Source organism: Nonomuraea sp. NPDC050786 (genome assembly GCF_040654115.1).
Taxonomy (GTDB): Bacteria; Actinomycetota; Actinomycetes; order Streptosporangiales; family Streptosporangiaceae; genus Nonomuraea.
This window is the reverse complement of record NZ_JBFAHJ010000019.1, coordinates 111837-165547: the sequence shown is the minus strand read 5'-3', so window position 1 is coordinate 165547 and position 53711 is coordinate 111837. Positions and strand designations below refer to the sequence as shown.

Below are 53711 nucleotides of genomic sequence, written 5' to 3'. Positions count from 1 at the left end.
CTTGTTGACGTGGCCGCCGTGCACGATCAGGCCCTTGGCGCCGAGGCCCGCGGCCGCCTTGAGGTGCTGCTCGAGCAGCTTGCGGCTGGGGATCCTGATGCGGTTGTTCGTCGTGGCCACGTTGACCAGATAAGGGGCGTGGATGTAGATGTCGACGCCCTCGACCGGCTTGGCGGGCAGCACCGGTTTGTCGTAACCCTGGGGATCCCCGAGGAAGAACTGCACCACCTCGGCCCCCACCTCCGCGGCGTGAGCGGCGGGGTCGTCCTGATTGACATGGGCTCCGATGCGCAGCATGTCACGAGCTTATCCGTTTGGTGGAGGCGCGTTCGGGAAGTCGGCTGGCGCCCCCTAAGCGAGGAGAAGCGACATGACACGATGGCGCTGGCGCACGCTCGTCTTATTGATCTACGTGGTGATCGGGATCTACGTGGCCTGGGTGTACGACTACATCACCCCCGGACTGCTCAGGGACGTGGCGGAGGCGTTGCTGGCGGTGTTCCTCTGGTTCCTGGTCCTGCTCGGCATAGACCTGCACATCGGCAGGTGAACCACATATCGAACGGCCCCGGAGCACGTGCGCCGGGGCCGTCGCTCATGGATGGGGAAGGAAACCGCCGTGGGCGATGCCGAGCGCGGCCCCGACGAACGACCCCACGAGGCCGATGATGTTGAGCGAGCGCTGCGGCGTGGTCACCGACACGTACTGGGAATAGAGACCGACGCCGAAGCCGAGCGTGCCGAACCATGACGAGATCATGTGCGCGGATACCCAGAACGTCGAGATGAACGCCACCACACCGCACGCCAGTGCGGCCACGGCCAGGGCGTTCTCCGCAGGGTGTGAATGTCCGTCGGTGTTGAGTGTGAGCCTGAACCGCTCCTTTTCGGAGGGTTGAAGCACATGTGGCACTGTGACCACCCCCTAGGTTTCCTAAAGGCCTTCCCACGTACTCGCGACTGGTAACCTGGGGCACGCTGCGTTGTGATGGGTGATCCATCACCCCGGCTGCCGAAAGGGGCGCCCGGGCACAGGCGTCAGCGTCCTCCTGTCACGGCAGAGTGTCGTGACCGCAAGAGTCCAGAGGAGGTTGGAGTCCCGCATGCGTCGTTACGAAGTAATGGTCATTCTGGACCCTTCGCTCGATGAGCGCACTGTCGCGCCGTCCCTCGACCAGTTCCTCTCCGTGGTCCGCAACGACGGCGGCACCGTGGAGAAGGTCGACGTCTGGGGCCGTCGCCGTCTCGCCTACGACATCGACAAGAAGTCGGAAGGCATCTACGCCGTCATCGACCTGTCCGCGGAGCCCGCGACGGTCAAGGAGCTCGACCGGCAGATGAACCTCAACGAGGGCATCCTGCGTACCAAGGTTCTGCGTCCGGACGTGCACTAACCCCGGCTTTTGTCGGGGGAGCCCCGTACTCTGAGCCGTAACCCAAGCGAAGGCGTGCAGGAAGGCGAGCGCTAGCCATGGCAGCAGGCGACACCGTAATCACCATTGTCGGCAACCTCGTCGACGACCCGGAGCTGCGCTTCACCCCGACGGGTCAAGCCGTGGCTCGATTCCGCATCGCGTCCACTCCGCGGTTCATGGACCGCCAGACCAACGAGTGGAAGGATGGCGAAAGCCTCTTCCTGACCTGCAACGTGTGGCGGCAGGCGGCGGAGAACGCCGCCGAGAGCCTGCAGCGCGGCATGCGGGTCATCGTGCAGGGGCGGCTCAAGCAGCGGTCTTACGAGACCAAGGAAGGCGAGAAGCGCACCGTTTACGAGGTCGAGGTCGACGAGGTCGGCCCGTCCCTGCGTAACGCCACCGCCAAGGTCAACCGCACCTCCCGTCAGGGTGGCGGCGGTGGCGGCTTCGGCGGCGGTCCGGCCGACGACCCGTGGGCCTCCGCGACCCCCGCCCCGTCCCAGGGCGGCGGCGGTTACGGCGGTGGCGGCGGCTTCGGCGGCGGCCAGCAGGGCGGCGGCGGCTTCGGCGGCGGCGGCGGCGACTTCAGCGACGAACCGCCTTTCTAAATCCTGTCCACAAGCCCGAGTCCATTCCCGCCCGGAAGGCGGGGCTCTGAAAGGAGCACCACGATGGCAAAGCCGGCACTGCGCAAGCCGAAGAAGAAGGTTTGCCTGTTCTGCCACGACAAGATCTCCTACGTCGACTACAAGGACACGGCCCTGCTGCGGAAGTTCATCTCCGACCGCGGCAAGATCCGTGCGCGCCGGGTGACGGGCAACTGCACCCAGCACCAGCGCGACGTGGCGACCGCGATCAAGAACGCGCGTGAGGTGGCCCTGCTGCCTTACACGAGCACCGCGCGCTAAGGAGGCCTGTCGATATGAAGCTCATTCTCACCAACGAGGTCTCCGGCCTCGGCGCCCCTGGCGACGTCGTCGAGGTCAAGGACGGCTACGGCCGTAACTACCTCATCCCGCGCGGCTACGCCATGCGCTGGACGCGTGGCGCCGAGAAGCAGATCGAGACCATCAGGAAGGCTCGCGACGCCCGCGAGATCCGCGACCTCGGCACCGCCAAGGAGGTCGCCGGTCAGCTCGGCGCGCTGCGCGTCCGCCTGACCACGCGCGCCGGCGAGTCCGGCCGCCTGTTCGGCTCGATCACCACGGGCGACATCGCCGACGCCGTCAAGGCCGCCGGTGGCCCGCTGCTCGACCGCCGTCGCATCGAGATCGTCAACCCGATCAAGAGCGTCGGCTCCCACCGCATCACCGTCAAGCTCCACCCCGAGGTGTCCGCTCCGGTGGACATCGAGGTTGTCGCGGGCTGACGCCCGCGATCGGTGAAAGCCCTCTCCGGTTTCGGAGGGGGCTTTCGCATTGCTCGCCGCGGATGACCGGCTCGCCGTTACGCGAGCGGCATCCGGGACGATTGCCGTGGTCAGCGGCGCCCCTGGGGAGTATTTCTCCTGTTCGGTCAGCGTAGAATGCCTTCGTTCTTTCGCGTTTTCCCCCTGGAGGCTCTGGCCATGGCCCGTCCCCTCATGCTGCTCGCGCTGGCCGTGGCGCTCGTCGGCTGCGCGCCCGCAGACAACACGGCCAAGACGGCCGGCCCGGCCCCGTCCACTGCGTGCACCAAGGATCAGCTCAAGCTCGTCACCCCCGGCAAGCTGACCATCGGGACCGACAAACCCGCCTATGAGCCCTGGTTCAAGGACGATGACCCCAGTAACGGGCAGGGGTTCGAGAGCGCGGTGGCCTTCGCCGTGGCGGGCGAGCTGGGTTTCGACCGCAGCGAGGTGCAGTGGAGCACGGTGAAGTTCGACTCGGCGTTCGCGCCGGGGGACAAGCAGTTCGACTTCGACGTCAACCAGGTGTCCATCGCGCCCGCCCGGGCCAAGGCCGTGGACTTCAGCAAGGGCTACTACACCGTCAAGCAGGCCATCGTCGCCATCGACGGGAGCAAGTACGCGGGTGCGAAGAGCCTGGCGGAGCTCAAGGACGCGAAGATCGGCGTACAGGTGGGCACGACCTCGTTCGACGCGGTCAAGAACGTCATTCAGCCCGCCGCCGACCCCAACGTCTACAACGAGCAGATCGACGCCGTGAACGGGCTGAAGAACAAGCAGGTGGACGCACTGGTCGTGGACCTGCCGACGGCGTTCTACGTGACGGCCGCCCAGGTCGAGAAGTCCAAGATCGTGGGGCAGTTCAGCTCGACGGGGGGCACGCCCGAGGAGTTCGGGCTGGTCATGCAGAAGGGCAGCGCGCTCAAGCCGTGTGTCGACAAGGCCGTGGACGCGCTGAAGTCGAAGGGCGAGCTGGCCAAGATCGAGCAGCAGTGGCTCGGCTCCGCCGCGGGCGCGCCAGAGCTGAAGTGAGCGGACCGCGGTGAACGAGAGCGCCCGGGCTACATCGGGCGAATGGGTTAAGTCGGAGCGGCAGCTCGAGCGGGAGCGGGTACGCAGGTCGCGCGCCCGCCGCTCCGCCTCGATCGCGACGGGCTCGACGATCGTCTTCATCGTGCTGGTCGTCTGGGTCGTCACCAACTCGCCGGGCTGGCCCCGCGTGCAGGAGAAGTTCTTCGACCCCGGGGAGTTCGCCAAGGCGCTGCCCGATGTGCTGAGCGGCTTCCTGCTCAACATCAAGATCTTCCTGATCGCCGAGCCGTTGATCCTGGTCGTGGGGCTGCTGGTCGCCCTGGCCAGGGGGATCAGGACGCCCGCGTTCTTCCCGATCCGGGCGCTGGCCACGATCTACACCGACATCTTCCGCGGCGTGCCGACGATCCTGGTGATCTACCTGATCGGGTTCGGGCTGCCCGCGCTCGAGTTGCAGGGCATCCCGTCCGACCTCGCCACGCTGGGCATCATCGCGCTGACGCTCTCGTACGGCGGTTACGTGGCCGAGGTGTTCCGCTCGGGCATCGAGTCCATCCACCCCAGCCAGTTCGCGGCGGCCCGCTCGCTGGGGCTGAGCCACGCCAAGACCATGCGGTTCGTGGTGCTCCCGCAGGCCACCCGCAGGGTCGTGCCGCCGCTGCTGAACGACTTCGTCTCGCTGCAGAAGGACACCGCGCTCGTGGCCACCATCGGGCCTCTCGAAGCGCTCAGGCAGGCGCAGATCCATACGGCCAGCACGTTCAACTACACGCCCTACCTGGCGGCGGCGCTGCTGTTCATCCTGCTCACCATCCCCATGGCCAGGTTCACCGACCACCTGGCGGCCCGTACGCGCAGGAGGCGCGGAGCATGAGCGAGCGTAGCGAGCGACCGATCAAACACAGCCCTGTCAGGCTCATGCGCCCGACGAAGGCGGGCGCATGAGCCTTCTGACCATAGAGGGGGTGTGGAAGAACTTCCACGGCCACAGCGTGCTGCGCGGCATCGACCTGGAGGTGCATCCCCACGAGGTGGTGAGCCTGATCGGGGCCTCCGGCTCGGGCAAGTCCACGCTCCTGCGCTGCGTCAACCTGCTGGAGACCGTGGACGACGGCGCGATCTTCCTCGACGGGGAGGAGATCACCGACCCGCGCGTGAATGTGGACGACGTGCGCAAGCGGCTGGGCATCGTGTTCCAGTCGTTCAACCTGTTCCCGCACATGACCGTGCTCGACAACATCACGCTCGCGCCGCGCCAGGTGCACAAGGCGGCCAGGGCGGAGGCCGAGGAGCAGGCGCACGACCTGCTGGCCAGGTTCGGGCTGGCCGACAAGGCCAGGGCCTACCCCGACCAGCTCTCGGGCGGGCAGCAGCAGCGGGTGGCCATCATCAGGGCGCTGGCCACCCAGCCCAGGCTGATGCTGCTGGACGAGGTCACCTCGGCCCTCGATCCCGAGCTGGTCACGGAGGTGCTGGGGATCATCAGGGAGCTCAAGGAGTCCGGCATGACGATGATCCTCACGACCCACGAGATGGGATTCTGCCGGGAGATCTCGGACACGGTCTGCTTTCTGGACAGCGGCGTGCTGCTCGAGAAGGGGCCCGCGGAGAAGATCTTCACGGATCCGGAGCAGGCCAGGACCAGGGAGTTCCTGCGGAGCGTGCTGGAGACCAGGCGGCTCTAGCGCCGATCCTCCGCACCACCAGACACCAATCGGTCACCGTGGGGCCGCGGTCAAGGGGATGGGGCGGTCATGCCCCCGTCACCAGCCATTCGGTGCCCGCGGCCCGGCGTACGAGAGTGATCAGACGGGCGACCATCCACACCCCGAGCGCGCACCAGAGAGCGACGACCCCGAAACCGGAGGCGAGGAACGCGGCGGGCAGGTACGCCAGCGTCGTCCACACCCCCGCCCACGCCAGATAACGCTGGTCGCCCGCGCCGATCAGCACGCCGTCGAGCACGAACACGACGCCGCACACCGGCTGGAACGCCGCCACCGGCCACAGCACGGCCAGCAGCAGCTCGGTGACCTGCGGATCCGCGTCGAACAACCCGGGCAGCACCGGCCTGGCGGCGACCACCAGCACGCCGAGCACCGCGCCCGACCAGATGCCCCACTGCACCATTCTCCTGGTGGCGGCCCGGGTGGCCGCGACGTCCCCGGCGCCGAGCGAGCGCCCCGTGATGGCCTGCCCGGCGATGGCGATGGCGTCCAGGGCGAAGGCGAGCAGCGTCCACACCTGGGTGGCGATGGCGTACGCGGCCAGCTCGGACTGGCCCATCCTGGTGGCGATCACAGTGGCCGCGAGCAGCACCACTCGCAGGCAGAGGGTACGTACGAGCAGCGCGAACCCGGCCGTGCCCGCCTGCTTGACCCCTTCGAGACCCGGTGTGAGCGGTGTGCCCAGCTTGATCGCGCCCCTGGCCACCACCACCAGGTAGACGGCCGCGCCCAGCGTCTGGGCGAGCACCGTCCCCCAGGCCGACCCGGCGATGCCCCACTGCAGGCCCAGCACGAACCAGGCGTTCAGCGCCGCGTTCAGCATGAAGGAGCCGATGGCCACCACCAGCGGCGTGGCCGTGTCCTGCAGCCCGCGGAGCACACCTGTCCCGGCCAGCACGACCAGCATGCCGGGCGCGCCGAGCAGGCTGATCCGCAGGTACGTCACGGCCTGCGCCGTCTGCTCCCCGCCCGCTCCGAACAGCTCCACGATCATCGGCGCCAATGGCCAGCACACGGCAATGAGGTCGGCGCCGATGGCCAGTGCCAGCCAGATCCCGTCCACACCGCTGCGCATGGCCCGCGCGTGGTTTCCCGCGCCCGTCTGGCGTGCCACGGAGGCTGTGGTGCCGTACGCGAGGAAGACGCAGAGGTTCACCAGTGTGGACAGCACGGTGCCGGCCACGCCGAGCGCGCCCACCGCCGTGGTGCCCAGCCCATGACCCACGATGGCGTAATCCGCGAGCAGGAAGAGCGGCTCGGCCACCAGCGCGCCGAACGCCGGCACGGCCAGCCGGAGTATCTCCCGGTCCCTGGAGGTAATGGGCATTTGTCCATTATGGCCATTACGTGGCTTGTCTGAGAAACTTTCTTTCCTCCACAGCCAGTGGATACTGTTCGCGCAGGTCAGAGGCCATTCGGGGGATGATCGAGAGAGTTATCCACAGCCTGTGTCCACAGGCCTTTCACACCCTGGGCACGGTAGTCCACAGCTTGACCACAGGGTTGTCCACAGGCCGCGTTGCCAGTCGGCGCGTAACTCCGGGAAACTGTCAGACCGGTCGGCTACAAGTGGGGGTGGTGCGACCGCCTGCAAGGTGTTCGAGGGGGCGCGGTGAGCATTGACGAGGAGACGGGCGCCGGCCCTGGTTTCGAGCGCACCCCACCGCACAACATCGAGGCGGAGCAGTCGGTGCTCGGCGGCATGCTGCTGTCGAAGGACGCCATCGCCGACGTCGTCGAGATCCTGCGCTCCGACGACTTCTACCGCCCCGCCCACCAGATGGTCTACGACGTCATCACCGACCTCTACGGCCGGGGCGAGCCCGCCGACGCGGTCACGGTCTTCGACGAGCTGCAGAAGCGCGGCGAGATGGCCAGGGTCGGCGGCGCCGCCTACCTCCACACCCTCACGGCCGTCGTCCCCACGGCGGCCAACGCGGGCTACTACGCCAAGATCGTCAGAGAGCAGGCCATCCTGCGCCGCCTCATCGAGGCCGGCACCCGCATCGTCTCCTACGGCTACGGCGGCCAGAACGAAGAGGTCGACGACCTCGTGGACCGCGCGCAGGCGGAGATCTACAAGGTCACCGAGCGCCGCACCTCGGAGGACTACGCGCCGCTGGCCGACATCATGCCCGGCGCCCTCGACGAGCTCGAGGCCATCGGCAGCCGCGGCGGCCAGATGGTCGGCGTGCCGACCGGCTTCCAGGACCTCGACCAGCTCACCAACGGCCTCCACCCGGGTCAGATGATCGTCGTGGCCGCCCGCCCGGCCATCGGCAAAAGCACGCTGGGGCTGGACTTCGCTCGTTCGGCGGCGATTAAGCATGGCATGACCACGGTCATCTTCTCCCTGGAGATGTCGCGCAACGAGATCACCATGCGTCTCCTCTCCGCCGAGGCCAGGGTCGCGCTGCACGCCATGCGCTCGGGCATGATGGGTGACGACGACTGGACGCGCCTGGCCCGGCGGATGAGCGAGGTGGCGGAGGCGCCGCTGTTCATCGACGACTCGCCCAACATGTCGATGATGGAGATCAGGGCCAAGTGCCGGCGGCTCAAGCAGCGCAACGACCTGAGATTCGTGGTCATCGACTACCTCCAGCTGATGAGCTCGCCGAAGAAGACCGAGAGCCGGCAGAACGAGGTCTCGGAGATCTCCCGTGCGATCAAGCTGCTGGCCAAGGAGCTGGAGGTCCCGGTCATCGCGATCTCCCAGCTCAACCGTGGTCCCGAGCAGCGCACGGACAAGCGCCCCCAGGTGAGCGACCTGCGCGAATCCGGATCTATCGAGCAGGACGCCGACATGGTCATCCTGCTGCATCGGGAGGATGCGTACGAGCGCGAGTCGCCGCGGGCGGGTGAGGCCGACCTGATCGTGGCCAAGCACCGTAACGGTCCCACGGCGACGGTCACGGTGGCGTTCCAGGGACACTACAGCCGCTTCGTGGACATGGCTCAGCACTGATCGGGCTCCTGCGCCAGGTCGATGGGGACGAGCCGGGTCCGGGCAGGACCCCGTGACAGGCGTCAGGCGGCGTCGAGGGCTGCGGTGACCTCGCGGGTCTCGCGCATCAGCAGCAGGCCGTTGACCACCATCAGCGTCGCGGTCAGGCAGTGGACGCCGAGCGCGGTGGCCACGGAGCCGTGGTGGGCCAGCACGGTGGTCATGTCGCCGTACGCGGCGAGGGCCTCCACCAGCAGCGCCCAGCCCAGCGCCCGGCGGTGGCCCGTCACCAGCAGGATGCCCAGGACCAGGGCCATGACGACGTCGCGGATTCCCTTGGTGATCAGGAAGCCGCCGCCGTCGCCGGACGGCCAGCTCGGCAGGCCGAAGCTCGGCGCCGTCGTCTCCGGGGTCAGGATGTACTCCGACCCGAACCAGAGGATGAAGAGGATGAAGACAGCGGCCAGGACGGTGTTGATCTTCTTCAGTGACATTGTTCTTTTCCTTGCGAGTCTTCGTGAGCTTGGTGAGGCGCAGGGTCGGCGGCGGATCGGTACGGATCCGCCGCTCAGTTGCCCGCATGCGACGCACACGTCATGGGCGGAGCTGGGCCGCGTGGTCGCGGGCGAAGTCGGCGAACGACCGCGCCGGGCGGCCCGTCACCTTCTCGAAGTCCGGGGTTGTGTAGTCGCCCCACCCCGCCGAGTACGCCGTGAGGTACTCCTGGGTGACCGCGGCGATCCACGGAGGCAGGCCCGCGTCCAGCATCGACCGGCGGACGTCGTCAGGCGCGACCGGCTGGTAGGCGATGGGCGTCCCGTACGTCCTGGTGAGTTCGGCGGCGGCGTCCTGCAGTGAGATGCTGGCCGGGCCCGTGAGAGTGTAGGTGCTGCCTCTGTGCTGTGCGGGGTCGCGCAGGACCGCGGCGGCGAAGTCGCCGATGTCGCGTACGTCGATCATGCCGAGCCGGCCCTCGCCCGTCCCGCCGTACAGGGTGTCGCCGTTGACCGAGCCGAGAAGGTTCTGCATGAAGAAGGCCGGGCGGATGACGGTCCAGTCGAGGCCCGAGGCCGCGAGCTCGACGTCCGACAGGGCGTGCAGGCGGCCGTTGCGGGTCGGTGCGTCATGGGCGGCGCCGATGGCCGACATGCGCACGACGTGGCTCACCCCTGCCTTTCGGGCGGCCCAGACGGCGTTCATGCTGGCGTGCGGCGCCTGCGGGCCCATGGCGGTCAGCAGCCACAGGGTGTCCACGCCCTCGAATGCCCGGTCGAGCGTGGCGGGGTCGTCCAGGTCGCCGACCGCGACCTCCACGCCCGACGGCGCCTTGGCCGCGTCACGCACCAGGACCCGTACGTCCGGGGTGCCGGTCAGGGAACGAAGGACAGCGCTGGAAACGGTGCCGTTGGCACCAGTGATCAAGATGCTCATGCAGACGACAATATAGTAAGATTCAGTGACAATCAATTTTTGTGACTAAAAGGAGGGTGTGACGGTGCGCAGGAGCCGGCGCAAGCAGGACGAGCCCGATCTCGGCATCCTGGCGAGCAGGACCCTTTTCGGCCTGCAACGCGAACTGTTCGAGAGACTGGTCGAGCAGGGACATCCCGGGCTGAGGCCACGACACGGGGCGGTGATGGCGTACCTGGACGAGGAGGGCAGCCGGGCCACGGACCTCGCCGCGCAGTCGGGCCAGCACAAGCAGGTGATCGGCACGCTGGTGGACGAGCTGGTGGAGCTCGGCTACGTGGAGCGGCAGCCCGACCCGGCCGATCGCCGGGCCAAGCTGATCGTGCCCACCGAGAAGGGGCGTGACCACATGGTCAAGTCGGACGCCATCATCGCCGCCATGGAGGCGGAGCACGCCGATGCCGTGGGCGAGGAGGCGTACGCGGAGTTCAAGAGGGTGTTCAAGCAGGTGGCCGAGCGCCAGGCGGACGCGGGCCGGCGGAAGTGACGGCTCAGGCCTGGCGCAGGGACATGACGAGGTAGCGGAAGGCGGGCTGGGCGTCGCCGGGCACGTCCTGGATCAGGGCGGGCCTGGTCGGCGACTCCATGTTGATGCGGGCCAGCTCGCTCTCGATCCCGGTCAGCCCGTCGAGCAGGAACTGCGACTGGAAGGCGATCTGGATGTCGTCGCCGCGCAGCTCGCAGTCGACCACCTCGGCCCCGCGCCCGATGTCGCCGCCGCCCGCCTGGATGAGCACCTGCCCCTGGCTGAACGACAGCCGGATCGCGGTGTTGCGCTCGGCCACCAGGGCCACCCGCTTGATCGCGTTGACGAACGGCGCCACCGCCACGTCGGCCCTGATCGACCAGTCGGAGGTCAGCCGGGAACGGTAGTCGATGAACTGCTCGTCGAGCAGCCGCACCGTCGTGCTCCGCCCGACGCTCTCGAACCCGGCCACCCCGTCGCCCATCGCGATCGACACCTCGCCGCCCCGCAGCGACTTGGCCACCTCGACCAGCACCTTGGCCGGGACCATGGCGGAAACGGCGAGGTCGGGACTGGCCGGGCGCCAGGTGAACTCGCGGGCCGCGATGCGATAGCGGTCGGTGGCGGCCATCGCCACGGCCTCGCCCTCGATGTCGACCCGGATGCCGGTGAGCATGGGCAGAGTGTCGTCGCGGCTGGCGGCGGGCGCGACCTGGCCGACGGCGGAGGCGAACACGCCGCCGCCGATGGCGCCGATGCTCGGCGGCATGGTCGGCATGGTCGGGAAGTCCTCGACCGGCATCGTGATCAGCCCGAACTCCGCGCTGCCGCAGGTCAGGACGGCCTCGGGGCCCTCGGTGACGATCTCCACGTCGTCGGCGGGCAGGCTCCTGCTGATCTCGGCCAGCAGCCGCCCCGGGATGAGGACGCGGCCCTCCTCGGCCACGTCGGCGTCGACCGCCGCCTTGGCCGAGACGTCGTAGTCGAACGCGGACAGGGTCAGCTCATCGCCCGCCTCCAGCAGCAGCCCGGACAGGACGGGCACCACGGGCCGGGCGGGCAGAACTCGGGCGGCCCACGCCACCGCATCTGCCAGAACATCGCGGTTAACCCGGATCTTCACCTGTTACCACCCCTTCGTCGCGCCGTGCCTCTATGAAAATATCCGGTGCGACTGACAACTCCGGGCGTTCTGTCTAGCGGCTGTTGAGGTAGGCCAGTACAGCGAGCACGCGGCGGTTGTCGTCGTCCGACGGCGCGAGCCCCAGCTTGGCGAAGATGGAGGCCGTGTGCTTGGCCACCGCGCTCTCGCTGAGGTGGAGCCGCTGGCAGATGGCGGCGTTGGAGCGCCCTTCCGCCATGGCCTCGAGCACCTCCCGCTCGCGCGGCGTGAGCGCGGCCAGCGGCTCGTTCCTGGCGTTGCTGGCCAGCAGCTTGGCGATCACCTCGGGGTCCATGGCCGTGCCGCCCTCGGCGACCCGGCGTACGGCGTCGATGAACTGCCCGGCGTTGAAGACCCGGTCCTTGAGCAGATAGCCGATCGCGCCCGAGCCGTCGGCCAGCAGTTCGCGCGCGTACAGCTGCTCGACGTGCTGGGACAGCACGAGGATCGGCAGCCCCGGCACCTTCTCCCTGGCCGCCAGCGCGGCCTGCAGGCCCTCGTCCGTGAACGTGGGCGGCAGCCGTACGTCCACGATGGAGACGTCGGGCCGGAGCTCCAGCAGGCCCTTCAGCAGCTCGGGGCCGCTCTCCACGGCCGCCACGACGGAGAAGCCGTGGGCCTGGAGCAGGTGCACCAGCCCGTCCCTGAGCAGGTAGAGGTCTTCAGCGATCAGTACGTTCATCAGCACGACAGTCTGGTCGGCAGGACGCGTTCGTACCAGCGCTCGCGGTGGTGGTTGGAGAGCCAGAAGGCCATGACGTACATGAGAGTGCCCAGGGTGATCATGCCGACGATGACCGGCCACTGCCAGACCTCGGGCATGTACAGCGCGAGGAACCAGGCCTTGTCGTCGAGGTCGAAGATCTTGAAGAAGCCCGCCACGAGTCCCTGCGGGAACGTCGGGCACCAGGCCGTGCCCCAGAGCAGGATGATGGTGGTCGCCTTCCAACGCGGCATCTTGGCGACCTTGCCCGCCCAGTGCTCGGGCAGCACCCGCGGCAGGCCGAGTGTCACGGTGGTGGGGCCGCCCGGCGGGCTGTTCAGGGCGAGCACCCCGTCGAAGGCGGCCAGCCGTCGTTCGATGCCGGCCAGGCCGCTGCCGTTGGCCGGGTTGGCGCCGCCCATGCCGTCGTCGGTGACCGTGACACGAAGGTTCGGGCCGTCGCAGCTGATGTCCACCGTCGCCGCGCGCGCGTCGCCGTGCCGGGCGGCGTTCGAGAGCAGCTCGCTGACCGCGAAGTACACCGCGGCCTCCACCGGCGCCTCCGGCCGGTGCGGGAGATCGACGTCCACCGTGACCTGCATCGGGCTGTCCATGGCCAGCGCGCGCACGGCGTCGGCCAGACCGCGCTCGGCCAGTACCGGCGGGTGGATGCCGCGGATGAGCCGGCGCAGCTCGGTCAGCGTGTCGGAGGAGGCCTCCCTGGCCTTGGCGAGCAGCGCCTTGGCCGCCGAGGGGTCGTCGTCGACGAGCTGCTCCACCGCGCCCAGCGTCATGCCGATCGCCACCAGCCTGGCCTGGGTGCCGTCGTGCAGGTCGCGCTCGATCCTGCGCATCTCGGCCGCCTGCGAGTCGGCGGCCAGGTTACGCGTCCGCTTGAGGTGGCTCACCTGGCTCGCCAGGCGGCTGGCGGCGGTCGCGCCGAGCAGCAGCTCGCTCCAGAGAGCGTAGACGCGCAGGCCGCGCCCGGGGACGAGGGCGAACAGCGGCATCAGCGCCACCTTCACCGCCGGGTCGAGCGCCAGCCAGGCCACGTCACGCCAGGTCGCCGGGTCGCTGACCAGCCACTTCCACCGGTTGTTCCAGGCAGGGATCCGCGGCGTCTTGTAGAGGGTCCGGTCCGAGCGGTACATGCCGTCCGCCTGAGGCGCCGGGGGCGGGGGCTCGGGCAGGTAAGGCAGCTCGATGCCGACGCCGGTCCATTCCCTCAGCAGCCGCCGATGCAACCGTGTCAGCCTCCTGACCATCATGACCTGCGGCGGGAACAGAAACACCATGCCCAGCGCAAACGAGAGCGCCAGCATGCCCAGGCTCAACGCGATCGCGGGCACCTCGATGACGAGGAGCGCCAGCAGCACCACGACCTGACCGAACCTTCGCACCAGCATGCCCCCAGTCTGAGCCAGCGGGGGCCGGCCCCACCATTGCATCTAGGTACACCCTTAGCGGCATCCAGCCGGATTCCCCGACGAGCCCGGCGTTCCTAGCGTCGATGGCATGAAGGTCATCGAAGTCAGGAACCTGCGCAAGCAGTACCCGAACCACCTGGCGGTCGAGGACGTGTCGTTCGAGGTCGCCGAGGGCGAGATCTTCGGCATCCTCGGCCCGAACGGCGCGGGCAAGACCACCACCGTGGAATGCGTGGCCGGCCTGCGCAAGCCGGACGGCGGCACCGTACGCGTGGCCGGGCTGGACCCGCAGCTGAACAGGGGCGAGCTGCGGCACGTGCTCGGCATGCAGCTGCAGAGCGCGGCGCTGCCGGAGAAGCTCAAGGTGTGGGAGGCCATCGACCTGTACGCCTCCTTCTACCCGGACCCGGCGGACTGGCACGAACTGCTCGAACGGGTCGGACTCGCCGACAAGCGCGACACGGCGTTCAAGAACCTCTCCGGTGGCCAGCGCCAGCGGCTCTCGGTCGCGCTGGCCCTGGTGGGCAGGCCACGCGTGGCGGTGCTCGACGAGCTGACGACCGGACTCGACCCGCAGGCCCGCAGGGACACCTGGGAGCTGGTCGAGCACGTACGCGACTCCGGCGTGACGATCGTGCTGGTCACCCACTTCATGGAGGAGGCCGAGCGGCTCTGCGACCGGCTCACGCTCATCGACAAGGGCAACGTGGTCGCCACCGACACGCCCGCCGGGCTCATCGCCCAGGTGGGCGGGGAGCAGCGGGTGCGGTTCCGGCCGTCGGCGCCGGTCGACGACGGCCTGCTGCTGGCCCTGCCCGAGGTGCGTGAGGTCGCCAGGAGCGGCGACCAGGTCGTGGTGAGCGGTACGGGCAACCTCGCCGCCGCCGTCACGCTCACCCTGGCCCGGCACCAGATCGTGCCAGGAGACCTGCGGATGGAGCAGGCCACCCTCGACGACGCGTTCCTCGCGCTCACCGGAAGGAAGCTGTCATGAAGCTGCTCCTCGTGGAGACCAAGCTGCACCTGCGCGAATGGCCGTTCCTGATCTTCACGATCGGGCTGCCGGTCGGGCTGCTGGTGCTGCTGGGCCTCAGCGTCCCGTCGATGACCGAGCGCGTGGCGTCCGGCGAGAGGTACGTGGACACGCAGATGCCGAGCATGATGACGCTGCTCTCGCTGCTGATCCTGGCCTGCAACGTCATGCCGGCGGTGCTGAGCGCGTACCGCCAGCAAGGGGTGCTGAGGCGGATGTCCACCACGCCCGTGCACCCGGGACGGCTGCTGGCCGCGCAGCTCCTGATCCACCTGGGGGTGGGAGCCGTCTCCACGGCTGTGCTGATCGTGACGGGCTCGCTGGTCTTCGGCTCGGCGGCGCCGCGGCAGTGGGTGGGGTTCGTGCTGGTCTTCCTCCTCGGCAGCGCCGCGTTGCAGGCCATCGGGCTGGTGATCGCCGCGCTGGCGCCCAACCCGAAGGTGGCGTCCGGGATCGGATCGCTGGTGATGTTCCCGCTGATGTTCCTGGCGGGCATGTGGGTGCCGCGCGACATCATGCCCGACGCGCTGCGGGCGGTCAGCGACTACTCCGTCGCGGGGCCGTTCGCCGAGGCGCTCAGGGACACCTGGGCGGGTCACCCGCCGGAGACCGTGCACCTGGCGGTCGTGGGCGCCGGTCTCCTGCTCTTCGGCGGGCTGGCCGCGCGGCTGTTCAGGTGGGAGTGAGGCTAGCGCCTGGCCCAGACGGGGGGCGCGCCGGTGACGTTCGTCATCAGGGAGTAGAGCGAGGTCGAGGCCGTGATGAACATCCGGTTGCGCTTGAGCCCGCCGAACACCAGGTTGGACGTGGACTCCGGCAGCTTCAGCCGGCCGATCAGCGTGCCGTCGGGGTCGTAGCAGAGCACCGCCTTGCCCGCCGCGGCCCAGACGCGGCCGGTGTCGTCGAGCCGCAGGCCGTCGAAGTTGTCCTGCTCCGAGCCCTCGGCGAACACCTTGCCACCCGCCAGCGTCCCGTCCTCCCGCACATCGAACACGCGCAGGTGCTTCATCCTCGTGTCGGCGACGTAGAGGCGGCTCTCGTCGAGCGAGAACGCCAGGCCGTTGGGGCGGACGAAGTCGTCGGCCACGATCCGGACCTCGCCGGTCACCGGGTCGACGCGGTAGACGTGACAGCCGTCGATCTCCTGTTCGGCGGCCCAGCCCTCGTAGTTGCTGATGATCCCGTACGGCGGGTCGGTGAACCAGATCGACCCGTCGGAGCGGACCACGACGTCGTTGGGGCTGTTGAGCCGCTTGCCCTGCCAGCGGTCGGCGATCACCGTGATCGAGCCGTCGTGCTCGGTGCGGGTGACGCGGCGGTGGCCGTGCTCACAGGAGATCAGGCGGCCCTCGCGGTCGAGGGTGTTGCCGTTGGTGTAGCCGGACGGCTGGCGGAACGGGCCTACCGCGCCGGTCATCTCGTCCCAGCGCAGCATCCGCTCGTTCGGGATGTCGCTCCAGACCAGGAACCTGCCGGCGGCGAAGTAAACAGGGCCCTCCGCCCAGCGGGTGCCGGTGTGGAGCCGTTCGAGCTGGTCGTCCCCGCCGATCGCGGCGAACCGCTCGTCCAGCACCTCGAACTCAGTGGCAATCATGTCCGTCATGCCGCCTACCATACGCTGTTCGGCTGGTTGGGCAAATCACCGGATACCATCTTGCTGTGGATGATATCGACAGGAAGTTGATCGGGCTGCTGCTGGAGGACGCGACGCAGTCGTACGCGGTGCTCGGCAAGGCGGTGGGGCTGTCGAGCGGGGCCGCGCACGAGCGGGTGCGCAAGCTGCGCGAGCGCGGCGTGATCAGGCGCACGACGATCGAGGTGGATCAGGCGGCGCTCGGACGCACGGTCACGGCGTACGTGCTCGTGGACGGGAGCACGTGGATGGGCGACAGCGCGGACCGGCTGGCGGCGATAGCGGAGGTCGAGGAGGCGCACGTCATCGCGGGTCCCGCGTCGGTGCTGCTCAAGGTCCGTACGCCCGGGACAGTGGAGCTGCAGGACGTGCTGCGCCGGGTGTTCGGCGTGGACGGCGTCACGGGGACGCAGACCGTCGTGGTCCTGGAGACGCTCTTCGAGCGAACTCTCAAGTAATCTCCAGGTATGACGAAGGTCGCCTGGAACACAAAGGAACTCTCGGTCGGCCAGCTCGCCGAGCGCAGCGGGGTGGCCGTGTCCGCTCTGCACTTCTACGAGGCCAAGGGCCTGATCCAGAGTCGCCGTACAGCGGGCAACCAGCGCCGGTATCATCGCGACACCCTGCGCAGGGTCGCCTTCATCAGGCTGGCCCAGCGCATCGGCATCCCCCTCAAGACCATCAAGGACGCCCTGTCCGAGCTGCCGGACGAGCGCACCCCCACCCGCGCCGACTGGGCCCGGCTGTCGGCGGCCTGGCGCGGCGAGCTGGACGACCGGATCGAGCAGCTCCAGCGGCTACGTGACGACCTCACCGACTGCATCGGATGCGGCTGCCTGTCGCTGGACCGGTGCCCGGTGGCCAACCCGCACGACCGGCTGGGCGACGAGGGGCCGGGCGCCCGCCGCATCGACACCCGGCTGTGCCCGCCGCAGATCTCCGGTTGCGCACCCCAGACCGGCTGCGCCTCTCCGCCGGACGCCCCGCTCCCCGCAGCCTCTTAGCGTCCCGTCCGCGATCGCCGGGCGCTTGTCCTCGTGCCACCCTCAAAAGGTCCCGTGTGCCCGTGCCACCTCTCACAAGGGCCCAGCCGAAGTACGGTGGCGCGCGTCGGTCCAGGACGGAGGGTGGAGATCAGCGCGGAGTCCTGGCGGGCGGCACGATGAGGGTCGGCCGGTGCGCGTGGTGCAGCACGTGGTTGGACACGCTCCCGAGCAGCACCGACCGCACCCCGGCCAGACCACGAGAGCCCGTGACGATCAACGAGGCGTCGATCTCGTCCGCCACGTCCACAATCGTCGTCCAGATCGACTCGTTGTCGGCCACCGCCCGGTAAGTGACGTCGGTGAGCCCGGAGGCGATCGCCAGCTCGGCCCCCTCCTGGGCGTGCCGCTCGGCCAGGGCGTGCGCCTCGTCCTCGGTGGCCGGGTCGATGGCGCCCGCTGCCAGCGGATACTTCTTGAGCTGGACGAGCAGCGGCTCCCACACCGTGATGACGACAGTGGGCTCGGCAGTGAGGTGCTTGGCCGCGAACTCGATGGCGGCGCGCGAATCAGACGAGCCGTCGTAGGCGACAAGAATGGTCATGGCGTTTCCCTTCGCTATTCACTCTTTCGCTAGAGCACTGAAGGGATCAGGTGCCATTCCGGGGGGAGTTGTCTGCTTTGTCACACCCTTTACAGGGGTGCAGGCAGTCAGGACTCGGTGAGGGCGATGAGAATGTGCTCCATGCACGCGTGGCCGGCCCGCTCGGCCGCCGCCGCATCGCCTGCCGCGATGGCCCGCGCGATGGCGTCATGCGGGATGTAGCTCTTGTTGAGCGAGGTGCCCGCCGCCGTGATGCTGGCCCGCAGAGCCGCCGAGAAGTCCTCGTACAGGTCGATCAGGACCAGGTTGTGCGTAGCGTGCGCCACGGCCATGTGGAAGGCCAGGTCGGCCTCCACGAAGTAGTCGGGGTCGTCCAGCTCCCAGGCCCGGTCCCGCTCGGCCAGCGCCGCCTCGATGCGCTTGATGTCGTCGTCGGTGCGCCGGGTGGCGGCCAGGCGCGCCGACTCGACCTCGAGCGCCCGCCGTACCTCGAGGATCTCCAGCTGCTCGGCCTGCTTCAGGCGGCGCAGCATGGCGCCGGACAGCTCGCTGGTCGCGCGGACGTAAGTGCCGTCCCCCTGACGGCACTCGAGCAGCCCGGCGTGCGTGAGCGCGCGTACGGCCTCCCGAACGGTGTTGCGACCCACTCCGAGCTGCTCCGCGAGCACCGTCTCGGTCGGGATCTTGCCGTTCATCGGCCACGATCCAGAGGTGATCTGCTCCTTGAGCTGATCGATCACCTGATCGACGAGCGAAGCCCGCTGCGCCGTACGCAGACTCACAGTCCGCCTCCTCCGGGGAAACCAATCATCCTATGAGTCAATGACTGGTAGACCCTAATTATTCCAGACTCAGAACGCCAAATCTGGAGCTCCGGGAGGCTTCAGCGAGAAACTGTGGCGTCGACCGTCACCCCTGCCAGGGCGGAGCGGACTCCGGCGGCTTCGAGCGCCTTACGATATGCGGCGGTCTGCTGTGCCCGGGAACCGACGACGCCGTACAGGTCGCCGAGCTCACGCCAGCAACGGGCGGCCTGCCGGTCGGAGCCGAACACCGGCCGGTCGAGCGTGTCGAGCACCCGGTGGGCGTCGCCCAGGTGTGCCGACGCGTCGCCGCCCAGGTCGATCGCCACGGTGGCCAGCACGAGGTGGGCCTCGGCGACCGTCGTGCCCGTGCGGTCGTCCGCCGGCGCGAGCGCCGCGGCGGCCAGCTGGCCCGCGCGTGCCGGGTTGCCGGCGCGCAGGTTGACCCGCGCGTGCACGATGAGGCTCTCGCGGTGCTCGCTCCTGGTCGCGGGGGAGGCGGCGAACGCCTTGGACGCGGCCGAGACGAGGCGCTCGGCCTCGTCGAGCGGCGCCGTGGCCAGCCTGGACCAGTGCATGGCGGTCCTGGCGAGCTGCAGCGACAGCCGGACCTGGCGGCCCGCCATGATCGCGTCGTCGGCCAGGCGCACGGCCAGCGCGGAGTCCTCGCCCGCCGCCGCGGCCGCGCTCGCGTGCCACAGCGCGTGAATCTCTCCGGAACGGTCCACAACTTCAGGAACGCCGGTCAGGTCCAGCACCCGCTTGACGTACTCGAGCTCGGGAGAGCCGCCCTCGCGCTCGCTGCGCGCCTCGACCAGCGCGGCGGCCAGGTCGATGGCGATCTCGCCCTGCGTGATGGACAGCCGCTCGGCCTGCTTGAGCGCGGCGGAGGCCAGGTCGCGGGCCCGCAGCCGGTCGCCCGCCCGCTGGTAGCAGCGGCTCAGCGCGATCGTGAGCGGGAGGTCCGCCAGGCGCTCGGGGTGGGCCGCGGCCTCCCGGCGCAGGCGCTCGAACGCCTCCACCGCCTGGCCGAGGCGCCCCTGGGCCTCGAGCGCGCGTGCCCTGCCGAACCGCGCGTGGGCGGTCAGCATGGCGTTCTCCTCGTCGGCGGCCTTCACGATCTCCGTGAAACGGTCCGCGGCGACGGCCGGGTCACCGTGCTGCAGCTCCAGCTCGGCGTGGCGCAGCCCGAGCTCGGTGTCGATGCGCTGCCGAGGCTCGATCCCGTGAAGGAGGAACTCGGTCGTGCAACCCAGCCGCTCGGCGAGCAGCCGAGCCACGACAGGAGTCGGCGTGCGCTTGCCCGACTCAATGAGCGAGACATAACTGTCAGACAGGTCGGGTCCGGCCAGTTGGGCCTGGGACATCCGCCTGTTCAGCCGCAATCCGCGGACGCGGTCACCGATGGTTCCCTGACTCGGCATCTCATCTCTCAAGGCGGGGAAGGGTCAACAACATGCAATGATTGCATGAAGTAGCCGAATCGGGTATCCCTGCTGAAGAATTCCCCGCCGGGAGATTAATCGTCACTCTCGTCCTTGCTCGGGAAAAGCATGCCGCAGACCTCGAGGTAGAGAGTCTCCGGATACGGAATGTACTCAACCGTGGACAGTGCTTGATCCTGACCGGCTGACTCAAGGATGAACTCACCGTAACCGAGCATGCGCCCAAGCAGAGATCTTTGGAAGCTCATGTCGGTGACCTTGCCCAATGGCATCATCGCGACCTTGCGGGTGATGAGCCCGGTGGTCAGCAGCATGCGCTTGGAGGTCACCACAAAGTAATCGACCGACCACTCCGCGACTTTCCATACGAAACGGACAAGTAGCAGGAGCCACAGCCACCACACGACGACGAGTGCCGTGCCGCCCTGCTCGCTGCCGCCGAAGAACTTGCTGAGCAGTCCGGCGAGGATCAGGCCGCCGAGAACCTCGGCGACCGGACGCAGCAGGATGGCAGGGTGCCGTCGCACCATGATGAACTGTTGTTCTTGGGGGAGGAGGTAACGGTTGACCGACGACGGAGCGGAGTCCCCGTGGGTCACAAGTCTCATGACAGGCTGTTCACAAATTGCGCCAGCGAGTCGGCCGCGTTGAACACCGTGTCGAACGCTCCCTTCACCGAGTCCGCGGCGTCAGATGGTCGCGCGAACAGGTAGTACGCGACAAATGCGATGCCGCCGTATGTGAGGACTTTTTTGACCTGCACTGTCGCCTCCGTGCCCTTACCCACTCCACCCGCCCTCTACATTACCCACCCGGGTGCCCGGGTAAAGGTGACTTGACGGGATAGTTTTGATCTTGCTTAGCCTCGTTCGCTGGCCACCAGAGCCAGGACGTGAAGGTGCTTGCGCGCGATGCGCTCAACAAGGCTCGGATGGGCGTAACCGGTGACCTCCAGCGCGCCGTAGTGCGCCGCCTCGACGCACCGCGTTACGGTGGTCGCGGAGTGGATGCCGGCGAACTCGTCGCACAGCACCGTCTCCACCTCCGCGTACGGAGTCGGATCCGCCTCGGTGTGATCGCTCATCGTGCTCCCCACGCGCATGCGGAAGTTGCCTTCCTGCCTCTTCGTACCCACCTGACAACAGTATGTAACGAAGATATGACTGCGCGTAACAGGGGGCGGTCTTTCAGGACACGCCGCAGGATCAGACGACGCCGTAGAGGCGGTCTCCCGCGTCACCCAGGCCGGGCACGATGTAGCCGTTCTCGTTGAGCCGCTCGTCGAGCGCGGCGGTCACCACGCGGATGGGCTTGCCCGAGTTCGCGAAGATCTTGTCCATGTAGGCCAGCCCTTCCGGGGCGGCCAGCAGGCAGATGGCCGTGACGTCCACGGCGCCCCGGTCGAACAGGAACTGCACGGCCGCCGCCAGAGTGCCGCCGGTCGCCAGCATCGGGTCGACGACGAAGCACTGCCGCCCCGAGAGGTCGTCGGGCAGCCGCGTGGCGTACGTCTCCGCCTTGAGCGTGGACTCGTTCCTGATCATGCCGAGGAACCCGACCTCGGCCGTGGGCAGCAGCCTCGTCATGCCGTCGAGCATGCCGAGCCCCGCGCGCAGGATGGGCACCACGAGCGGCTGGGGCTTGGCCAGGCGCACGCCGTGGGCCGGGGCGACCGGCGTCTCGACGGTGACGTCGGTGACCCGCACGTCGCGGGTGGCCTCGTACGCGAGCAGCGTCACCAGCTCGTCCGCGAGCCTGCGGAAGGTCGGCGAGTCGGTGCGCACATCACGCAGCGTGGTCAGCTTGTGCGCCACGAGCGGATGATCTACGACGAGGGTTTCCATAAAGGACAACGTATCTGGTGGTGGACAATGCTGCCGACCCCTGACAACCATGGTCGATCACTGACTGCGGCGGCCCGAGGTCATTGGTTTTGATCACAATTTGGTCGGAGAGGCACACGCCCAGTGGCCGGTTCTGGAACGATTGGGTGCTGGTGATAGCTGTCGGGTCAGAGGTCGGGTGGAGATGGCGATGACAGACGAAGACGCTCTCGACTTCGCCATCGTGGTCTATCGCGAGGACGATCGCTGGGATGCCGAGCTCCTGCCGGTCGCGCTCACGTCCGACCTGAAGGGACTCATCCACGCCCTGCGCCAGCAGCCGAGCGAGAGCGGCACGATCGGCCTGGTCGCCGTGGGGGACGAGTTCTTCGTGGCGCTGCGGGTCCTCGGCGAGCGGGTGGACGTCTTCCTCTCCGACATCGCCGCCTCCTGGGACTTCCCGCTGGCGCGCGACGTTCTCGACTACCTCGACGTGCCCGTGCCGGACGAGGAGGAGCTCGACGAGATCCTCCAGGACGAGGAGACCGTGCTCCCCGCCGGAGATCTGTCGATCTTCGCCGATCTCGGGTTGGACGAGATGGAGCTGGGCATTCTCTCCGGCGACATTGACCTGCTGCCCGAAGATGTGCTGTCCAGCATCGCCGCGCGGCTCGGCTTCTCCGAGCCGTTCGAGCGTGCCATCGAATCGGTCTTCGGCTGACCCCCCTGGAGCGCGGACATGGCGTCCAACACCTTCTCTGCGGCCTTCGTCAGGACCTCCGACGGCTGGAGCGGCGCCGAGGTCGATCTGAGCGACGCCGAGATCGTCGACGACCTCGGTGACGCGGTCACCGAAGCGCTCGGGCTCGCCGGCGACGAGCTGGCCCTGCTCTGCGTCGAGGTGGAGGACGAGTGGTTCGCCATCGTCCGATACCGGGACGAGGACGAGCCGCGCGTGTTCCTGTCCGACGTGCACGCGGTGCTCTCCGACAGCCTGGGTGAGCTGTTCGCCGAGTTCGCCGGCGTGGCGCCGGACAAGGAGGGCAACGGCCTCGGCGTGCGCCCCGCAGGCGACTTCGAGCTGCTCAGCGACCTCGGCGTCAGCTCGGAGGAGCTGCTTGAGCTGAGCATGGAGGAGGGCCTGTTGCCGGCCGACATCCTCTCGGTGATCGCCGAGCGGCTCTCCTTCGCCGACGAGCTCGACCGGCTGCGGTGATCCGGGCCTCGCCGTGACGTACGAGGAGGCCATGCGCCTGGCGCTGGCGGAGGCCGTCACGGCGGGCGCCAGAGGGGAGATCCCGGTGGGCGCGGTCGTGCTCGACCCGCTCGGCGAGGTCCTGTCCATGGCGGGCAACGACCGCGAGTCCTCCGCCGACCCGACGGCCCACGCCGAGGTGCTCGCGCTCAGGCAGGCGGCCATGGGGCGCGGGCAGTGGCGGCTGAGCGGCTGCACGCTCGTCGTGACGCTGGAGCCCTGCACGATGTGCGCGGGCGCGGCGGTGCAGGCCAGGGTGGACCGGATCGTGTACGGCGCCGTGGACGAGAAGGGCGGGGCCGTGGGCTCGCTCTGGGACGTCGTACGCGATCGCCGCCTCAACCATCGGCCCGAGGTCGTCATGGGGGTGCTGGCCGGTGAATGCTCCTCCGTACTAAAGCGGTTCTTCGCTACCCGGCGGATCCGGTAAGCTCGTGCGCGGTGGTGTCGCCTAGTGGCCGAGGGCGCACGCCTCGAAAGCGTGTGATGGGGCAACTCATCCGTGGGTTCAAATCCCACCACCACCGCCGTTCAGAAGGGCCTCCGACCTGAATCAACAGGTCGGAGGCCCTTCGTCTGCCAAGACCAAGGGGGCAGCAGCCCTCGGCGTCCGATCAGCCTGCCGGCCTGGGGACGCCGCCGCGAGCGCCGTCCCCACGGTCGGCCACCACCTTGCGGAAGCGTCTGTAGCCGATGACGAGGCTGATCCCGGCGATGAGGGCTGCCGGTCCGGCCAGCGCGAGGGGCACCGGCAGCGGGGAGTCGAATGAGGCTGATCCCCCGGTTCCGGGTTTGGCGGGGAAGGTGAGGGTTCCGGTCACCGTTCGGGTGACCCAGCCGCTGTTGAGCTCGAAGCGGTATTTCCAGGGTCCGCGAGGAAGACCTTTGCGCAGCGCCACGGTGACGTCCCCGTGGTCGCCGGGCGCCAAGGTGGTGCCCCGGCTGATCGGGATCGGGCCTGTGGTCAGTCCGTTGGGGCCGTGTGACAGGGTCAGGCCTCCGTCGAGGTCGAGTGCGCGTTGGCCGGTGTTGGAGATGGTGGCGACGACAAGGGATCGCCCGTCTTCGGTGCGCTGGGGCACGACCTTGGTGACGTCGAAGTCCGAGGGCGGTTCACCGCCGGGGCCGACGTCGAGATAGGTACGGATGCCGACCCGGTTCACCAGGGCGATGCTGCCGCTCGCGTCCGCCGGAGCGGAGATCTCCGCCCAGATGACGGCGTACCGCTCTCCCTTGGATGCCTGCTCGGGGACAGTGATGGTGGCCTTGACCGGCGCGCTGCCGTGGGGTGGCAGGGCGAGAGTGGAGTCGCTGAGCCGGATCCACGAGGTCAGCTCGTTCGGGGCGCGGCCCGGCGCGAAGGTGAAGCAGGAGTGGTCGATGGTGGCGGCGGCTGTGTACAGCCGCACCTGGTGAGGCTCGGGTGAATGGTTGCGGATCTCCAGGCGGCGCGTGAAGGTGGCGCCGGGATTGACGTGATCGACGATGAACTTGTGCGACCGTGAGTCCTGGACCCGATTCGTAGGGATTTCCAGCAGGCCGATGCTCAGGCTGGCACGGCTGGGACGTTCGTCGTTCGAGCTGCCCGGCTTCGCGAGCGCCGGCGCGCAGCTCGCCGCATGCAGGGCGAGTGCGATCAGCGACGCGGAGACGGGCAGCGCAATCCGGGAGATGCGCATCGTGATTCAGGCGACGGAGTGGTTGACCGTGCCGGTATAGGTCCCCGCCACCGCTTGGGCGGGGACATTGATCACGATGGTCGGGTTCCAGCTGGCGGAGTTGTCACCGGAGCCGGTGGTCTTGCTGAAGGCGGTGCGTGAGACGTCCAGCGATTGCGCGGCCCCGGCATTGGCCTGTCCGGGGACGAAGGTGCCGGTGCCGGTGGTGCCCGTGGCCGCGCCCGACCAGTACAGGACAGCGGTGTTCGGGATGGTCTCGGCTGCGGTGCCTCCCCCTGTGGTGAAGCCTCCCGTCGCGGCGACGACCGAGGCGACCCAGGTAGCGGTGAGAGTGGCGCGCTGGTCGGAGACCATGATCGTGCCCAGCGGGCCGCTGATCTGGTTGCCGGGTGTGCCGCTTCCGATGCTGACGGGGCTGTTGGGCACGTTGATGGTGAGCCCGCCCGGTGCGGTCACGGTGAAGTTCACCGTGGTGGAACAGGTGGTGGATGCCGGGCAGGTGCCGGCCTGCGCGGGCAGGACGACGGCCATCGCCGCGACCAGGGCGGCGGCCCCTGTCAGGGGAATGCCCAGACGGCTCTTGGACACGGCTCTATCTCCCTTGTTGAACGGTCGCCCTTTGGCCTGGGCCGGCGTGATCAGATTGTCTTCAGCGATCACCCTGCGAAAACGACCTCGCGGGAGTTCTGGCAACTTTTGACGATCACCTGACGATGGGCTGATTACCGGGAGAATGATCGTGTCCGGGGATGATTCGGTAGCTTCGCCGCCGCCCGCTTCACCGCAGGTTGCTGTGCCGCTGGGCGCGTCGGCGTACGGCGAGGACCGCGGTGATGGCAAGCGCTGCGGCGGCGAGCAGGCCGGCGGCGATGAGGCCCCACGGTGTGGAGGAGTCCAGGAGTGCCGGTGCGCCCCAACTGGCGGATCTGGTGGGGAAGGCCAGCGTGCCTGTGACCGTGCGACGGACGCGGCCGCTTTCCAGAGTGAACTCGACCCTCCATGGCCCGTCGGGCAGCCGGCCGTCCAAGACGACCGCGACGGAGCCGGAGCCGCCGGGCGCGAGCGTCGTGCCGGCCTGCGCGCGGAACGGGCCGGCGCCCAGCCCGCCGGGTCCCTCCGACAGTCGCATCCAGCCGCTGAGGTCCAGGGCGCGCTCGCCGGTGTTGCGGACGGTCGCGGTGACCACGGGCCTGCCGTCCTGGGTGCGGGCGGGCGTGAGCCGTTCGATGCGGAAGTCCGAGGGCGGGTCTCCTCCTGGCCCGACGTCCAGATAGAGCCTGATGCCCACCTTCGTGGCCGTCTGCACGCTGCGCTTGGAGCCCGGCTCCAGGCGGGAGGCGGTCTCGGCCCAGATGGCGCCGTAGCGTTCGCCCTTGCTGGCCCAGGCGGGGATGCTGATCGTCGCCTTGAGCGGGACGGCGCCGTGCGCGGGCACCAGCACCTGGCGGCGCTCGACCGACACCCACGAGCTCAGCTCATTGGCGTCGGGGCGGGCCGCGGGCACGAATCTGTTGCCGCGAATCTCGGCGGCGTCCGGGTAGACCGTGACGGTCTGGGGGCTGCCGGAGGTGTTCAGGACCTCGAACCGCCGCGAGATCGTGGTCCCGGGGTTGATGTGGTCGACGATGTAGATACGGGCGCGAGGGTCGTCGCGGCGGTTGGCGGAGGCCTCCAGCAGCCGTATGCCGATGGTCCCGCCCGGTGTACGGGGGTCCTGAGACCGGCCGCCTGCCGGCTCGAGCTCGAGCTCGAGCGCCGGAGCAGCCGCCGCGCCGACCAGCATCGGCAGCGCCCCGATCGCCGCGAACACCATGGCGCGCAGCCTCACGCTGCTACGCCACGATGTGCGTGATCGTGCCGGTGTAGTCACCCGCGACATTGCTTGCCGCGGTCGCCACCGTGACCATCGGGTTCCACGTGGCCGAGTTGACGCCGGTGCCACCGGAGTGGCTGAACGCGGTACGCGTGACGTCCAGGGTCACCCCGCTGGGCGGCGGCGGCGCGGCGCAGCCGGTCTGGCCTGCTACGAAGAGTCCGTTCCCGGCCGTGGTGGCATCGCCCGAGCAGTAATACACGTCAGCGTTGCTGACGGTTTCCGCCGATGACGCAGCGCCGGTGGTGAAGTCCGAGGCGATCACGCTCACCGTCCAATCCGGTGTGATCGACCCGCGCGCGTCGTTGACGGTGATCGCGCCGAGCTGGCCATAGGGGTAGCCGCCCGAAGCCGCACTGTGAGACAGGGCCGCGGAGTCGGGCACGGTGATCTCCAGTGCCCCTGCGGTCACGGTGAAGGTGAGCGTGGTGTTGCACGCCGTGTTCCTGGCACAGGTGTCGGCCTGGACGGGACCGCTGGTCACCGCCCCTAGCGTGATGGCCGCCAGCCCGACCAGACCGGCTCGCACAAACGTCTTCATGCCAGCGAAATCCCCCCATGAACGCCCATTGACCGGGCGATACGCCACTCCTGCAACATCGGCGAATCTAGTTCGCGAAGGCGGACGTGCCGCCGTGTTTCGATTCCGGGTCCTGCCAAGGTTTCTTATGGGATGCCTTTGCAGGTCAAAGCAGGTCAAGGCCGGGCACAACCTTCAGGGGGACCTTGGCGCGGAATTTGACGCCCACAGACCTCATGACCACACTCCGGCCAGCAGAGATCATTTAGGCTGCGAGCGTTTCTCCGGACCGCTTGACCTGAAGGGCGTGCGTGACCTGCGGCACGACCTCGGTAAGGAATGTCATGACGACGAGCCGCGCTACGTTCTCCGCAAAGCGAGCTTGTCTGTCATTGGCAGCATCGATCGTCCTGACTTTCGCCATCGGCACACCGCCGGTGTCCGGGTCCACCATGGCGGCCCCAGCCGTCGTGTTCTGGCGCGCGGACCCGTTGACGATCACCGTGCCGACCTCGGCGAACCTCGGCAGCGGCCAGACCGGCGACACGATCAGCGCCTCTTTGGGCACCGTGACCGTGCTGGACACCCGCGTCGGCAACCCTCCCTGGACCGCGACCGTCTCAGCCACCAACTTCACCAGCGGTACGGGCACGATCACCAACAGTAACATCTCCTACTGGTCCGGGCCGATCACCGCCCAATCAGGCGCCGGTACCCGTATCCCCGGTCAGCTCACCGCAGCCGACAAAGTCTCACTCTCCGCTTCGCAGACCGCTTTCAGTGGCCGCAAATTGAGTATCGGGAACCAGTCCACGAGTTGGCAGCCGACCATCGTGGTATCAATTCCAGCATCTGCTACGCCAGGCTCCTATTCCGGCACCATTACCCACTCGGTGGCCTGAACCGCCCGAACGGCCCATACATCGCGAGCTGTAGGCACGTCAGCCTGACGATGTCCGCGGCGCGAGGCGATGCCGCCCCCTCATCGCATTGCGCACTCAAGAATTGCTCGCCGTCCTGTTGGTTTCCCGTGACTCGCCACGGACGCACAGAACTGAAGTTGACCGGTCATCGTGCGCGATATTGGGACTTCCGGAGCAGTATTGCCCGGCTCGGGCCGCTGAGTTTATGCCGATATCACAGATCAAGCGAGTGGCCCACCAGTATTCCTTTTCGTCTCTTCTGGAAGGAATGTCATGCGTCCGTCGACTCGACGCCTGGGTTACCCGCTCCTGGCCGGCCCTGATCCTGACCGTGAACGCCGCCGCCTCCGCCGCCGCGCCGCCCAGCTCTCCACGCCGCCCCGCCCCTGGGTGACGCTCTGCCTCAAGCTCAAGCGCATGCCGGAGCACCGCCGCATCAAGTGTCACTTCCCGCCGACACCGCGCCGCGTCTCGCCCGCGCGGATGGCCGAAGGCGCCCTGCGGACACCGGCCATCAACGAGTTGTCCGTTCCGACCGGCCCCGCCTCACCCGTCGGCATCGACGTCGGCCCGGACGGAGCGCTGTGGTTCGCCGAGAACTACGCCAACAAGATCGGGCGCGTCACCACCTCCGGCACCATCACCGAATACACCATCCCGACCAGCGACTCCTACCCTTGGGGCATCACCGCCGGCCCCGACGACGCCCTGTGGTTCGTCGAGCAGAACGCCGACAAGATCGGCCGGATCGACACCTCCGGCAACATCACCGAGTACGCCCTCCCGACCACGGGCGTCTACCCGATGCGCATCACCGCGGGTCCCGACAGCAACCTCTGGTTCGCCGAACAGATCGGCAACAACATCGCCAGCGTCACCACGACAGGGACGATCAACGAGTACGCACTGCCCACCAACTTCGCCGGGCCGTTCAACCTCGTCGACGGACCGGACGACAACCTGTGGCTCACCGAGAACTACGTGGACCAGATCGCCGTCGTCACCGTGACAACCCGGCTGCACGGCGACAGTAACTGAGCAGGACCGGACGCGCATACGAAAAGGGAGCCGCGATTCGCGGCTCCCTCTTTTCATTGTCAGTTGGGCAGCTCCAGGACCCTGGCATGCAGGATCGATCGTTGGTGCAGGGCCGCGCGCAGCGCGCGATGCAGGCCGTCCTCCAGATAGAGCTCGCCCTGCCACTGCACCACGTGCGGGAAAAGATCCCCGTAGAAGGTGGAGTCGGCGGCGAGCAACGAGTGCAGGTCCAGCATGGCCTTCGTGGTGATCAACGAGTCGAGCCGGACCTGCCGTGGAGGGATCTGCGCCCACTCGCGGTGCGTCAGACCGTGTTCGGGATAAGGGCGTCCGTCGCCGACAAGCTTGAAGATCACCCCCCCGATTTTAGGAGAGAATTCGAATCCTTGCGCTGTCGCGGCGCGTCAGCGCAGCTGGGCCTGGTCGCAGTCGTTGACTCTGCCGTTTTCGTAGCCGCGTTGGAAAGCGGCGACGCGTTGCTGGGAGCTGCCGTGGGTGAATGAATCGGGATCGACTCTCCCGGTGGTGCGTTGCTGGATTCTGTCGTCACCGACCGCCGCGGCGGCGTCCAGCGCCTCGGAGATCTCCGCCGTGGTGAAGGGCTTGTCGTAGAAGCCGGTCTGGACCGCGTTGTGCGCCCAGACGCCGGCGTAGCAGTCGGCCTGGAGCTCGACGGCGACCGACGAGCCGCCGGAGCCGAGCTCGCCGAGCAGGTCCTGCGCGTGATGGCCGTACTCGTGGGCGATCACGTACGCCTGCGCGAACGGGCCGCCCTTGGCGCCGAACTGGCTGTGGAGCTGGTCGAAGAAGCTCAGGTCGAGGTAGACGCGCTGGTCGCCGGGGCAGTAGAAGGGCCCGACGGCCGAGCTGGCGGTGCCGCAGCTCGTCTTCAACTGGCCCGAGTACAGGACAGTCTTCGATGGCCGATATCCGGAAATTTCCTTCTTCCAGTAGCCCTGGATGCTGTTGACCACGCCCACCACGCGGCACTTCTCCGATTGGTCGGCATCCTTGCCCGTATGGCACTGCTCGGCCAGGTTGGATGCGGGCCGTTGCTGGGCCGGCTCGCTGCTCCCGCCGCCACCGCCCACGTTGTTGAGCACGAAGACCAGCACGAGCACGATAAGGCTCACGATGCCGCCACCGCCGATGATCATGCCACCGGGGAAACCGCCGCCTCCGCCGCCTCCGCCCGAATATCCGCCGGCGTCCTCCACCTGCGAGGGGTCGAGTTCGACGTCGTCTCTGAAGTCCATTCTGACGTCCCTTCTGGGGGTGCCACCCGACTGACAGCTTCCCCGACGGTTCGTCTAAATACCTCCGGAGAACGTGTCGCACCGCTTCGGGTCCCCGCTCTCGTACCCGACAGTGAACCACTTCTCCCGCTGCAGCGACGTGCCGTGCGTGAAGGCGTCGGGGGTCACGCGCCCCTGCGTGCGCCGCTGGATGCTGTCGTCCCCCACCGCGGCGGCCGCGCTGAGCGCCTGGTCGATGTCCCTCTTGGAGAACGGCTCGCGGAAGAATCCGGTCCTGACCGCGTTGTGCGCCCAGACGCCGGCGTAGCAGTCGGCCTGCAGCTCCAGCCGCACCGATGTGCCGGCGGCGCCCGGCCTGCTGTCGGGGCCGACCCTGCTCATGGTGCCGAGCAGGTTCTGCGCGTGGTGGCCGTACTCGTGGGCGATCACGTACGCCTGCGCGAACGGGCCGCCCTCGGCGCCGAAGTCGCGCTGGAGCGTGTCGAAGAACGTCAGGTCGAGGTAGACCTTGCGATCGGCGGGACAGTAGAAGGGGCCCACGGCGTAGTCGGCCGTGCCGCAGCCGGTGCTGACCGCCTGCGTGAACAGCACGGTCTTCGCGGGCGTGTACGTCCTGCGCCCCCGCTCCTCGAACGCCTGCCGCCAGTACGACTGGATGCTGTTGACCGTCCCGACGACGCGGCAGTCCTCGGACTGCTGGGCGTCGGCCCCGGTGCGGCAGCGGGTGGCCAGGTTGCCGTTCGGCGCGGGCGCGCCCGGAGCGCTCGGCTGCTGCCCGCCACCCTGCCCGGGAGCCTGCCCGGGAGCCGGTACGCCGCCCTGCCGGCCGCTCTCGTTGCCGCTGAACGGCGACGGGAAGACCCCGAACAGGAACATCCCGGCGACCGCCATGACCAGAAGGAGGCAGCCGCCGCCCCGGCCGCCGATGGGCACCATGCAGCCGCCCCCGCCCGGCTGTGGACCGGAGGCCCGCACGTCCTCGACCTGCGACGGATCAAGCTGCGCGTCGTCGTCGAACTGCATGCCTCCCCTCATCCCCCGTAATGGAGTGATTACGCGGTGCGATCGCCCGATGTAATGCGAAATCGCGTATATGTCCGCTAATCTTCCGGTATGACGGGTGGATTGATCGGGATCGCGCTGGTGTCCCTGGGCATGGTTCTCACGCCTGGGCCGAACATGGTCTATCTGGTCTCGCGATCGATCACCCAGGGCCGCCGGGCCGGTCTGATCTCGCTCACCGGCGTCGTCCTCGGCTTCACTCTCTACCTGACCGCGACCTGCCTCGGGCTGACGGCCATCTTCGCGTACGTGCCGATCGCGTACACGGTGCTCAAGCTGGCCGGCGCCGCGTACCTGCTCTGGCTCGCCTGGAACGCCCTCAAGCCGGGCGGCACCTCGGCGTTCCAGCCGCGCGACCTCGAGCCCGAGCCCCCGCGCAAGCTGTTCGGCATGGGGCTGCTCACCTGCCTGCTCAACCCCAAGATCGCGATCCTGTACCTGTCGCTGCTCCCGCAGTTCATCGACCCGGCCATGGGACACGTGCTGCTGCAGAGCCTGGCGCTCGGCTCGGTCCAGATCGTCGTCGCGACCACGGTCAACGCCCTGATCGCCATCTCGGCCGGCGCCCTGGCCGCCTTCCTGGCGCGCCGCCCGCTCTGGCTCCGCATCCAGCGCTACGTCACGGGCACGGTGCTCGGCGTCTTCGCCGTGCACATGGCCACGGACCGCTCGAAGGCCCTGGTCGCCGCCTAGCGAGGTCAGCCGGCCGACGCGTCCCCGCCGCCGCCGGACGGGTCAGCCGGCCGACACGTCCGCGACGCCGCCGGACGGACCGCGATCCGACGGCCCGGCGGTGTTCACGGGGTGCGCGGCAGCGGCGGCAGCGGCAGGGGGAGGCCGGGCAGGCCGTCGATGCTGGTCGCGACGTGCTCCTTCTTCTGGAAGTACGCGTCGAGCGTCTCATCGGTCTCGCGTGCGAAGCGCGACGCGTGCAGCGGCCGGTCCTCCTCATAGGTCATGAACGGAACGGCGTACCCGCAGGTGTCGCGGATCTTCTCGGCGGTCACGACGATGATCGCGCGCAGGCCGTGCAGGCTCGGGTCGATGTCCGGGAAGTGACCCATCAGCTCGGCCCAGCGCGGATCATCGCGGAAGACCGGCTCCCCGCGGCCGTGCACGCGCACGATGTTGGGAGGCCCCTCGAAGGCGCACCACATCAGCGTGATGCGGCCGTTCTCGCGCAGATGGGCGATCGTCTCGGCGTTGCTGCCCGCGAAGTCGAGGTAGGCCACGGTGAGTTCGTCGAGCACGGCGAACGAGCCGTTCAGGCCCTTGGGCGAGAGATTGATGGTGCCGTCGCCGCCCAGCGGCGCGGTCGCGGTGAAGAAGATGTGCTGTGCCTCGATGAAGGCACGCAGCCTGCCGTCTATCCGCTCGTAGCTCTTTCCCATGGGCTGATTATGGCGGAGTGGCCGTTTTCGCCGGTCCGGGTCGCCGGGCGCATGGTCAGGATCAGTACGGCCAGCCCGGCGAAGATGACCGTGGCCACGAGGCCGGTGACGTGCAAACCGGCGGTGAACGCCTCCCGCGCGGTGTGCAGCAGTTCCGCGCCCTGGCCGGCGGGAAGGTCCCGGCTTGCGGCGACCGCGCCGGCCAGCGAGTCGGAGGTGTCGTCCGTCCGGCTGCGGTAGACCACCGCGGCCACCACACCGAGCAGCGCGAACCCGAGCGAGCCGCCGAAGTAGTTGCCGGTCTCCGACATCGACGCCGCCGAGCCGGCGCGCTCGGGCGGGACGGACCCGACGACCAGCCCGGTGCCCAGCGCGAACAGCGGGCCGGTGCCCAGCGCCAGTACGGCGATGCCGATCATCACCAGCGGCAGGGCGAGCTGACCGTCGACGACGACCAGCAGCAGGCTGCCCAGGGCCGACCCCACCAGCCCGCCGGCGATCGCGGTCGTCTGCTTCATCCTCTGGGCCAGCGCCGGTGCGGCCATGGTGCCGGCCGCCACGCCCAGCCCCATCGGCGCGAACAGCACCGCCGACGTGACCGGCGAGAAGCCCAGCACGCTCTGCAGGTACTGGGTCACCAGCAGGCCCGTACCGGCCATGGCGACGCCGGCGAAGACCAGCCCGACGATCACGGCCGTGAACGGGCGGTTGCGGAGCAGCCGCAGGTCCAGCAGGGGTGTCTCCAGCCGCAGCTGCCGGCGTACGAACAGGAATCCGATGGCCGCGCCGGCGACGAGGGCCGCCGCCGGCACGACCGGCACGCTCTCGACGGTCAGCTGCTTGATGCCGTAGACCATCAGAAGCACCGCCACGAGCGACAGCCCGACGCTGGTCAGGTCCAGCCGGCCGGCCCGGTCGCTACGGAACTCCGGCAGCAGGACCGGCCCGGCGAGCAGCAGCAGCGCCATCGCCGGCACGGCGACCAGGAACACCGATCCCCACCAGAAGTGCTGGAGCAGGAACCCGGCGAGTACGGGTCCGAGCGCGCCGCCGGTGAACTGGCAGGTCGCCCAGATCGCGATGGCCTGCCCGCGCTGTCGTTCGTCGCGGAACATGTTGGTGATCAAGGCAAGCGTGGACGGCGCCAGGGTCGCGCCGGCGATCCCCAGCAGCGCACGCGCGACGATCAGCATCAGCGGGCTGACCGCGAAGGCGGCCACGACCGACAGCGCCGCGAACGCCCCTCCGCCGATCATCAGCAGCCGCCGGCGGCCGATCCGGTCGCCGAGCGTGCCCATCGTGATGACCAGGCCGGCCACCATGAGCCCGTAGCTGTCGCTGATCCACAGCTGCTGGACGTTGGTGGCACCCAGGTCGGCGCTCAGCTGCGGGAGCGCGAGGAGCAACGCCGTCATGTCCATCGCGACCAGCAACGTCGGCAGCATGAGGACGACCAGTCCCAGCCATGCCCGATTGGCTCGCATATTCTGAACTCCCTGTTCTCTCGACGTTTCGCCTGCTGGTCGGAGCGGTCGAGAGTTTCTTGACATCGGTACGGGCGGAAATTTCCGCGCCTGCCACGGCGGGGGATGTCAAGACGGCGTCGGCGGCTCCGACCAACCGGTCGAAGGGCCCAGCCGGGGCTCGCGAACCACGAGGAGTACGAGATGAAGTTCCTGATCAGCCTGCACATCAACCCGGCCGTGCTGGACGCGCTGACCGACGAGGAGAAGGCGGCGATCGGCGACGGCCACGGCAGGTTCATCGAGGCGCTGAAGAGGTCCGGCGAACTGATCACCACGCAGGCGCTGGTCGACCCGTCGCAGGCCGCCGTGGTGTCCGTACGCAACGGCCAGCCGGTGGTGACCGACGGCCCTTTCCTGGAGGCGAAGGAGTACCTGGGCGGCTTCTACCTGATCGACTGCGAGAACAAGGAGCGGGCGATCGAGCTGGCGGCGCAGATCCCGGACACCGCGATCGAGGGCCTGGGGGTCGAGGTACGGCAGGTGATGTTCGCTGACGGACAATTGGAGGCATGACAGCATCAGCCATCGAGAACCTGCTGCGTGAGCTCACGCCGCAGGTTCTCGGCGCGTTGGTACGCCGGCACGGCCAGTTCGAAGGGTGTGAGGACGCCGTACAGGAGGCCGTTCTCGCCGCCACCGTCCAGTGGCCGGCCGAGGGAGTGCCGGACAACCCGCGTGGCTGGCTGATGACCGTGGCGTCCCGGCGGCTCATCGACCAGATGCGCAGCGAGCACGCGCGCCGCGAGCGGGAGTCCGTGACGGCCACCGAAGTGGTGCCCGAGGAGGTGCCGGACACCGACGACTCGCTCGTCCTGCTCTTCCTGTGCTGCCATCCGACGCTGACCGCGGCCTCCCAGACCGCTCTGACGCTGCGGGCGGTCGGCGGCCTGACCACTGCCGAGATCGCCCGCGCGTTCCTGGTGCCGGAGGCCACGATGGCGGCCAGGATCAGCCGGGCCAAGCAGCGCATCAAGGCCGCCGGCAGCTCGTTCAGCCTGCCCGAGGGCGCGGAGCGCGAGGAGCGGCTACGGGTCGTCCTGCACGTCCTCTACCTGATCTTCAACGAGGGCTACACCGCCTCCTCGGGCAGCGAGTTGCACCGCGCCGACCTCGCACACGAGGCGATCCGGCTGGCCAGGATGGTGCACGCGCAGCTGCCCGAGGACAGCGAGGTGACCGGGCTGCTCGCGCTGATGCTGCTGACCCACGCCCGCCGGGAGGCCCGCACGACGGCGGCCGGCGATCTGGTGCCGCTGGACGAGCAGGACCGTACGAAGTGGGAGCGCGCACTGATCGACGAGGGCCTCGAGCTGGCCAAGGCGTCGCTGGCCGGCCCGGAGCTGGGGCCTTACCAACTGCAGGCCGCCATCGCCGCCACGCACGCCGACGCGGCCACGGCCGAGGAGACCGACTGGGCGCAGGTGCACGCCCTTTACCTGATTCTGGAACGGATCGCGCCCAACCCGATGGTCACCCTCAACCGGGCGATCGCGCTCGCCGAGACCGAGGGGCCCCTGGCCGGGCTGGCCCTGCTGGCCACATTGGACGGTGACGAGCGGATGGCCGGACACCACCGGCTGCTGTCCGTACGGGCGCATCTGCTGGAGAAGACCGGCGACAGGGCGGGGGCGTACGAGCACTACCGGCTCGCCGCGAAGGCCACCGCCAGCCTCGCCGAGCAGCGCTACCTGGAGTCCCGGGCCAGCCGGGTAAGGACATAGATCCTGTCGGCGGTGCGGCGCCGTGTCAGCGGCCGCGTCAGGACGGCGACGGCCCGGTATCAGAGCGGTCGGCGATGGTGGATGCCATGAACGGTTCAGCAACGTCCGTTCACCCGACTTGAAGGAGTGCACCACCATGTCGATCACCCTGACCGACCAGGACAAGCTCACCCTGCGGATCGCCGGATGGGGCGCGGTCTCACTGATGTCCGCCGCCGGCGCCGCCGGCTCGGCCCACAAGGTCGCCACCCACGGCTCCATCGCCCTGACCTCCGCGACCGGCCTGGTCGGGCACGTGCTGACCAAGGCTCCCAAGGGCGTCAAGTACGGCAGGTCCGTGGCCGAACTCGCCGACCAGGTGCTGCCCGCCCTGACGGCGGCCATGAGCCTGCTGAAGGAGCAGGACCCGGCAGAGGCCGACAACTTCCGCCGCACCGTCATCGTCGCCATCGACGCAGGCACCCAGTCCCACCAGGGCCGGCCCAGCCCGACCCTGGCCGAGATGGCCCGCAAGATCACCGCAGCCCTCGACGCCGCTTGATGCCTGTCACGGGGTCCTGCCGGGACCCTGGAAATGAGCTGGACATAGCAAAGGGGCCGACTTGGATGGGGTCGGCCCCTTTGCGTTTACTGCCTCAACCAGGCGCGGAGGATAGGGGATTTGAACCCCTGATAGGTTGCCCTATACACGCTTTCCAAGCGTGCGCCCTCGGCCACTAGGCGAATCCTCCGCCGACGAGCTTACCGGACTTCTGGACATGCGCAGACCACCTTTTCCAGGGTGGAGCAAGCACTGCGGCATCCGGCTAGACTGTCCAGGGACCCCTCGCGCGGCGTCATCCTGTGAACCTCCCCAGGGCCGGAAGGCAGCAAGGATAAGCGGGCTCTGGCGGGTGTGCGAGGGGTCTCTTCGTTGGGAGCCCCTCGCAGGCGGGATGGTCGCATGAGCCTTGCGCTTTATCGCAAGTACCGGCCCGGGACGTTCGCCGAGGTCAAGGGTCAGGAGCACGTCACAGACCCGCTGCGGCAGGCGTTGCGTACGGGGCGGATCAACCACGCCTACCTCTTCAGCGGTCCCCGCGGGTGTGGCAAGACCTCCAGCGCCCGCATCCTGGCGCGCTCTCTCAACTGCGAGAAGGGCCCGACGCCCGATCCATGCGGCGTCTGCGAGTCGTGCGTCGCGCTCGCCCCGACCGGGCCGGGTCACCTCGACGTCATCGAGATCGACGCCGCCTCGCACGGTGGCGTGGACGACGCGCGCGACCTGCGCGAACGGGCGTTCTTCGCCCCCGTGTCCGCGCGTTTCAAGATCTACATCATCGACGAGGCGCACATGGTCACCCGCGAGGGTTTCAACGCGCTGCTCAAGCTCGTCGAGGAGCCCCCGCCGCACCTGAAGTTCATCTTCGCGACGACCGAGCCGGAAAAGGTCATCGGGACGATCAAGTCGCGTACGCACCACTACCCGTTCAGACTGATGCCGCCCGCGACGCTCCGCGGGCTGCTGGAGGAGATCCTCACCTCCGAGAACGTGCCCTTCGAGCCCACCGCGCTGCCCCTCGTCGTACGTGCGGGCGCGGGCTCCGCCCGTGACTCGCTCTCGATCCTCGACCAGCTCCTCGCCGGGGCCGAGGAGGACGGCATCACGTACGCCAAGGCCGTCTCCCTGCTCGGCTACACCGACGGCGACCTGCTCGACGAGGTCGTCAACGCGTTCGCGGCACGTGACGGCGGACAGGTGTTCCACGCGGTCAACCGGGTGATCGAGGGCGGCCACGACCCCCGTCGCTTCGCATCCGACCTGCTCGAACGCTTCCGCGACCTGGTGATCCTTGCGAACGTTCCAGAAGCGGCCTCGAGCGGCCTGCTCGACCGCCCCGCCGACGAGCTCGAGCGCCTCGTCCAGCAGGCCGCCTCGATGGGCCCGGCCGAGCTGACCCGTGCGGCGGAGGTCTTCAACGCGGGTCTCACCGAGATGCGCGGCGCCACGTCGCCGCGGCTGCTGCTCGAGCTGATGTGCGCCCGCGTGCTGCTCCCCGGTGCCGCGCAGGGCGAGGAGGCCCTGCTCGCCCGCCTCGAACGCCTCGAACGCGGCGGTGCCGTCGCCCAGATGGCCGTGCGGGCCGCGCCCGGCGCACCCGCTTCCCCGGCCGCGGTGCCCATCCCGCGACCCGGCACCTCCTCCGGCCACGCCGGTGCCCGGGTCGCCGCGGTGGTCGCGAACGATCCGGCAGGGGAGGATGCCCAGGGCCCGGCCGCGCAGTCTCCCGCCCAGGCGCATGCCGTCCCGGCCGCGCAGGCGCCTGCCGCTGCGGCTACGCAGCCTCATGCCGCCGGTTCCGAGCCCACAGCGGCGGCTGCGGGGGCTGACGACTGGCCCGAGCCCGTACGTCCCGGCTCCCCGCCCGCGGGCGCATCAGGCGGTACGCAGGCGGCCCCGGCGGCGGTGAGCGGCGCGCCGCAGACGCCGCAGACGTCTCAGGCGGGCAGCGGGGCTCCCTCGGGGAGCGGGGTCGGCGCCGTACAGGCGCAGTGGGCCGCCGTGCTCGCCGCGCTCAAGCAGCGCAGCATCGTGGTCTGGGCGAACGTGAGCACCAACGCCCAGGTGGTGGGCGTGGAAGGCAATATCGTCACGCTGGGCTTCACCCAGGTCGGCGCGATGAAGAACTTCACGGGCGGTGGCAAGGACGCCGTGGTGGCCGGCGCGCTCGGCGACGTGCTCGGCGGCACGTGGCGCGTCGAAGCGGTCGTCGGCGGCTCCCCGCCCCCGCCCCGAGGCTCCTCCCGCCCCCCGTCGCACGGTGGCCCGGCCGGAGGTCACGCCGGCCCGGCCGCGGGTCATGGTGGGCCGGCGGCAGGCCATGGTGGGCCCGGTGCAGGTAACGGCACGGTGGCGGGCCCCACAGGGTCGGCCGGGTCTCAGGGGGCGGCGGGCGCGCATGTCGGGTCCCAACCCCAGGGCCGTACGGCGTCGCACGGCGGCGCCCACGACGCCCAGGAGCCCGGCTCCGACCAACCTCCGGCCGCGTCTTCCGGACGCCAGACCACGGACGAGTCCTGGCCCGACGCTCCCGACGACTTCGGCCCCGGCTCTCCGCCCACCCCCGACCCGACGCACACCATGCCCGTCGCACAGGCCGCCGCCGCGGTGGCGGCTCCGTCCGGGGGCGCCTCACCGGCTGGAGTCGGTACGGGCCTGGCCGCCGCGAGGTCGGCGGCGAGGGCCGCCGCCCAGGCGGGCCCCCGCGCCTCGGCCGCCCGTGGCGGCGCCGCGGCCTGGCCCGAAGCGGTCCCCGGCCGCAGCAAGGTCCCGGACTCGGACGACGTCGACCCCTTGAACGACGCGGACGCCGACGTGGACGCGGTCTCGGGCATGGCTCTGCTGGAACGTGAGCTGGGCGCCCGCGTGATCGGCGAGATCGATCACGCCTGATCGGCAGGCCGGCTGCCCCTGCTCGATGGGAGCGCTCCAAAAGAGCTCACACGCAAAGGCGGGAGCGTGCGGCGGCGGAGCGGGGGTCGGTGTGGGGGAGGGAGGCAAGGCGCTCCAGGACCTCGTAGTCGTCATGGCCGCTCGAGGTCTGCGCGTACGCCCACAGCTCGTCCGGTGACCCGTGCCGCAACAGGCACGCACGCACCTGAGCCTCCAGCTCGTCGCGTTCGCGGCGGATCTCCGGCGACTCCGAGCGCAACAGCAGCGGACCCGTGTACGCGCGGGCCAGCGCACGGGCGTCGTTCATCGACAGGTGGCGTCGGACCTCCAGGAAGTCGGCCTCCAGGGGGCACGTCAGCCGGTACGGCTTGCCCGCGATGGCTTCCCCCAGCTGGGTCCGCAGCCGGTGGATCTCCGCCCTGATCGTCACCGGATTGCCGTCGTCCCCGTAGAGGTGGAACGAGAGCTGCTCGGCCGTCAGCCCGTGCGGATGCAGCGCCAGCAGGGCCAGGATCTCCGCGTGCCGCAGCGACAGCGGCCGGTCGAGGTCGCCGAACGTGGCTCTGGGCGGCCTCTCGCCGAGGAACGTGAGGGCGAGGGCGGGAGGCGTGGCGGACGGCGCGGGACGCAGCAGGAAGCCCCCGGAGAACGGCTCCAGCAGGCCGACGCTCCCGTCGCCGAGTATCACCCGGCGGCCGGTGAGGCGCAGGCGCTCGCCCAGGTCGCCCGCCGGGTCGCCCAGCAGGACCCGGCCGGTGGACGACAGCAGCACCCCGGGCCGCCCGCGCAGGGACTCGTAACGGCGGCGCAGGCGTTCGTCGCGCTCGTGCATGCGCAGCGCGAGCTGGGTCTCAGCGAGCTTGGCCGTGGCGGCGACGAGGGCGACGGTGGCCGGGTGCAGGCTGCGCGCGGTGCCGCTGACGTCGACGCAGCCGATGATCATGCCGGAGTCGGGATCGGTGATGGGCGCGGCGCTGCACGACCAGATGTGCAGCACCCGCATGAGGTGCTCCTCGGAGTAGACGTGTACGGGCCGGCCGGCGGCGAGGGCGGTGCCGATGCCGTTCGTGCCGACGCTGTCCTCGGTCCATTGGTGCCCGTCGGCCAGGCCGATCTGGTCGGCGCGGCTCATGACCGAGTGGCTGCCGTCGCGCCACAGCACCCGGCCGTCACCATCCGTGATGATCAGCACCTCGTCGGCCAGCCCGGTGAGCGTCTCAGCGATCATGGGCAGCAACGGCCGCAGCGGGTGTGCCTGACGAGCGTCCTTGATGCGGGAAAGGTCGTAAACCAGCGGCGCGCTCTTGCCCTCAGGATCGATCCCGGCCTTGAGGGAACGGTCCCACGATGCGGTGATCAGGTTGCGCGGCAGCTCCGGAAGGGCGCGGCCGGTCACCGCCGCTTCGTGTGCTCCGCGCAGAAGACGGGAGTACGCGTTGAGATGGGCGTAACTCATCGGTCACTCCAAGTAGTCAGTTAGAGCATCCGTCTTGCGGGCGATCCGCGCAAGCCGTTCGGGGGGATTGCGGAGAGTGGTTGAACGTACGCAACCTGTGTGCAACGTTCGGCGCGTTAAGGTCCTGGATCAACGCGTCGGCGTGGTGCGGCCGCTCCGCCGACGTGGTGGCCGGGTCTCGGACGCTGGAGGGGGGCCGAGATCCGGCCAAAAACATCCCATAGGCGGGGGCACCCCAGTACATGACGCCGCCCAAACCCCGTAGGCTCGTGGAGTCAAGAATGCGGAGCCACGAGGAGCGCACCACGGTGAACCCAGGGGATGTCAACCTGCAGCAGCTGCTGGAGCAGGCCCAGCTCATGCAGCAGCAGCTTGTGAGCGCCCAGCAGGAGCTCAACGACGCGCAGATCGAGGGCTCGTCGGGCGGCGGGCTGGTCACGGCCGTCGTCAACGGCTCGGGCGAGCTGCTCGAGCTCAAGATCGACCCGAGCGTCATCGACGCCGGCGACCCGCAGGACACCGCCGACACGATCGCCGACCTGGTGATCGCGGCCGTCCGCGATGCCGTCCGCGCCGCCGCCGACCTGCAGCAGGAGAAGCTCGGCCCGCTGGCCCAGGGGCTGGGCGGCGGCGGTCTCGGACAGTTGCCAGGGTTCTAGGCATGTACGAAGGGGTCGTCCAAAATCTGATCGACGAGCTCGGCCTGCTGCCCGGCGTCGGTCCCAAGAGCGCGCAGCGGATCGCGTTCCACCTGCTGGCGGCCGATCCTGCCGACGTCAAGCGGCTGGCGCACGCGTTGCTGGAGGTCAAGGAGAAGGTCCGCTTCTGCCGGGTCTGCGGCAACGTGGCCTCGGAGGAAGAGTGCCGTATCTGCCGCGACCCGCGCCGCGACACGCACGTGATCTGCGTGGTCGAGGAGTCGAAGGACGTCGTGGCGATCGAGAAGACGCGCGAGTTCCGCGGCACCTACCACGTGCTCGGCGGCGCGATCAGCCCGATCGACGGCATCGGCCCCGATGACCTACGCATACGCGAGCTCATGACGCGCCTGGCCGACGGCCGGGTCACCGAGCTCATTCTCGCCACCGACCCCAATCTCGAGGGTGAGGCGACTGCTACCTATCTGGCCCGTCTGGTCAAGCCGATGGGCATCAAAGTGACACGACTGGCCAGCGGTCTGCCTGTGGGCGGTGACCTCGAATACGCCGACGAGGTGACCTTGGGCCGCGCGTTCGAAGGACGGAGGCTGCTGGATGTCTGACCAGTGGAGCGCCCTTGCGGAAGAGATCTCCGTGCACGCGCAGGACTACGTCGACGGTCTGACCAGGGTCGCGAGCGGTGAGGGCGGAGACGCCATCTGGTCGCTGCTGCTGGTGGAGGTCGCGCAGGTGAGCCTGGCGGGCGCCAAGCTCGGGGCCAACCGCGACGTGATCCTCTCGGGCAACAACGAGCCGCCGATGAGCGAGGACCCCGACATCGACGGGGTGCGCACCGCGCTGGCCGAGCGGCTGGAGGCCGTCGACGACTACGCCGAGGTGTTCGACCCGTACAAGGACACCGTCGTCACCCCGTACCGGCTCTCCGACGACCTGACCGCGGTCGCCGCCGATCTCATCCACGGGCTGCGCCATTACCACGCGGGGCGTCCGCACGAGGCGCTCTGGTGGTGGCAGTACTCCTACTTCAACACCTGGGGCAACCACGCGGGTGCCGCGATGCGCGCGCTGCAGGCCCTGGCCGCGCACTCGCGCCTCGACGTGGCCGAGGAGACCACCGCGGTCTGATCATCCATATTGTGGAACGGCCCATCTGCCGCATGAGATGGCCCCAGTAGACTGGCAGCTCACAGTCCAAACCGGGAGACTCTCGTGGCGCTCGTTGTGCAAAAGTACGGTGGTTCGTCCGTCGCCGACGCGTCCTGCATCAAGCGGGTCGCGCAGCGGATCGTCGCGACGAAAAAAGCCGGCAACGACGTGGTCGTGATCGTCTCCGCCATGGGCGACACGACGGACGAGCTGCTCGACCTGGCCGAGCAGGTGTCGCCGCTGCCTCCGGGCCGCGAGCTCGACATGCTGCTGACCTCGGGCGAGCGCATCTCGATGGCCCTGCTGGCGATGGCGATCGCCAACCTTGGCCACGAGGCCCGTTCGTTCACCGGCTCGCAGGCAGGTGTGATCACCGACTCCACCCACGGCAAGGCACGCATCATCGACGTGACGCCCAGCCGCATCCGTGAGGCGATCGACCAGGGCCGCATCGCGATCGTGGCCGGGTTCCAGGGTGTCTCGCAGGACACCAAGGACATCACCACGCTGGGCCGCGGCGGCTCCGACACCACGGCGGTGGCGCTGGCGGCGGCCCTGCAGGCCGACGTGTGCGAGATCTACACCGACGTCGACGGCGTGTTCACCGCCGACCCGCGCATCGTGCCGGCGGCGCGGCAGATCCCCAGGATCTCCTACGACGAGATGATGGAGATGGCCGCCTGCGGCGCGAAGATCCTGCACCTGCGCTGCGTCGAATACGCGCGCCGGTTCGACCTGCCGATTCACGTCCGCAGCTCGTTCAGCACCAAGGAAGGCACGTGGGTCGTCTCCGACCCTTACACCGAAGGAACCGAGATGGAGCAGCCGATCATCTCCGGCGTCGCACACGACCGGAGCGAGGCCAAGATCACTGTTGTCGGGGTCCCCGACAAGGTCGGAGAGGCTGCCTCGATCTTCAAAACGCTGGCCGACGCCGAGATCAACATTGACATGATCGTGCAGAACGTCTCGGCCGCGGCCACGGGCCGCACGGACATCTCCTTCACGCTGCCCACGGCCGACGCCCAGACGGCGCTGGGGTCGCTGAAGAAGATCCAGGCCCAGATCGGCTACGAGTCGCTGCTCTTCGACGACCAGATCGGGAAGGTGTCGCTGATCGGCGCGGGCATGCGCTCGCACCCCGGCGTCACGGCGACGTTCTTCGCGGCCCTCGCCGACGCGGGGGTCAACATCGAGATGATCTCCACTTCGGAGATCCGCATCTCAGTGGTCGTCGGGCAGGACGGCGTCGACGCGGCCGTGGCGGCCGCCCACCGCGCGTTCTCGCTCGACGCCGACCAGGTCGAAGCCGTGGTGTATGGAGGTTCCGGACGATGAGCAACAGGCCCAATCTCGCCCTGATCGGCGCGACCGGTGCCGTCGGCACCGTCATGCGCGACATCGTGTCGTCCCGTGAGGACATCTGGGGCGAGATCCGTCTCGTCGCCTCGCCGCGCTCGGCGGGCAAGGTGCTCCAGGTACGCGGTGAGGACGTCGTGGTCCAGGCCCTCGCCCCCGAGGTCTTCGACGGCATCGACGTGGCCATCTTCGACGTGCCCGACGAGGTGTCGGCGGTGTGGGTGCCGATCGCGGCCGAGCGCGGCGCGATCGCGATCGACAAGTCGGGCACGTTCCGCATGGAGCCGGACGTGCCGCTGGTCGTGCCCGAGGTCAACCCGCTCGACGCCCGCAACCGGCCGCGCAACATCATCTCGACCCCCAACTGCACGACGCTGTCGATGATGGCGGCCATGGGGGCCCTGCACGCCGAGTACACCCTCACCGAGCTGGTCGTCGCCTCCTACCAGGCGGTGTCGGGCGCCGGTGTGGCGGGCTCCGCGCGGCTCTACGACGAGGTCGAGGCGCTGGCCGGCGACCGCACGGTCGGGCAGGCGGCCGGCGACGTACGCAAGGTGCTGGCCAACAAGCTGCCCGAGGAGTCGCCGTTCCCCGCGCCCATCGCGTTCAACGTGGTGCCGTGGGCGGGCTCCTACAAGGACGGCGGCTGGGCCTCGGAGGAGCTCAAGCTCCGCAACGAGTCCCGCAAGATCCTCGGCATCCCCGACCTGAAGGTCTCCGCGACCTGCGTGCGCGTGCCGGTGGTCACGACCCACTCGCTGGCCGTGCACGCGCGGTTCGAGCGCGAGATCACGGTCGCCGACGCGCACCGCGTCCTCGAGGCGGCGCCGACGGTGGTCCTCATGGACGACCCGGCCAACGGTGTCTTCCCGACGCCGCTCGACGTCGTGGGCAACGACCCGACCTACGTGGGCCGCATCCGGCAGGCGATCGACTTCCCCAACACGCTCGACCTGTTCGTGTGCGGGGACAACCTGCGCAAGGGCGCGGCGCTCAACGCGGCGGAGATCGCCGAGCTGGTCGCGGCCGAGCTGTAGTCCGGTCCGTCAGATGGTGTGACGCCGTGCTTCCTGCGCGGCGTCCGCCGTCTTACGGCCGTGGTGACCGACCTGCCGTCCTACGGCCGCGGTGACCCACCCGCCGTCCTACGGCCGCGGTGACCGACCGGCCGGCTCGCAGGCGTGGCGTCCCGCCGGTGAGAGCCCGAACCGGTACTGTGGACGAGCAGCCCTCACCGGAAGAGGATGTCCCAGTGGCTGCTCTCGTCGGCGAAGATCGTGCCTGAGTCCGAGCGGTACAGTGGCGCGCCGTCGCTGCGCACTCCGGCCTTGGCGTAGTTTTTCGTGATGTACGGGTCCACGCAGCTGTTGTGGGAGATGTCGAGCTTGTAGCCGTTCCCGTGGCTGTACACCCCGGGAGCGTGGCCTGCTTCCGTGCCTCCCGTGACCATGATCGGGCACTTGCTCTCGCGCTTCAGCTCCATGATCCCGGCGATCGTCCCGGTCCGTACCGAGTCGAGCGAGGTGCAGCGGTGTACGTACTTGCTCGTACAGTTGCCGCTCGACTTCGTCCGCACGCCCCCGCTCTTCAGCCAGCCGCTGGCGATGGCGTGGGTCATCTGCATGGCCCCTTGCCGGGGCAGGACCCGCGTCAGGTCGACACGGGCGTTCTTGCGGGGCAGGCGCGGATGCGCCTTGGATATTCGAGCCGTCCGGACGCGTACGCGCCCTGCGGCGGGCTCGGCGGCCGGAGGGCGCGGCGGCCGCTGCCCGGCCTCGGGCTCCACCGCCGTGCGGTCCTGCGGGCCGGCCGATTCGGTCATCGGCCGGTCCAGGAGGTCCACAACGTCGTTGCTGCCCGTCATGAGCCATTCGCGGGCCCACGAGCTGTCCGGACGGAACCCGAGCTCGTAGTCCCAGTCGGTGGGTGCGGCCCTGTCGTGGCTGCTCGGCACCGGCGACCCTCCGGGGTGGGAAGCGGCTGAAGCGGCCGAGGCCAGCGCGATTATGGAGATCTCAACGCCGAGGAGTGCGACCACTGTGAGGCGCACTGTTCCACGTATCCACATGTCGATGCCTTTTCGCGGAAATAGCCCTTCCGCCACAAACGACAATCCCACCATTCACAGGAGATAACTCATGCCGCGGTCGCAACTTTGCCTTGTGGCGGCGATCACCGTGCGCCTCCATGACCTTGGACCGGGAAACCTGCTAAATTGGGCTGCCGCTATGGCCCTGGCCCGACGCAACGGAGGGGCGGCAGGCAGATGAGCGGGTTTTCTGCTCGGTGCCCCATCACGACGTAAAGTGACGAACGTGTCCGAAGCCCGAAACCGAGGATCGGAGAGCACCCGAGAGGTCATCGTCGAGACGGCATTGCGGTTGTTCAGGGAGCGCGGCTTCGACGCGACCACAATGCGTGCCATCGCCGCCGAGGCCGGGGTGTCCGTGGGCAACGCCTACTACTACTTCGAGAGCAAGGAGGCGTTGATCCAGGCGTACTACGACCGCGCCCAGGCCGAGCACGAGGCGGCCTGCAAGGAGTTCCTGGCCACCGAGAGATCGTTCGCGGCCAGGCTGAGCGGCGTGCTACGCGAGTGGGTACGCGTGTCCGAGCCCTACCACGAGTTCGCCGTCAAGTTCTACAAGCACGCGGCGGAGCCGACCAACCCGCTGAGCCCGTTCAGCAAGCAGTCGTCACCCGCCCGCGAGGCCTCCATCGCGATCTACCGTCAGGTCGTCGAGGGGTCGCGCGACCGGATGAACGCCGAGCTGCGCGAGGAGCTGCCCGAGCTGCTCTGGCTGCTCTCCATGGGCATGGTGCTGTTCTGGGTGCACGACACCTCGCCGGGGTGCGAGCGTACGTACCGCCTGATCGAGGTGACGGTGCCGCTGGTGGACCGGCTGGTCGGGTTGTCGCATCTGCCTGGTTTGCGGGGGATCACCAAGGACTTCATCGCGGCGGTCCACGAGCTGCGTGCCTAGAACCACATACCGGTCGGTTGGTACGGTGCGTGGATGAGTCAGAACTGGGGCATGACGATCCCGTTCTCCGATCGCTCGCTGTCCAGGTCGCGGGAGTTGATCGCGGAGCTGCCGGGGCTCGGTTACACCGACGCGTGGTCCGCCGAGGTCAACGGGGCCGACGGGTTCGTGCCGCTGGCCATGGCCGCGCAGTGGGCTCCTGGGCTCAGGCTGGGCAGCGCCATCGTGCCCGTCTCGACGCGCGGTCCGGGGCTGCTGGCCATGTCCGCGGCCACGCTGGCCGATCTGGCGCCCGGGCGGTTCGTGCTGGGCATCGGCGCGTCCTCGCCGGCGATCGTGGAGCGGTGGAACGCGGGGCGGTTCGAGCGGCCGTACGCGCGCACGCGTGACACGCTGCGCTTCCTGAAGAAGGCGCTGGCGGGGGAGAAGGTCTCGGAGGCGTACGAGACGTTCGAGGTCAAGGGGTTCAAGCTGGAACGGGCCCCGGAGATCCCGCCCAGGATCGTGCTGGCCGCGCTCCGGCCCAGGATGCTCCGGCTGGCCGCCGAGGAGGCCGACGGCGCGATCACGAACTGGCTCTCGCCCGACGACGTGCGCAAGGTGCGCGCCGAGATCGGCGCGGGCACGGAGCTGATCGCCCGCCTGTTCGTCTGCGTGAGCGAGGACGCCGACCGGGTACGCGAGATGGCCAGGTGGATGCTGGCGGGTTACCTGACCGTCCCGGTGTACGCGGCCTTCCACGACTGGCTCGGCCGGGGCGAGGTGCTGCGTCCCATGCACGAGGCATGGCGGGCCGGCGACCGGCAGGCGGCGCTCAAGGCCATCCCCGACGAGGTGGTCGACGCCCTGATCGTGCACGGCGACGCGGCCACCTGCCGCGCGCGGATCCGGCAGTACGTGGACAGCGGGCTCGACACCCCTGTTCTCGCGCCCATCCCGGTCGGAGAGGTCTCCATCGAGCAGGCCGTGCGGGAGCTGGCCCCCAAGGCGTAGGAGCGTGGCATGGACGACGTACTCAGGCTGGACGCGGTCGGCCAGGCCCAGGCGGTCAGGGACGGGCAGGTGTCGGCGCGGGAGCTGGCCGAGGCCGCCATCGCGCACATCGAGGCCCACGACGGCGGGCTGAACGCGGTCATCCACCGCCGGTTCGAGCGGGCGCTGGCCGAGATCGACTCCATCCCGGAGGAGGCGCCGTTCCGCGGGGTGCCGATCCTGCTCAAGGACCTCGGCTGGCGGCAGGCGGGCGAGCCGTACAGCGCGGGCTCGCACGTGCGCGACGGCATCGAGCCCGGCGTGGACGGGTACGGCGTCGTGCGGCTGCGCGAGGCCGGGTTCGTCATGCTCGGGCGGACGAACACCCCCGAGTTCGGCAGCACGATCACCACGGAGCCGGTGGCGTTCGGGCCCACGCGTAACCCGTACGACCCCGCGTACTCGCCGGGCGGTTCGAGCGGGGGGTCGGCGGCGGCCGTGGCGGCCGGGATGGTGGCGCTGGCCACCGCGAGCGACGGGGGTGGCTCGATCCGTATCCCGGCGTCCCTGTGCGGCCTGGTGGGGCTCAAGCCGACGCGCGGGCGCGTGAGCGCCGGGCCGGCCATGGGCGAGGGGTGGAGCGGGTTCTCGTGCGCGGGATTCGTCAGCAGGAGCGTGCGTGACACGGCGGCGGCGCTCGACGTCGTGTCCGGCATGTACCCGGGCGACCCGTACGACGCCCCCGCTCTGCCGGGGCCGCTGGCCGCCGAGGTGGGCAGGGAGCCGGGGCGGCTCCGGGTCGGGTTCGTCACCAGGCATCCGAACGGGGCCGTGCCGGAGGCGCCCGAGCTGACCGAGGCCGTCACCAGGGCGGCCGCGCTGCTGGAGTCGCTCGGTCACGACGTCGTGCCCGGCGGCCCCAGGGCGCTCGGGGAGCCCCTTTTCGCCCAGCAGTTCGGCGCCGTCGTCGCGAACAACCTGGCCGCGCACGTGGCGAGCCTGGGCGAGCTGCGCGGCAAGCCCGTGCGGCCGGAGGAGCTGGAGCCACGCAACGCCGCCATGCTTGCGGCGGCGCACAAGCACAGCGCGGCCGACCACATCCTGGCCACCCAGTGGATGGACGACTTCCGCCGCCGCATGGCCACGTGGTGGGCCGAGGGCAACGACCTGCTGCTGATGCCCTCGCTGGGCGTCTCGCCGTTCCCGGTGGGCTGGATCCCGCCGGACGACCTCAGCACCGCGTTCGGCAGGACCGGGCACGCCGTGGCGTACACCTCGCCGATCAACGCGACCGGGCAGCCGGCCATCTCGCTGCCCCTGCACACGACCGAGGCGGGCCTGCCGGTGGGCGTGCAGCTCGTGGCGCCGGCGGGGAGGGAGGACCTGCTGATCAGAGTGGCCGCGCAGATCGAGCTGGTCAGGCCGTTCGAGCACGCGGCGATGCGCTGACCGTCAGGAACTCGTGGCCCCGCCGACGCGTTATGTCGTGAGAGGTCGGGGGTAGGGGGGTCCCATGATGGCGAAGGCAGCACGGGCAGCGGCGGCGTGGCGGACGTACCGCGAGGTGACGAAGCCAGGCTCGCCCAGCCTGATGACCAGGGTCAGGGCGATTCCGCGGATGGTCGGCGCGGTCATGCGCGGGCAGTACGACGGCATGGGCAAGGGCAAGCTCGCCCTGCTCGGGCTCGGGGTGGTCTACATCCTGTCGCCCATCGACGTGGTGCCCGACTTCCTGATGTTGATCGGCGTGGCCGACGACTTCGGCGTGTTCCTGTGGCTCGCCGCCGCGCTGCTCGGCGAGAGCGGGCGGTACGTCGAGCACGAGCGGCGCGTCATCCAGGCGCGGCTCGTGGAGGAGGAGGCTTAGATCTCCTCCATCCGCAGCCAGGCACGTGAGGGCAGCGGGTGGCCGAAGAGGCGGGCCGCGTTGCCGTAGGCGACCCTGGCGATGTCGGCGGGCGGGAGCGAGCCGAGGTTGCGGGCCACGGACTTCTGCGTGTCCGGCCAGGTCGAGTCGGAGTGCGGGTAGCCGCTCTCCTGCAGCACATGGTCGAGGCCGACCGCGAGCCGCACGCCTGACAGCGCGTGGTCGTCGAGCGTGCCGAAGAAGAAGTTGCGGCGCAGCACCTCGCTCGGCTTGAGCCCGCCCTCCCACGACGCCTCACCGGCGACCGGGTGGTCGAGGGCGTAGTCGGCGCGCTCGGCCAGCATCGGCAGCCAGCCCACGCCGCCCTCGACGATGAGGATGCGCAGCGAGGGGAAGCGCAGCGGCACCCCGGACCAGAGCCAGTCGGCGCAGGCGAACATGGCAGTGGTCGGCATCATCGTGGTGATGGCCTCGATGGGCGTGTCGGGCGAGGGGACGGGCGACCACGACGAGTCGCCCGCGTGCAGGGCGATGACCGTGCCGGTCTCCTCGCAGGCGGCGAAGAACGGGTCCCAGTGGCCGGTGTGGATCGACGGCAGCCGGAGCCGGGTCGGGAACTCGGGGAAGACGACGGCCTTGAAGCCGCGGGCGGCGTTGGCGCGGATCTCCTTGGCGGCCACGTCGGGATCGGGCAGCCAGGGGAGCTGCAGGCCGATGATGCGCTCGGGATAGGTGCCCGCCCAGACGTCGATGTGCCAGTCGTTCCACGCCTTGACCAGGGCGAGCCCGAGCTCCTGGTCGCGGGTCCTGGCGAACGGCATGCCGGACTGCCCGGCCAGCATGCCGGGGAAGCACAGCGCGGCCCAGATGCCCGCGACGTCCATGTCCTGGATGCGGGCCTCGATGTCGTGGCAGCCGGGGCGCATGTGCTCGAACCTGATCGGCTCGAGCGTGCGCTGCTCGCGGGGCAGCCCGGCGCCCACGTCGATGCCGGCGCACGGGTAGGTGGCCCCGCCGTAGCGCCAGACCTGGTGCCCGGCCTCCGTCTCCACGACCTTGGGCGCGACGTCGGCATATTTCTCCGGCAACCGGCCTTCGAAGAGGTCGGGAGGCTCGATCAGGTGATCGTCGGCGGAGATGATCACGTAGTCGCGCCGCCTCGGGTCAGGGTCGGGGAGCAGCGGCGTAGTCACGCAGGTAACCGTACGACGAGGGGATAACGTCGAACAAGCTGCGACGTATCCGTTGGGTATCCAAGATTTTTGACCCGGGACCGCCGGGAGGGGGATGGCGGGCGGTCCCAGGCCCGGGTTGGGCCCCTTTGCCGGGACGCAGCAGGCGGGACCCGGCCTGCCACTACCCGTCCGAGCCGGGTTCAGTCAGCAGATGGTCGCGCAATTCGGCGATGGTGGCGGGGGAGACGTTCAGGACCTGTGTGACGTACCTCTCGATCGAGCCGTGCCGCGCCGTCAGGTCGGTGAGGAAGAAGCGCATGGCCTCGGCGGGCGCGAGCCCGAATCCCGGCCACATGGGCGCGTCGGGGTGCCTTCTGCGCCAATCGGCGATGAAAGCCTCGGTGGCCAGCCCGGTGAGCGCATAGTCGGCCACGATGTCGTCCTCGCTGACGCCCGCCAGCGAGAGGACCAGGGCGGCGAGCACGCCGGTGCGGTCCTTGCCGGCGGCGCAGTGGATCACCACGGGGGCGTTCTCGGCCCGCGCGATCGCCTCCAGCGCGGTCCTGAGGTTGTCGAGGCGGTCCTCGCTCATCTCCAGATAGCGGTCGGCGAGATATCTCCCCACGCCGATCTCGTCGCTGTACACCGACATGTCCCAGCGGCGTCCCTCGATAGGGAGGTTCTGGTAGAGCTGCCCCTCGCTCTCCGGGGCTCGTCCCGCCTTCTCGATCTCGAACGGATGGCGCAGGTCGATGACCATGCGGACGCGTAGCCCGCGGAAGGTCGTGAGGTCGTCCCCGGCCAGCCAGCCGAGCGAGTCGGCCCGGTAGAGCCGCTGCCACCTGACGGTGCGCCCGTCCTGGGTGGCATATCCACCTACGTCGCGAAAATTACGGATGCTGGCGAACTCAATGTGGCGGATCACCCTCAATACCTTAATTGGCGGCGGTCACGGACTCCTTGGAGTCCTCCCCGGCCTTCCGCTCGGCCACCTCGCGCCGGATCAGCAGAATCCACCCGGCCACGGCGATGCCGATGAACAGCCACCACTGGATCCCATACGCCAGGTTGAGCCCGCCTCCGGCGCCCACGTCCGGCTCGGGCACCGGCGCCGGCGCCGCGGTGGGCTTGGGCGACTGCTCGGTCAGCTCCACGTAGCCGCCCACGAGCCGGTACGGCAGCCCCTGCCCGATCTTGTCGGCGTTGATCAGCAGCACCTGGCCGGGCGGCAGCCCGGAGCGCTCCCTGATACCGCTGGACTCCTCGGTCTCGCTGAGCCGTAGCCGTCCGGTGACAGTTACCTGCCCGGTGGACGGTGGGGGCACCTCGGGGGCGGCGTCGGCGGTGGCGCCTGCCTTGACCCAGCCCCGGTTCACGATCACCGCCGTGCCGTTGCCGGTGACGAGGGGCGTCAGGACGTAGAAGCCGTTCTGCCCCTCCTGGGGGCGGCGGCGTACGAGCAGCGCGTGGGCCGGGTCGTACGTGCCCGTGACCTCGACCCTCCTGAACCGGTCGTCCTCGCGGACGCGCTGCCCGGGGAGCGCCAGCTTCTCCAGCGGCACGGGCGCGGCCTCGATGTTGGCGGTGACCCGCTCGCTGTTGGCCGATCGCTCCTCGAAGCGCCCGAACTGCCACCGCCCGAGGAACACGAAGGCGGGGATGACCAGCAGCACCACCACATGGAGCGCAAGCCACCTGGGCGTCAGCAGGAACCGGTACACGCTCTCAAGACTAGGCATCGGGTGGGGTGCCCCCGCACGCGCCTATGCGCTGCTGAGCTCGGCTCCCGACCCCGGCACCGGGGTCACCTCGCGCGGCCCGCCCACCTCGTGGCCCTCGCCGCACCGGAAGTACTGCTCGATGGGGGCGCCGCAGTCGCGGTGGGTGAGCACCACCGGCGGACCCTCCTCGTCGGCCAGGTATTTGTCGCCCCAGTGCATGAGCGCGACCAGCAGCGGATAGAGGTCGCGCCCCTTCTCGGTGAGCCGGTATTCGTCGCGCTGCCGCTGGCCCGGCTCGCGGTAGGGCTCCTTGCGCAGCAGGCCCTCGTCGACCAGCCGGGCCAGCCGGGCGCTGAGCACCTGGCGGGGGGCGCCGGTGATCGCCTGCATGTCGGCGAACCTCCGCACGCCGCTGAACGCCTCACGCAGCACCAGGAAGGTCCACTTCTCCCCGACGATGTCCAGGGTGCGCTCGATCGAGCAGTTGTTCACCCGGAAGTCCACCCGGAAGGGAACGTTCATCTTTGTATTATACCTGAGTTCAATTGACAGACTCAGCTTCGACTGGGAGTCTGGGTCCATGCAGGGAACTCAGATCCGCCCCGCACGCGCCGGCGACGAGGAGCGGATCAGGC

At 69.3% G+C, this 53711-nt stretch carries 65 protein-coding genes, 2 tRNA genes and 1 other RNA gene (2 of these 68 cut by a window edge); 35 read left to right on the top strand and 33 right to left on the bottom strand.

The features are described from left to right. On the bottom strand, window positions 1-297 hold the 5' portion of the coding sequence (locus AB0H84_RS30725; protein ID WP_357611690.1) for a deoxyribonuclease IV. Its footprint begins 447 nt before the window's first position; 297 of the gene's 744 nt are visible here — the first part of the coding sequence; it begins with the start codon at window positions 295-297; its stop codon lies beyond the left edge, outside the window. 73 nt (window positions 298-370) lie between these two features. Between AB0H84_RS30725 and AB0H84_RS30720 the strand changes: the two genes are divergently transcribed. Then, window positions 371-550 carry a hypothetical protein gene (locus AB0H84_RS30720; RefSeq protein ID WP_357611687.1) on the top strand — a complete coding sequence of 60 codons (180 nt, stop codon included), beginning with the start codon at window positions 371-373 and terminating at the stop codon, window positions 548-550. Between the two features lie 45 nt (window positions 551-595). Here AB0H84_RS30720 and AB0H84_RS30715 read toward each other — a convergent pair whose 3' ends face one another. Then, window positions 596-904 carry a hypothetical protein gene (locus tag AB0H84_RS30715; protein ID WP_357611684.1) on the bottom strand — a complete coding sequence of 103 codons (309 nt, stop codon included), beginning with the start codon at window positions 902-904 and terminating at the stop codon, window positions 596-598. 199 nt (window positions 905-1103) lie between these two features. Here AB0H84_RS30715 and rpsF point away from each other — a divergent pair, with 199 nt between their 5' ends. The 7 genes from rpsF (at window position 1104) to AB0H84_RS30680 (ending at window position 5519) form a co-directional block, all read left to right on the top strand. Further along, complete coding sequence (gene rpsF, locus AB0H84_RS30710; RefSeq protein WP_080044189.1) at window positions 1104-1394, top strand: 30S ribosomal protein S6; 291 nt, start codon at window positions 1104-1106, stop codon at window positions 1392-1394. Window positions 1395-1471: 77 nt separating this feature from the next. Further along, entirely contained in the window at window positions 1472-2023 is a 552-nt protein-coding gene (locus tag AB0H84_RS30705; protein WP_357611681.1) for a single-stranded DNA-binding protein, read from the top strand. 63 nt (window positions 2024-2086) lie between these two features. Next, complete coding sequence (gene rpsR, locus AB0H84_RS30700; protein ID WP_020543048.1) at window positions 2087-2323, top strand: 30S ribosomal protein S18; 237 nt, start codon at window positions 2087-2089, stop codon at window positions 2321-2323. Window positions 2324-2337: 14 nt separating this feature from the next. Beyond that, window positions 2338-2784, top strand: a complete 447-nt coding sequence (rplI, locus tag AB0H84_RS30695; RefSeq protein WP_357611678.1) for a 50S ribosomal protein L9 — start codon at window positions 2338-2340, stop codon at window positions 2782-2784. A 198-nt stretch (window positions 2785-2982) separates the two neighbouring features. Beyond that, entirely contained in the window at window positions 2983-3834 is an 852-nt protein-coding gene (locus AB0H84_RS30690) for an ABC transporter substrate-binding protein (RefSeq protein WP_357611675.1), read from the top strand. 10 nt (window positions 3835-3844) lie between these two features. Then, window positions 3845-4708, top strand: a complete 864-nt coding sequence (locus AB0H84_RS30685) for an amino acid ABC transporter permease (RefSeq protein ID WP_357611672.1) — start codon at window positions 3845-3847, stop codon at window positions 4706-4708. Window positions 4709-4775: 67 nt separating this feature from the next. Beyond that, a complete protein-coding gene (locus tag AB0H84_RS30680) occupies window positions 4776-5519 on the top strand; it encodes an amino acid ABC transporter ATP-binding protein (protein ID WP_357611669.1) in 744 nt (247 codons plus the stop codon). 67 nt (window positions 5520-5586) lie between these two features. Here AB0H84_RS30680 and AB0H84_RS30675 read toward each other — a convergent pair whose 3' ends face one another. Continuing rightward, window positions 5587-6888 carry an MATE family efflux transporter gene (locus tag AB0H84_RS30675; RefSeq protein ID WP_357611666.1) on the bottom strand — a complete coding sequence of 434 codons (1302 nt, stop codon included), beginning with the start codon at window positions 6886-6888 and terminating at the stop codon, window positions 5587-5589. A 285-nt stretch (window positions 6889-7173) separates the two neighbouring features. Here AB0H84_RS30675 and dnaB point away from each other — a divergent pair, with 285 nt between their 5' ends. Next, window positions 7174-8529 (top strand): replicative DNA helicase, encoded by a 1356-nt coding sequence (gene dnaB / locus AB0H84_RS30670; protein ID WP_357611663.1) that lies wholly within the window; start codon window positions 7174-7176, stop codon window positions 8527-8529. Window positions 8530-8591: 62 nt separating this feature from the next. Here dnaB and AB0H84_RS30665 read toward each other — a convergent pair whose 3' ends face one another. Together AB0H84_RS30665 and AB0H84_RS30660 are read right to left on the bottom strand one after the other, a co-directional pair. Next, entirely contained in the window at window positions 8592-9002 is a 411-nt protein-coding gene (locus AB0H84_RS30665) for a DUF4267 domain-containing protein (protein ID WP_357611660.1), read from the bottom strand. Between the two features lie 100 nt (window positions 9003-9102). After that, on the bottom strand, window positions 9103-9939 hold the full coding sequence (locus tag AB0H84_RS30660) for an SDR family oxidoreductase (protein ID WP_357611657.1): 837 nt from the start codon (window positions 9937-9939) through the stop codon (window positions 9103-9105). A gap of 64 nt (window positions 9940-10003) precedes the next feature. On the opposite strand from AB0H84_RS30660, the gene AB0H84_RS30655 reads away from it, so the two are divergent. Continuing rightward, window positions 10004-10465 carry a MarR family winged helix-turn-helix transcriptional regulator gene (locus AB0H84_RS30655; protein ID WP_357611654.1) on the top strand — a complete coding sequence of 154 codons (462 nt, stop codon included), beginning with the start codon at window positions 10004-10006 and terminating at the stop codon, window positions 10463-10465. Between the two features lie 4 nt (window positions 10466-10469). Here AB0H84_RS30655 and dnaN read toward each other — a convergent pair whose 3' ends face one another. From dnaN to AB0H84_RS30640, 3 genes are all read right to left on the bottom strand, one after another. Next, entirely contained in the window at window positions 10470-11567 is a 1098-nt protein-coding gene (gene dnaN, locus AB0H84_RS30650) for a DNA polymerase III subunit beta (protein WP_357611651.1), read from the bottom strand. Between the two features lie 73 nt (window positions 11568-11640). Next, on the bottom strand, window positions 11641-12288 hold the full coding sequence (locus tag AB0H84_RS30645) for a response regulator transcription factor (protein WP_357611648.1): 648 nt from the start codon (window positions 12286-12288) through the stop codon (window positions 11641-11643). Next, window positions 12288-13715 carry a histidine kinase gene (locus AB0H84_RS30640; RefSeq protein WP_357611645.1) on the bottom strand — a complete coding sequence of 476 codons (1428 nt, stop codon included), beginning with the start codon at window positions 13713-13715 and terminating at the stop codon, window positions 12288-12290. The genes AB0H84_RS30645 and AB0H84_RS30640 overlap by 1 nt, the downstream gene beginning before the upstream one ends. A gap of 109 nt (window positions 13716-13824) precedes the next feature. On the opposite strand from AB0H84_RS30640, the gene AB0H84_RS30635 reads away from it, so the two are divergent. Together AB0H84_RS30635 and AB0H84_RS30630 are read left to right on the top strand one after the other, a co-directional pair. After that, on the top strand, window positions 13825-14730 hold the full coding sequence (locus AB0H84_RS30635; protein ID WP_357611643.1) for an ABC transporter ATP-binding protein: 906 nt from the start codon (window positions 13825-13827) through the stop codon (window positions 14728-14730). Next, on the top strand, window positions 14727-15455 hold the full coding sequence (locus tag AB0H84_RS30630) for an ABC transporter permease (protein WP_357611640.1): 729 nt from the start codon (window positions 14727-14729) through the stop codon (window positions 15453-15455). Before AB0H84_RS30635 ends, AB0H84_RS30630 begins: the two co-directional genes overlap by 4 nt. Window positions 15456-15457: 2 nt before the next feature. On the opposite strand, the gene AB0H84_RS30625 is transcribed toward AB0H84_RS30630, so the two are convergent. Beyond that, window positions 15458-16372 (bottom strand): SMP-30/gluconolactonase/LRE family protein, encoded by a 915-nt coding sequence (locus AB0H84_RS30625; protein WP_357611637.1) that lies wholly within the window; start codon window positions 16370-16372, stop codon window positions 15458-15460. Between the two features lie 56 nt (window positions 16373-16428). On the opposite strand from AB0H84_RS30625, the gene AB0H84_RS30620 reads away from it, so the two are divergent. Then, window positions 16429-16860, top strand: a complete 432-nt coding sequence (locus AB0H84_RS30620) for an Lrp/AsnC family transcriptional regulator (protein ID WP_357611634.1) — start codon at window positions 16429-16431, stop codon at window positions 16858-16860. Between the two features lie 9 nt (window positions 16861-16869). After that, the gene (soxR, locus tag AB0H84_RS30615; RefSeq protein ID WP_357611632.1) at window positions 16870-17406 is read left to right on the top strand and encodes a redox-sensitive transcriptional activator SoxR; all 537 of its coding nucleotides are present in this window, start codon (window positions 16870-16872) and stop codon (window positions 17404-17406) included. 130 nt (window positions 17407-17536) lie between these two features. On the opposite strand, the gene AB0H84_RS30610 is transcribed toward soxR, so the two are convergent. The 7 genes from AB0H84_RS30610 to upp form a co-directional block, all read right to left on the bottom strand. Next, window positions 17537-17989, bottom strand: coding sequence for a universal stress protein (locus AB0H84_RS30610; RefSeq protein ID WP_357611629.1), 453 nt, complete (start codon window positions 17987-17989; stop codon window positions 17537-17539). Window positions 17990-18096: 107 nt separating this feature from the next. Beyond that, window positions 18097-18771 carry a FadR/GntR family transcriptional regulator gene (locus AB0H84_RS30605; RefSeq protein WP_192788989.1) on the bottom strand — a complete coding sequence of 225 codons (675 nt, stop codon included), beginning with the start codon at window positions 18769-18771 and terminating at the stop codon, window positions 18097-18099. A 101-nt stretch (window positions 18772-18872) separates the two neighbouring features. Then, complete coding sequence (locus AB0H84_RS30600; protein ID WP_357611626.1) at window positions 18873-20216, bottom strand: helix-turn-helix domain-containing protein; 1344 nt, start codon at window positions 20214-20216, stop codon at window positions 18873-18875. 95 nt (window positions 20217-20311) lie between these two features. Further along, window positions 20312-20845 (bottom strand): PH domain-containing protein, encoded by a 534-nt coding sequence (locus AB0H84_RS30595; protein WP_344999798.1) that lies wholly within the window; start codon window positions 20843-20845, stop codon window positions 20312-20314. After that, complete coding sequence (locus AB0H84_RS30590; RefSeq protein ID WP_344999800.1) at window positions 20842-21024, bottom strand: hypothetical protein; 183 nt, start codon at window positions 21022-21024, stop codon at window positions 20842-20844. The genes AB0H84_RS30595 and AB0H84_RS30590 overlap by 4 nt, the downstream gene beginning before the upstream one ends. A gap of 72 nt (window positions 21025-21096) precedes the next feature. Continuing rightward, window positions 21097-21321, bottom strand: coding sequence for a hypothetical protein (locus AB0H84_RS30585; RefSeq protein WP_345002236.1), 225 nt, complete (start codon window positions 21319-21321; stop codon window positions 21097-21099). 121 nt (window positions 21322-21442) lie between these two features. Beyond that, window positions 21443-22081 (bottom strand): uracil phosphoribosyltransferase, encoded by a 639-nt coding sequence (gene upp / locus AB0H84_RS30580; RefSeq protein WP_357611623.1) that lies wholly within the window; start codon window positions 22079-22081, stop codon window positions 21443-21445. 190 nt (window positions 22082-22271) lie between these two features. Between upp and AB0H84_RS30575 the strand changes: the two genes are divergently transcribed. The 4 genes from AB0H84_RS30575 (at window position 22272) to AB0H84_RS30560 (ending at window position 23842) form a co-directional block, all read left to right on the top strand. Further along, entirely contained in the window at window positions 22272-22781 is a 510-nt protein-coding gene (locus AB0H84_RS30575; protein ID WP_357611620.1) for a tRNA adenosine deaminase-associated protein, read from the top strand. Between the two features lie 18 nt (window positions 22782-22799). After that, complete coding sequence (locus tag AB0H84_RS30570) at window positions 22800-23276, top strand: tRNA adenosine deaminase-associated protein (protein ID WP_357611617.1); 477 nt, start codon at window positions 22800-22802, stop codon at window positions 23274-23276. A 31-nt stretch (window positions 23277-23307) separates the two neighbouring features. Continuing rightward, complete coding sequence (tadA, locus tag AB0H84_RS30565; protein ID WP_357611792.1) at window positions 23308-23745, top strand: tRNA adenosine(34) deaminase TadA; 438 nt, start codon at window positions 23308-23310, stop codon at window positions 23743-23745. Window positions 23746-23755: 10 nt separating this feature from the next. Next, a tRNA-Ser gene (locus AB0H84_RS30560) sits at window positions 23756-23842 on the top strand. Window positions 23843-23929: 87 nt separating this feature from the next. On the opposite strand, the gene AB0H84_RS30555 is transcribed toward AB0H84_RS30560, so the two are convergent. The 5 genes from AB0H84_RS30555 to AB0H84_RS30535 all read right to left on the bottom strand — a co-directional run bounded on the left by AB0H84_RS30555 (window position 23930) and on the right by AB0H84_RS30535 (window position 28048). Next, entirely contained in the window at window positions 23930-24994 is a 1065-nt protein-coding gene (locus AB0H84_RS30555) for a hypothetical protein (protein ID WP_357611614.1), read from the bottom strand. Window positions 24995-25000: 6 nt separating this feature from the next. Then, a complete protein-coding gene (locus AB0H84_RS30550) occupies window positions 25001-25582 on the bottom strand; it encodes a hypothetical protein (RefSeq protein ID WP_357611611.1) in 582 nt (193 codons plus the stop codon). Between the two features lie 190 nt (window positions 25583-25772). Then, a complete protein-coding gene (locus AB0H84_RS30545) occupies window positions 25773-26822 on the bottom strand; it encodes a hypothetical protein (protein ID WP_357611608.1) in 1050 nt (349 codons plus the stop codon). Between the two features lie 4 nt (window positions 26823-26826). Next, window positions 26827-27408, bottom strand: coding sequence for a hypothetical protein (locus tag AB0H84_RS30540; protein WP_357611605.1), 582 nt, complete (start codon window positions 27406-27408; stop codon window positions 26827-26829). A 244-nt stretch (window positions 27409-27652) separates the two neighbouring features. Then, a complete protein-coding gene (locus AB0H84_RS30535; RefSeq protein ID WP_357611602.1) occupies window positions 27653-28048 on the bottom strand; it encodes a hypothetical protein in 396 nt (131 codons plus the stop codon). A 535-nt stretch (window positions 28049-28583) separates the two neighbouring features. Here AB0H84_RS30535 and AB0H84_RS30530 point away from each other — a divergent pair. Beyond that, window positions 28584-29348, top strand: a complete 765-nt coding sequence (locus tag AB0H84_RS30530) for a hypothetical protein (protein WP_357611599.1) — start codon at window positions 28584-28586, stop codon at window positions 29346-29348. A gap of 59 nt (window positions 29349-29407) precedes the next feature. Here AB0H84_RS30530 and AB0H84_RS30525 read toward each other — a convergent pair whose 3' ends face one another. From AB0H84_RS30525 to AB0H84_RS30515, 3 genes are read right to left on the bottom strand one after another with little or no spacing between them, the layout of a single operon-like run. Then, window positions 29408-29704, bottom strand: coding sequence for a type II toxin-antitoxin system VapB family antitoxin (locus AB0H84_RS30525; protein WP_195897211.1), 297 nt, complete (start codon window positions 29702-29704; stop codon window positions 29408-29410). 48 nt (window positions 29705-29752) lie between these two features. Further along, window positions 29753-30604 carry a neutral zinc metallopeptidase gene (locus tag AB0H84_RS30520; protein ID WP_357611596.1) on the bottom strand — a complete coding sequence of 284 codons (852 nt, stop codon included), beginning with the start codon at window positions 30602-30604 and terminating at the stop codon, window positions 29753-29755. Window positions 30605-30658: 54 nt separating this feature from the next. Continuing rightward, window positions 30659-31627, bottom strand: coding sequence for a neutral zinc metallopeptidase (locus AB0H84_RS30515; RefSeq protein ID WP_357611594.1), 969 nt, complete (start codon window positions 31625-31627; stop codon window positions 30659-30661). Between the two features lie 90 nt (window positions 31628-31717). Here AB0H84_RS30515 and AB0H84_RS30510 point away from each other — a divergent pair, with 90 nt between their 5' ends. Then, window positions 31718-32359: a LysE family translocator gene (locus AB0H84_RS30510; protein WP_357611593.1), complete on the top strand. Its 642-nt coding sequence runs from the start codon at window positions 31718-31720 to the stop codon at window positions 32357-32359. Window positions 32360-32463: 104 nt separating this feature from the next. Here AB0H84_RS30510 and AB0H84_RS30505 read toward each other — a convergent pair whose 3' ends face one another. Both AB0H84_RS30505 and AB0H84_RS30500 read right to left on the bottom strand, forming a co-directional pair. Next, the gene (locus AB0H84_RS30505) at window positions 32464-33057 is read right to left on the bottom strand and encodes a pyridoxamine 5'-phosphate oxidase family protein (protein WP_357611592.1); all 594 of its coding nucleotides are present in this window, start codon (window positions 33055-33057) and stop codon (window positions 32464-32466) included. Beyond that, window positions 33033-34541, bottom strand: coding sequence for an MFS transporter (locus tag AB0H84_RS30500; RefSeq protein WP_357611589.1), 1509 nt, complete (start codon window positions 34539-34541; stop codon window positions 33033-33035). Before AB0H84_RS30500 ends, AB0H84_RS30505 begins: the two co-directional genes overlap by 25 nt. 183 nt (window positions 34542-34724) lie before the next feature. Here AB0H84_RS30500 and AB0H84_RS30495 point away from each other — a divergent pair, with 183 nt between their 5' ends. From AB0H84_RS30495 to AB0H84_RS30485, 3 genes are all read left to right on the top strand, one after another. Next, window positions 34725-35096 carry a YciI family protein gene (locus tag AB0H84_RS30495; RefSeq protein WP_357611586.1) on the top strand — a complete coding sequence of 124 codons (372 nt, stop codon included), beginning with the start codon at window positions 34725-34727 and terminating at the stop codon, window positions 35094-35096. Next, complete coding sequence (locus AB0H84_RS30490; RefSeq protein ID WP_357611583.1) at window positions 35093-36304, top strand: DUF6596 domain-containing protein; 1212 nt, start codon at window positions 35093-35095, stop codon at window positions 36302-36304. The genes AB0H84_RS30495 and AB0H84_RS30490 overlap by 4 nt, the downstream gene beginning before the upstream one ends. 136 nt (window positions 36305-36440) lie before the next feature. Further along, window positions 36441-36845, top strand: a complete 405-nt coding sequence (locus AB0H84_RS30485; RefSeq protein ID WP_357611580.1) for a hypothetical protein — start codon at window positions 36441-36443, stop codon at window positions 36843-36845. 105 nt (window positions 36846-36950) lie between these two features. Here AB0H84_RS30485 and AB0H84_RS30480 read toward each other — a convergent pair. Continuing rightward, window positions 36951-37035 (bottom strand) — tRNA-Ser (locus AB0H84_RS30480). A gap of 86 nt (window positions 37036-37121) precedes the next feature. Between AB0H84_RS30480 and ffs the strand changes: the two genes are divergently transcribed. Together ffs and AB0H84_RS30470 are read left to right on the top strand one after the other, a co-directional pair. Continuing rightward, an RNA gene (ffs, locus tag AB0H84_RS30475) (signal recognition particle sRNA small type) lies at window positions 37122-37217 on the top strand. Between the two features lie 30 nt (window positions 37218-37247). Continuing rightward, complete coding sequence (locus tag AB0H84_RS30470; RefSeq protein ID WP_357611577.1) at window positions 37248-39737, top strand: DNA polymerase III subunit gamma and tau; 2490 nt, start codon at window positions 37248-37250, stop codon at window positions 39735-39737. Window positions 39738-39783: 46 nt separating this feature from the next. Here the strand turns inward: AB0H84_RS30470 and AB0H84_RS30465 are convergent, their stop codons facing one another. After that, window positions 39784-41193, bottom strand: coding sequence for a GAF domain-containing protein (locus AB0H84_RS30465; protein WP_357611574.1), 1410 nt, complete (start codon window positions 41191-41193; stop codon window positions 39784-39786). 308 nt (window positions 41194-41501) lie between these two features. Between AB0H84_RS30465 and AB0H84_RS30460 the strand changes: the two genes are divergently transcribed. From AB0H84_RS30460 to AB0H84_RS30440, 5 genes are all read left to right on the top strand, one after another. Then, the gene (locus AB0H84_RS30460) at window positions 41502-41852 is read left to right on the top strand and encodes a YbaB/EbfC family nucleoid-associated protein (protein ID WP_127937722.1); all 351 of its coding nucleotides are present in this window, start codon (window positions 41502-41504) and stop codon (window positions 41850-41852) included. A gap of 2 nt (window positions 41853-41854) precedes the next feature. Continuing rightward, window positions 41855-42454, top strand: coding sequence for a recombination mediator RecR (gene recR, locus AB0H84_RS30455; RefSeq protein ID WP_185069491.1), 600 nt, complete (start codon window positions 41855-41857; stop codon window positions 42452-42454). Then, a complete protein-coding gene (locus AB0H84_RS30450; protein ID WP_357611571.1) occupies window positions 42447-42977 on the top strand; it encodes a DUF5063 domain-containing protein in 531 nt (176 codons plus the stop codon). Before recR ends, AB0H84_RS30450 begins: the two co-directional genes overlap by 8 nt. Window positions 42978-43061: 84 nt before the next feature. After that, entirely contained in the window at window positions 43062-44336 is a 1275-nt protein-coding gene (locus tag AB0H84_RS30445; RefSeq protein WP_357611568.1) for an aspartate kinase, read from the top strand. Next, window positions 44333-45394 (top strand): aspartate-semialdehyde dehydrogenase, encoded by a 1062-nt coding sequence (locus tag AB0H84_RS30440; protein ID WP_357611565.1) that lies wholly within the window; start codon window positions 44333-44335, stop codon window positions 45392-45394. The genes AB0H84_RS30445 and AB0H84_RS30440 overlap by 4 nt, the downstream gene beginning before the upstream one ends. A gap of 194 nt (window positions 45395-45588) precedes the next feature. Here AB0H84_RS30440 and AB0H84_RS30435 read toward each other — a convergent pair whose 3' ends face one another. Continuing rightward, entirely contained in the window at window positions 45589-46311 is a 723-nt protein-coding gene (locus tag AB0H84_RS30435; protein WP_357611562.1) for a hypothetical protein, read from the bottom strand. Between the two features lie 361 nt (window positions 46312-46672). Between AB0H84_RS30435 and AB0H84_RS30430 the strand changes: the two genes are divergently transcribed. The 4 genes from AB0H84_RS30430 to AB0H84_RS30415 all read left to right on the top strand — a co-directional run bounded on the left by AB0H84_RS30430 (window position 46673) and on the right by AB0H84_RS30415 (window position 50180). Next, window positions 46673-47341: a TetR family transcriptional regulator gene (locus tag AB0H84_RS30430; protein WP_357611559.1), complete on the top strand. Its 669-nt coding sequence runs from the start codon at window positions 46673-46675 to the stop codon at window positions 47339-47341. A 33-nt stretch (window positions 47342-47374) separates the two neighbouring features. Then, a complete protein-coding gene (locus AB0H84_RS30425) occupies window positions 47375-48334 on the top strand; it encodes an LLM class F420-dependent oxidoreductase (RefSeq protein WP_357611556.1) in 960 nt (319 codons plus the stop codon). Window positions 48335-48343: 9 nt separating this feature from the next. After that, the gene (locus tag AB0H84_RS30420) at window positions 48344-49762 is read left to right on the top strand and encodes an amidase (protein ID WP_357611554.1); all 1419 of its coding nucleotides are present in this window, start codon (window positions 48344-48346) and stop codon (window positions 49760-49762) included. 64 nt (window positions 49763-49826) lie between these two features. Next, window positions 49827-50180: a YkvA family protein gene (locus AB0H84_RS30415; protein WP_357611551.1), complete on the top strand. Its 354-nt coding sequence runs from the start codon at window positions 49827-49829 to the stop codon at window positions 50178-50180. Here the strand turns inward: AB0H84_RS30415 and AB0H84_RS30410 are convergent. The 4 genes from AB0H84_RS30410 to AB0H84_RS30395 form a co-directional block, all read right to left on the bottom strand. Further along, window positions 50177-51373 (bottom strand): amidohydrolase family protein, encoded by a 1197-nt coding sequence (locus AB0H84_RS30410; RefSeq protein ID WP_357611548.1) that lies wholly within the window; start codon window positions 51371-51373, stop codon window positions 50177-50179. The two genes, AB0H84_RS30415 and AB0H84_RS30410, sit on opposite strands and share 4 nt — an antisense overlap. Window positions 51374-51536: 163 nt before the next feature. Next, window positions 51537-52280 (bottom strand): tyrosine-protein phosphatase, encoded by a 744-nt coding sequence (locus AB0H84_RS30405; RefSeq protein WP_357611545.1) that lies wholly within the window; start codon window positions 52278-52280, stop codon window positions 51537-51539. A gap of 10 nt (window positions 52281-52290) precedes the next feature. Continuing rightward, a complete protein-coding gene (locus AB0H84_RS30400) occupies window positions 52291-53076 on the bottom strand; it encodes an SURF1 family protein (protein ID WP_357611542.1) in 786 nt (261 codons plus the stop codon). A 42-nt stretch (window positions 53077-53118) separates the two neighbouring features. Further along, window positions 53119-53598, bottom strand: coding sequence for a helix-turn-helix domain-containing protein (locus tag AB0H84_RS30395; protein WP_357611540.1), 480 nt, complete (start codon window positions 53596-53598; stop codon window positions 53119-53121). A gap of 58 nt (window positions 53599-53656) precedes the next feature. Here AB0H84_RS30395 and AB0H84_RS30390 point away from each other — a divergent pair, with 58 nt between their 5' ends. Then, window positions 53657-53711, top strand: the beginning of a protein-coding gene (locus tag AB0H84_RS30390) for a GNAT family N-acetyltransferase (protein ID WP_357611537.1). Its footprint extends 461 nt past the window's final position; the window shows 55 of its 516 coding nt (coding positions 1-55); it begins with the start codon at window positions 53657-53659; its stop codon lies off the right edge, out of view.

Coding starts and splice junctions, on each gene's coding strand:
- AB0H84_RS30530 (WP_357611599.1), top strand. CDS start 28,584: ATGCGTCCGTCGACTCGACGCCTGGGTTACCCGCTCCTGGCCGGCCCT.
- AB0H84_RS30600 (WP_357611626.1), bottom strand. CDS start 20,216: ATGCCGAGTCAGGGAACCATCGGTGACCGCGTCCGCGGATTGCGGCTG.
- AB0H84_RS30570 (WP_357611617.1), top strand. CDS start 22,800: ATGGCGTCCAACACCTTCTCTGCGGCCTTCGTCAGGACCTCCGACGGC.
- AB0H84_RS30625 (WP_357611637.1), bottom strand. CDS start 16,372: ATGACGGACATGATTGCCACTGAGTTCGAGGTGCTGGACGAGCGGTTC.
- AB0H84_RS30510 (WP_357611593.1), top strand. CDS start 31,718: ATGACGGGTGGATTGATCGGGATCGCGCTGGTGTCCCTGGGCATGGTT.
- AB0H84_RS30575 (WP_357611620.1), top strand. CDS start 22,272: ATGACAGACGAAGACGCTCTCGACTTCGCCATCGTGGTCTATCGCGAG.
- AB0H84_RS30440 (WP_357611565.1), top strand. CDS start 44,333: ATGAGCAACAGGCCCAATCTCGCCCTGATCGGCGCGACCGGTGCCGTC.
- upp (WP_357611623.1), bottom strand. CDS start 22,081: ATGGAAACCCTCGTCGTAGATCATCCGCTCGTGGCGCACAAGCTGACC.
- AB0H84_RS30395 (WP_357611540.1), bottom strand. CDS start 53,598: ATGAACGTTCCCTTCCGGGTGGACTTCCGGGTGAACAACTGCTCGATC.
- AB0H84_RS30610 (WP_357611629.1), bottom strand. CDS start 17,989: ATGACCATTCTTGTCGCCTACGACGGCTCGTCTGATTCGCGCGCCGCC.
- AB0H84_RS30720 (WP_357611687.1), top strand. CDS start 371: ATGACACGATGGCGCTGGCGCACGCTCGTCTTATTGATCTACGTGGTG.
- AB0H84_RS30490 (WP_357611583.1), top strand. CDS start 35,093: ATGACAGCATCAGCCATCGAGAACCTGCTGCGTGAGCTCACGCCGCAG.
- AB0H84_RS30640 (WP_357611645.1), bottom strand. CDS start 13,715: ATGCTGGTGCGAAGGTTCGGTCAGGTCGTGGTGCTGCTGGCGCTCCTC.
- rpsR (WP_020543048.1), top strand. CDS start 2,087: ATGGCAAAGCCGGCACTGCGCAAGCCGAAGAAGAAGGTTTGCCTGTTC.
- soxR (WP_357611632.1), top strand. CDS start 16,870: ATGACGAAGGTCGCCTGGAACACAAAGGAACTCTCGGTCGGCCAGCTC.
- AB0H84_RS30420 (WP_357611554.1), top strand. CDS start 48,344: ATGGACGACGTACTCAGGCTGGACGCGGTCGGCCAGGCCCAGGCGGTC.
- tadA (WP_357611792.1), top strand. CDS start 23,308: ATGCGCCTGGCGCTGGCGGAGGCCGTCACGGCGGGCGCCAGAGGGGAG.
- AB0H84_RS30500 (WP_357611589.1), bottom strand. CDS start 34,541: ATGCGAGCCAATCGGGCATGGCTGGGACTGGTCGTCCTCATGCTGCCG.
- AB0H84_RS30680 (WP_357611669.1), top strand. CDS start 4,776: ATGAGCCTTCTGACCATAGAGGGGGTGTGGAAGAACTTCCACGGCCAC.
- AB0H84_RS30505 (WP_357611592.1), bottom strand. CDS start 33,057: ATGGGAAAGAGCTACGAGCGGATAGACGGCAGGCTGCGTGCCTTCATC.
- rpsF (WP_080044189.1), top strand. CDS start 1,104: ATGCGTCGTTACGAAGTAATGGTCATTCTGGACCCTTCGCTCGATGAG.
- AB0H84_RS30515 (WP_357611594.1), bottom strand. CDS start 31,627: ATGCAGTTCGACGACGACGCGCAGCTTGATCCGTCGCAGGTCGAGGAC.
- AB0H84_RS30555 (WP_357611614.1), bottom strand. CDS start 24,994: ATGCGCATCTCCCGGATTGCGCTGCCCGTCTCCGCGTCGCTGATCGCA.
- AB0H84_RS30675 (WP_357611666.1), bottom strand. CDS start 6,888: ATGCCCATTACCTCCAGGGACCGGGAGATACTCCGGCTGGCCGTGCCG.
- AB0H84_RS30450 (WP_357611571.1), top strand. CDS start 42,447: ATGTCTGACCAGTGGAGCGCCCTTGCGGAAGAGATCTCCGTGCACGCG.
- AB0H84_RS30470 (WP_357611577.1), top strand. CDS start 37,248: ATGAGCCTTGCGCTTTATCGCAAGTACCGGCCCGGGACGTTCGCCGAG.
- AB0H84_RS30705 (WP_357611681.1), top strand. CDS start 1,472: ATGGCAGCAGGCGACACCGTAATCACCATTGTCGGCAACCTCGTCGAC.
- AB0H84_RS30540 (WP_357611605.1), bottom strand. CDS start 27,408: ATGAAGACGTTTGTGCGAGCCGGTCTGGTCGGGCTGGCGGCCATCACG.
- AB0H84_RS30635 (WP_357611643.1), top strand. CDS start 13,825: ATGAAGGTCATCGAAGTCAGGAACCTGCGCAAGCAGTACCCGAACCAC.
- AB0H84_RS30690 (WP_357611675.1), top strand. CDS start 2,983: ATGGCCCGTCCCCTCATGCTGCTCGCGCTGGCCGTGGCGCTCGTCGGC.
- AB0H84_RS30485 (WP_357611580.1), top strand. CDS start 36,441: ATGTCGATCACCCTGACCGACCAGGACAAGCTCACCCTGCGGATCGCC.
- AB0H84_RS30495 (WP_357611586.1), top strand. CDS start 34,725: ATGAAGTTCCTGATCAGCCTGCACATCAACCCGGCCGTGCTGGACGCG.
- rplI (WP_357611678.1), top strand. CDS start 2,338: ATGAAGCTCATTCTCACCAACGAGGTCTCCGGCCTCGGCGCCCCTGGC.
- AB0H84_RS30415 (WP_357611551.1), top strand. CDS start 49,827: ATGATGGCGAAGGCAGCACGGGCAGCGGCGGCGTGGCGGACGTACCGC.
- AB0H84_RS30660 (WP_357611657.1), bottom strand. CDS start 9,939: ATGAGCATCTTGATCACTGGTGCCAACGGCACCGTTTCCAGCGCTGTC.
- AB0H84_RS30585 (WP_345002236.1), bottom strand. CDS start 21,321: ATGAGCGATCACACCGAGGCGGATCCGACTCCGTACGCGGAGGTGGAG.
- recR (WP_185069491.1), top strand. CDS start 41,855: ATGTACGAAGGGGTCGTCCAAAATCTGATCGACGAGCTCGGCCTGCTG.
- AB0H84_RS30520 (WP_357611596.1), bottom strand. CDS start 30,604: ATGGACTTCAGAGACGACGTCGAACTCGACCCCTCGCAGGTGGAGGAC.
- AB0H84_RS30465 (WP_357611574.1), bottom strand. CDS start 41,193: ATGAGTTACGCCCATCTCAACGCGTACTCCCGTCTTCTGCGCGGAGCA.
- AB0H84_RS30630 (WP_357611640.1), top strand. CDS start 14,727: ATGAAGCTGCTCCTCGTGGAGACCAAGCTGCACCTGCGCGAATGGCCG.
- AB0H84_RS30665 (WP_357611660.1), bottom strand. CDS start 9,002: ATGTCACTGAAGAAGATCAACACCGTCCTGGCCGCTGTCTTCATCCTC.
- AB0H84_RS30425 (WP_357611556.1), top strand. CDS start 47,375: ATGAGTCAGAACTGGGGCATGACGATCCCGTTCTCCGATCGCTCGCTG.
- AB0H84_RS30595 (WP_344999798.1), bottom strand. CDS start 20,845: ATGAGACTTGTGACCCACGGGGACTCCGCTCCGTCGTCGGTCAACCGT.
- AB0H84_RS30645 (WP_357611648.1), bottom strand. CDS start 12,288: ATGAACGTACTGATCGCTGAAGACCTCTACCTGCTCAGGGACGGGCTG.